The sequence below is a fragment of the Mucilaginibacter sp. SJ genome (assembly GCF_028993635.1).
Lineage (GTDB): Bacteria > Bacteroidota > Bacteroidia > Sphingobacteriales > Sphingobacteriaceae > Mucilaginibacter.
Window position 1 is genome coordinate 3,399,699 of record NZ_CP118631.1, and the last position, 57,671, is coordinate 3,457,369.

Annotated in this window: 48 protein-coding genes (2 of these 48 cut by a window edge); 16 read left to right on the forward strand and 32 right to left on the reverse strand. The window is 44.7% G+C overall.

The annotated features are described in order from the left end of the window. From MusilaSJ_RS13550 to pdhA, 7 genes are all read right to left on the reverse strand, one after another. Window positions 1-5,171, reverse strand: partial view of an Ig-like domain-containing protein gene (locus MusilaSJ_RS13550; RefSeq protein WP_274990423.1) — the 5' portion only. It extends 205 nt beyond the left edge of the window; only the first 5,171 of its 5,376 coding nucleotides appear in the window; it begins with the start codon at window positions 5,169-5,171; the stop codon falls past the left edge of the window. A 551-nt stretch (window positions 5,172-5,722) separates the two neighbouring features. Then, entirely contained in the window at window positions 5,723-6,505 is a 783-nt protein-coding gene (trpC, locus tag MusilaSJ_RS13555) for an indole-3-glycerol phosphate synthase TrpC (RefSeq protein WP_274990424.1), read from the reverse strand. A 480-nt stretch (window positions 6,506-6,985) separates the two neighbouring features. Beyond that, entirely contained in the window at window positions 6,986-7,603 is a 618-nt protein-coding gene (locus MusilaSJ_RS13560) for an anthranilate synthase component II (RefSeq protein ID WP_274990425.1), read from the reverse strand. 72 nt (window positions 7,604-7,675) lie between these two features. Further along, a complete protein-coding gene (locus tag MusilaSJ_RS13565; RefSeq protein ID WP_129567955.1) occupies window positions 7,676-9,085 on the reverse strand; it encodes an anthranilate synthase component I family protein in 1,410 nt (469 codons plus the stop codon). A gap of 248 nt (window positions 9,086-9,333) precedes the next feature. Then, entirely contained in the window at window positions 9,334-9,759 is a 426-nt protein-coding gene (locus tag MusilaSJ_RS13570) for a cytochrome B (RefSeq protein WP_176628843.1), read from the reverse strand. Between the two features lie 280 nt (window positions 9,760-10,039). Continuing rightward, window positions 10,040-11,713, reverse strand: coding sequence for a dihydrolipoyl dehydrogenase family protein (locus tag MusilaSJ_RS13575; RefSeq protein ID WP_274990426.1), 1,674 nt, complete (start codon window positions 11,711-11,713; stop codon window positions 10,040-10,042). A gap of 114 nt (window positions 11,714-11,827) precedes the next feature. Beyond that, complete coding sequence (pdhA, locus tag MusilaSJ_RS13580; RefSeq protein WP_274990427.1) at window positions 11,828-12,823, reverse strand: pyruvate dehydrogenase (acetyl-transferring) E1 component subunit alpha; 996 nt, start codon at window positions 12,821-12,823, stop codon at window positions 11,828-11,830. A gap of 467 nt (window positions 12,824-13,290) precedes the next feature. Here pdhA and MusilaSJ_RS13585 point away from each other — a divergent pair, with 467 nt between their 5' ends. Beyond that, entirely contained in the window at window positions 13,291-13,896 is a 606-nt protein-coding gene (locus MusilaSJ_RS13585) for a C40 family peptidase (protein WP_274985522.1), read from the forward strand. A gap of 61 nt (window positions 13,897-13,957) precedes the next feature. Then, window positions 13,958-15,100 carry a CapA family protein gene (locus MusilaSJ_RS13590; protein ID WP_274985523.1) on the forward strand — a complete coding sequence of 381 codons (1,143 nt, stop codon included), beginning with the start codon at window positions 13,958-13,960 and terminating at the stop codon, window positions 15,098-15,100. Between the two features lie 193 nt (window positions 15,101-15,293). On the opposite strand, the gene MusilaSJ_RS13595 is transcribed toward MusilaSJ_RS13590, so the two are convergent. Then, window positions 15,294-15,482 (reverse strand): hypothetical protein, encoded by a 189-nt coding sequence (locus tag MusilaSJ_RS13595; RefSeq protein ID WP_274985524.1) that lies wholly within the window; start codon window positions 15,480-15,482, stop codon window positions 15,294-15,296. A gap of 94 nt (window positions 15,483-15,576) precedes the next feature. On the opposite strand from MusilaSJ_RS13595, the gene MusilaSJ_RS13600 reads away from it, so the two are divergent. The 3 genes from MusilaSJ_RS13600 to dinB all read left to right on the forward strand — a co-directional run bounded on the left by MusilaSJ_RS13600 (window position 15,577) and on the right by dinB (window position 18,586). Continuing rightward, window positions 15,577-16,524: an SPFH domain-containing protein gene (locus MusilaSJ_RS13600; protein ID WP_090534803.1), complete on the forward strand. Its 948-nt coding sequence runs from the start codon at window positions 15,577-15,579 to the stop codon at window positions 16,522-16,524. A gap of 25 nt (window positions 16,525-16,549) precedes the next feature. Next, the gene (locus MusilaSJ_RS13605) at window positions 16,550-17,107 is read left to right on the forward strand and encodes a DUF922 domain-containing protein (protein ID WP_274985525.1); all 558 of its coding nucleotides are present in this window, start codon (window positions 16,550-16,552) and stop codon (window positions 17,105-17,107) included. 360 nt (window positions 17,108-17,467) lie between these two features. Beyond that, window positions 17,468-18,586: a DNA polymerase IV gene (gene dinB / locus MusilaSJ_RS13610; RefSeq protein WP_274985526.1), complete on the forward strand. Its 1,119-nt coding sequence runs from the start codon at window positions 17,468-17,470 to the stop codon at window positions 18,584-18,586. A 154-nt stretch (window positions 18,587-18,740) separates the two neighbouring features. Here dinB and MusilaSJ_RS13615 read toward each other — a convergent pair whose 3' ends face one another. Next, entirely contained in the window at window positions 18,741-20,570 is a 1,830-nt protein-coding gene (locus MusilaSJ_RS13615) for an FAD-dependent oxidoreductase (protein ID WP_274985527.1), read from the reverse strand. Window positions 20,571-20,660: 90 nt separating this feature from the next. Here MusilaSJ_RS13615 and MusilaSJ_RS13620 point away from each other — a divergent pair, with 90 nt between their 5' ends. After that, window positions 20,661-21,197 carry a YfiT family bacillithiol transferase gene (locus MusilaSJ_RS13620; RefSeq protein ID WP_274985528.1) on the forward strand — a complete coding sequence of 179 codons (537 nt, stop codon included), beginning with the start codon at window positions 20,661-20,663 and terminating at the stop codon, window positions 21,195-21,197. A gap of 660 nt (window positions 21,198-21,857) precedes the next feature. Here MusilaSJ_RS13620 and MusilaSJ_RS13625 read toward each other — a convergent pair. The 5 genes from MusilaSJ_RS13625 to MusilaSJ_RS13645 all read right to left on the reverse strand — a co-directional run bounded on the left by MusilaSJ_RS13625 (window position 21,858) and on the right by MusilaSJ_RS13645 (window position 26,539). Next, on the reverse strand, window positions 21,858-22,388 hold the full coding sequence (locus tag MusilaSJ_RS13625; RefSeq protein WP_274985529.1) for an ATP/GTP-binding protein: 531 nt from the start codon (window positions 22,386-22,388) through the stop codon (window positions 21,858-21,860). A 275-nt stretch (window positions 22,389-22,663) separates the two neighbouring features. After that, window positions 22,664-23,971, reverse strand: a complete 1,308-nt coding sequence (locus tag MusilaSJ_RS13630) for a M28 family metallopeptidase (RefSeq protein ID WP_274985530.1) — start codon at window positions 23,969-23,971, stop codon at window positions 22,664-22,666. Between the two features lie 2 nt (window positions 23,972-23,973). Continuing rightward, window positions 23,974-25,848, reverse strand: coding sequence for a M61 family metallopeptidase (locus MusilaSJ_RS13635; protein ID WP_274985531.1), 1,875 nt, complete (start codon window positions 25,846-25,848; stop codon window positions 23,974-23,976). A gap of 129 nt (window positions 25,849-25,977) precedes the next feature. After that, on the reverse strand, window positions 25,978-26,256 hold the full coding sequence (locus tag MusilaSJ_RS13640; protein WP_274985532.1) for a HepT-like ribonuclease domain-containing protein: 279 nt from the start codon (window positions 26,254-26,256) through the stop codon (window positions 25,978-25,980). Beyond that, window positions 26,246-26,539, reverse strand: coding sequence for a nucleotidyltransferase family protein (locus MusilaSJ_RS13645; RefSeq protein ID WP_112657309.1), 294 nt, complete (start codon window positions 26,537-26,539; stop codon window positions 26,246-26,248). Before MusilaSJ_RS13645 ends, MusilaSJ_RS13640 begins: the two co-directional genes overlap by 11 nt. Before the next feature lie 130 nt (window positions 26,540-26,669). Here MusilaSJ_RS13645 and MusilaSJ_RS13650 point away from each other — a divergent pair, with 130 nt between their 5' ends. Beyond that, window positions 26,670-26,951 carry a hypothetical protein gene (locus MusilaSJ_RS13650; protein WP_274985533.1) on the forward strand — a complete coding sequence of 94 codons (282 nt, stop codon included), beginning with the start codon at window positions 26,670-26,672 and terminating at the stop codon, window positions 26,949-26,951. 137 nt (window positions 26,952-27,088) lie between these two features. Here MusilaSJ_RS13650 and radA read toward each other — a convergent pair whose 3' ends face one another. The 4 genes from radA to MusilaSJ_RS13670 form a co-directional block, all read right to left on the reverse strand. Then, window positions 27,089-28,501, reverse strand: coding sequence for a DNA repair protein RadA (gene radA / locus MusilaSJ_RS13655; protein ID WP_274985534.1), 1,413 nt, complete (start codon window positions 28,499-28,501; stop codon window positions 27,089-27,091). Window positions 28,502-28,601: 100 nt separating this feature from the next. Continuing rightward, a complete protein-coding gene (locus MusilaSJ_RS13660) occupies window positions 28,602-30,887 on the reverse strand; it encodes a hypothetical protein (protein WP_274985535.1) in 2,286 nt (761 codons plus the stop codon). Then, entirely contained in the window at window positions 30,817-31,806 is a 990-nt protein-coding gene (locus MusilaSJ_RS13665; protein WP_274985536.1) for a hypothetical protein, read from the reverse strand. The genes MusilaSJ_RS13660 and MusilaSJ_RS13665 overlap by 71 nt, the downstream gene beginning before the upstream one ends. Before the next feature lie 165 nt (window positions 31,807-31,971). Further along, entirely contained in the window at window positions 31,972-32,139 is a 168-nt protein-coding gene (locus tag MusilaSJ_RS13670) for a DUF3606 domain-containing protein (protein ID WP_176628781.1), read from the reverse strand. 133 nt (window positions 32,140-32,272) lie between these two features. Between MusilaSJ_RS13670 and MusilaSJ_RS13675 the strand changes: the two genes are divergently transcribed. After that, window positions 32,273-32,512: a hypothetical protein gene (locus MusilaSJ_RS13675; protein ID WP_090534652.1), complete on the forward strand. Its 240-nt coding sequence runs from the start codon at window positions 32,273-32,275 to the stop codon at window positions 32,510-32,512. A 156-nt stretch (window positions 32,513-32,668) separates the two neighbouring features. Here the strand turns inward: MusilaSJ_RS13675 and MusilaSJ_RS13680 are convergent, their stop codons facing one another. The 6 genes from MusilaSJ_RS13680 to MusilaSJ_RS13710 form a co-directional block, all read right to left on the reverse strand. Then, window positions 32,669-32,908, reverse strand: coding sequence for a hypothetical protein (locus MusilaSJ_RS13680; RefSeq protein WP_274985537.1), 240 nt, complete (start codon window positions 32,906-32,908; stop codon window positions 32,669-32,671). A gap of 66 nt (window positions 32,909-32,974) precedes the next feature. Beyond that, window positions 32,975-33,658: a hypothetical protein gene (locus tag MusilaSJ_RS13685; protein ID WP_274985538.1), complete on the reverse strand. Its 684-nt coding sequence runs from the start codon at window positions 33,656-33,658 to the stop codon at window positions 32,975-32,977. A 371-nt stretch (window positions 33,659-34,029) separates the two neighbouring features. Further along, complete coding sequence (gene ltrA / locus MusilaSJ_RS13690) at window positions 34,030-35,304, reverse strand: group II intron reverse transcriptase/maturase (RefSeq protein WP_274985539.1); 1,275 nt, start codon at window positions 35,302-35,304, stop codon at window positions 34,030-34,032. Window positions 35,305-35,949: 645 nt separating this feature from the next. Continuing rightward, on the reverse strand, window positions 35,950-37,500 hold the full coding sequence (locus MusilaSJ_RS13695; protein WP_274985540.1) for an Rne/Rng family ribonuclease: 1,551 nt from the start codon (window positions 37,498-37,500) through the stop codon (window positions 35,950-35,952). A 311-nt stretch (window positions 37,501-37,811) separates the two neighbouring features. Further along, entirely contained in the window at window positions 37,812-38,666 is an 855-nt protein-coding gene (locus MusilaSJ_RS13705; RefSeq protein WP_274985541.1) for a tetratricopeptide repeat protein, read from the reverse strand. A 12-nt stretch (window positions 38,667-38,678) separates the two neighbouring features. Further along, entirely contained in the window at window positions 38,679-38,975 is a 297-nt protein-coding gene (locus tag MusilaSJ_RS13710) for an HU family DNA-binding protein (RefSeq protein WP_090534644.1), read from the reverse strand. A gap of 474 nt (window positions 38,976-39,449) precedes the next feature. On the opposite strand from MusilaSJ_RS13710, the gene mutY reads away from it, so the two are divergent. Beyond that, complete coding sequence (gene mutY, locus MusilaSJ_RS13715; protein ID WP_274985542.1) at window positions 39,450-40,496, forward strand: A/G-specific adenine glycosylase; 1,047 nt, start codon at window positions 39,450-39,452, stop codon at window positions 40,494-40,496. 24 nt (window positions 40,497-40,520) lie between these two features. Continuing rightward, complete coding sequence (locus tag MusilaSJ_RS13720; protein WP_090534639.1) at window positions 40,521-40,931, forward strand: single-stranded DNA-binding protein; 411 nt, start codon at window positions 40,521-40,523, stop codon at window positions 40,929-40,931. A 90-nt stretch (window positions 40,932-41,021) separates the two neighbouring features. On the opposite strand, the gene MusilaSJ_RS13725 is transcribed toward MusilaSJ_RS13720, so the two are convergent. Together MusilaSJ_RS13725 and MusilaSJ_RS13730 are read right to left on the reverse strand one after the other, a co-directional pair. Beyond that, the gene (locus tag MusilaSJ_RS13725) at window positions 41,022-41,513 is read right to left on the reverse strand and encodes a hypothetical protein (RefSeq protein WP_274985543.1); all 492 of its coding nucleotides are present in this window, start codon (window positions 41,511-41,513) and stop codon (window positions 41,022-41,024) included. A 112-nt stretch (window positions 41,514-41,625) separates the two neighbouring features. Beyond that, window positions 41,626-43,815 carry a S9 family peptidase gene (locus tag MusilaSJ_RS13730; RefSeq protein WP_274985544.1) on the reverse strand — a complete coding sequence of 730 codons (2,190 nt, stop codon included), beginning with the start codon at window positions 43,813-43,815 and terminating at the stop codon, window positions 41,626-41,628. A gap of 102 nt (window positions 43,816-43,917) precedes the next feature. Here MusilaSJ_RS13730 and MusilaSJ_RS13735 point away from each other — a divergent pair, with 102 nt between their 5' ends. Further along, window positions 43,918-45,450 (forward strand): serine hydrolase, encoded by a 1,533-nt coding sequence (locus MusilaSJ_RS13735; protein WP_274985545.1) that lies wholly within the window; start codon window positions 43,918-43,920, stop codon window positions 45,448-45,450. Between the two features lie 330 nt (window positions 45,451-45,780). Here MusilaSJ_RS13735 and MusilaSJ_RS13740 read toward each other — a convergent pair whose 3' ends face one another. Then, entirely contained in the window at window positions 45,781-47,151 is a 1,371-nt protein-coding gene (locus MusilaSJ_RS13740; protein WP_274985546.1) for an NHL repeat-containing protein, read from the reverse strand. Window positions 47,152-47,374: 223 nt separating this feature from the next. Here MusilaSJ_RS13740 and MusilaSJ_RS13745 point away from each other — a divergent pair, with 223 nt between their 5' ends. After that, complete coding sequence (locus tag MusilaSJ_RS13745) at window positions 47,375-47,839, forward strand: DUF4920 domain-containing protein (protein ID WP_274985547.1); 465 nt, start codon at window positions 47,375-47,377, stop codon at window positions 47,837-47,839. A 2-nt stretch (window positions 47,840-47,841) separates the two neighbouring features. Here MusilaSJ_RS13745 and MusilaSJ_RS13750 read toward each other — a convergent pair whose 3' ends face one another. From MusilaSJ_RS13750 to carB, 3 genes are all read right to left on the reverse strand, one after another. Continuing rightward, window positions 47,842-48,303: a hypothetical protein gene (locus MusilaSJ_RS13750; RefSeq protein ID WP_274985548.1), complete on the reverse strand. Its 462-nt coding sequence runs from the start codon at window positions 48,301-48,303 to the stop codon at window positions 47,842-47,844. 58 nt (window positions 48,304-48,361) lie between these two features. Then, on the reverse strand, window positions 48,362-49,009 hold the full coding sequence (locus tag MusilaSJ_RS13755; protein ID WP_274985549.1) for a hypothetical protein: 648 nt from the start codon (window positions 49,007-49,009) through the stop codon (window positions 48,362-48,364). Between the two features lie 99 nt (window positions 49,010-49,108). Beyond that, window positions 49,109-51,925 (reverse strand): carbamoyl-phosphate synthase large subunit, encoded by a 2,817-nt coding sequence (gene carB, locus MusilaSJ_RS13760; RefSeq protein ID WP_274985550.1) that lies wholly within the window; start codon window positions 51,923-51,925, stop codon window positions 49,109-49,111. 329 nt (window positions 51,926-52,254) lie between these two features. Here carB and MusilaSJ_RS13765 point away from each other — a divergent pair, with 329 nt between their 5' ends. After that, the gene (locus MusilaSJ_RS13765; RefSeq protein WP_274985551.1) at window positions 52,255-52,782 is read left to right on the forward strand and encodes a hypothetical protein; all 528 of its coding nucleotides are present in this window, start codon (window positions 52,255-52,257) and stop codon (window positions 52,780-52,782) included. Between the two features lie 21 nt (window positions 52,783-52,803). On the opposite strand, the gene panD is transcribed toward MusilaSJ_RS13765, so the two are convergent. Both panD and panC read right to left on the reverse strand, forming a co-directional pair. Continuing rightward, a complete protein-coding gene (gene panD, locus MusilaSJ_RS13770) occupies window positions 52,804-53,154 on the reverse strand; it encodes an aspartate 1-decarboxylase (protein WP_110587810.1) in 351 nt (116 codons plus the stop codon). A 128-nt stretch (window positions 53,155-53,282) separates the two neighbouring features. Continuing rightward, window positions 53,283-54,140 (reverse strand): pantoate--beta-alanine ligase, encoded by an 858-nt coding sequence (panC, locus tag MusilaSJ_RS13775; protein ID WP_274985552.1) that lies wholly within the window; start codon window positions 54,138-54,140, stop codon window positions 53,283-53,285. 126 nt (window positions 54,141-54,266) lie between these two features. On the opposite strand from panC, the gene MusilaSJ_RS13780 reads away from it, so the two are divergent. From MusilaSJ_RS13780 to glmS, 3 genes are all read left to right on the forward strand, one after another. Continuing rightward, entirely contained in the window at window positions 54,267-55,091 is an 825-nt protein-coding gene (locus MusilaSJ_RS13780) for a glycogen/starch synthase (RefSeq protein ID WP_274985553.1), read from the forward strand. Window positions 55,092-55,157: 66 nt separating this feature from the next. Continuing rightward, on the forward strand, window positions 55,158-56,510 hold the full coding sequence (locus tag MusilaSJ_RS13785) for a DUF4270 family protein (RefSeq protein ID WP_274985554.1): 1,353 nt from the start codon (window positions 55,158-55,160) through the stop codon (window positions 56,508-56,510). Window positions 56,511-56,700: 190 nt separating this feature from the next. After that, on the forward strand, window positions 56,701-57,671 hold the 5' portion of the coding sequence (glmS, locus tag MusilaSJ_RS13790) for a glutamine--fructose-6-phosphate transaminase (isomerizing) (protein ID WP_274985555.1). Its footprint extends 865 nt past the window's final position; the window shows 971 of its 1,836 coding nt (coding positions 1-971); its start codon is at window positions 56,701-56,703; its stop codon lies beyond the right edge, outside the window.

Here is a 57,671-nt window from a genome sequence, read left to right on the forward strand (position 1 = left end):
TCCCAGTAATCATTTACCCCATCACCATTGGGTGTAAATGTATTGCTGATATTTATTACCGGCGAAACTTTAACCGCAACCTGGCTTTCGTTCACACAGCCATTTGATTTATCGGTGATTTTAAGTTTGTAAATTATATCCTGATCGCCGGTTACTACAGGGTTTTTAGCTGTAGCGTTGTCCAGACCGGTGGCCGGTGTCCATTCATAGGTTACGTTTTCGGTACTTACCACCGGGTTTAAAGTGATGGTATGCCCTTTTAAAACATATCTCGTATCGCCGGCTGCATCGGCCTGTACCGTTGGCGGCGGAACGAAATTGATGGTGATATCATCAGTAGGCGTATGACAATCATCAGCCTGTGTCGCGGTAAGCGTTAATTTAACGGAGCCCTTGGCAATATCAATAGGATCTGGCTGAAAGCTTGGATTTAGTACATTATCCGAAGGGATAAATCGTCCCAATCCCGATGCTGATGTCCATTTTACTGTAGTTCCGGAAAATACCTGTCCGCTCAGCGGTACTATTGGGCTCTGGATACAAACGTTATCGATACTTGGCGGTCCGGCATCTGCACCAGGGCTTGGTGCAAATGTAATTGTAACATCCCTGGATACCGGCGCACAATCATCCTTCCCGGTTGATGTAAGAGTTAAGGTAATCGATCCCGCATTCCTTTCTGCCGTTGTCGGAGTATATCGTGCTTTGAGATCATCCTGTTTGGAGAAGCCGCTGAGCGATCCCCCGGTCCAGGTCCCTGTGCCGGTAGCACTTTGTATGCTGCCATCAAGCTGTATGTACGGAACGCTAACACAAACAGTTTGCGGGCCTCCTGCGTCAACAATTGGGATGCTGTGTACTTCAACCGGCACCATATATGGTTCGCCCGGGCAGTTATTAATTATCAAAAATAAATTATAAGGACCCGCGTTAGCGGCTGTAGCTTTTGGAATAGTTACGCTTGGGCTTTGGCTTTCCGATCTGAAATTATTGGGGCCGGTCCACAAATATGTTGCACCAGCTATAGGCTGAGTTTGCAGTATGATATCATTGCCCTCGCAAACGGGACTGTTGCTATGCCCTTCTATTTTTAGAGTCTGGGGCCTTACAGTTACCGTATATTTAACTGGAGTGCCCGGACAGCCAAATGCTACAGGCGTTATGGTATAAGAAACCTGGATAGGGTTTGTTGTGGTATTAACCAGGGCTTCATTAATAGGGTTAGCGGTTTGATCGGTAACCGCGGCATTACTGATGCCGGTGACAGCCGGCCTGCTCCATAAAAACGTAGCCGTAGGTATATTGGATGTTAAAGTAAGCCCCAGCGGTGTGTTATTACACATTACAGATGACAGCGGCGGTGGATTGGTAATTACCGCTCCCGGATTAACCGTTACCTTAAGCGGATACGGCCCCCCCGGACAATCGCCCGTTTTAAAATTAAACATATAGGTAACTTCAACAGGATCATTGGTAGTATTATAAAGCACCTCTTTTATAACAGGTGCTGCCTGGCCTGTTACGGTAGCGTTGCTAATGCCAGTAACGGCCTCCCTGCTCCATGTATAGCTTGTTGCCGGGGTGTTAAATTTAACCTCGTAATTGGTGCTGGTACCATTACAAACCGGGCCGGGCGGAGCGCTTGTAACAACAGGGGTGGCATTTACCTTTACTGTGTATGTAAACACAGGCCCGGGGCAACCGTTTAAATATGGTGTTATCTTATAAGTTACATCAACAGCCGCTGCGTTTGCATCGTTATTTACCAGTGTCTCGGTAATTAAGCTGGATGTTTGCCCCGTTACCGCTGGGTTACTGATGCCGGCAACAGCGGGGCGGTCCCATGAAAAAGTGGTACCGGGCTGGTCGGCGGTGATCGCGTAATTTAGCGCGGTACCGCTGCATATCGGATCGCCTGTGGCGCTGCTTATTACCTGCGGGGCAGGTGTAACCGTTACCTCAACTTTAGTTCGCTCACTGATACAGTCGTTAACCTTAGTCTCCACATAATAAGTTCTGTTGATGGTTAACGGAGCTGTAGTAAAAGGATTGCTTTGGCTTACAGGGGTACCTCCAACGGGCACATTGTACCAGGTATAAGTACCCGTTGAGCCGTTTGCGGTGAGTATAGCGGATTGGCCTTCACAAACCGTCGCTGTGTTATTGGTGCCCACCGTTGGCGCTGCCGGAGGGGGTATCGCCTTAACTAATACAGCAGTGCGCTCGCTGGTAATACCGCCTACAGTTGTTGCAACATAATAAGTAATATCGTTTAATATGGGCGGGGTAGTAAATATAGGACCAACCTTAAGGGCTGTTCCACCGGTAGCGTCGCTATACCAGCGGTATGTTCCGCCCGGCGCTGTAGCTACGAGGTTAGTTATACTGCCTGTACAAACAGATTTACCGGAGGCCGTTGGGGCCGCGGGTACCGGATTTATAGTTATGGTAACACTGCTTGACTTTGAACCGCAAGGTCCCGCAGGATCATTAGATGTTAAAGTTAGTGTTGCAACTTTTTCTCCTGCGGCAGGGGTGTAAACAGCGTCCTTCTTTGTATCGTCGGAGAATGTCCCCGCGCCGCCAGTCCATTTTACTGATGTAGCCCCTCCTCCAAAACTTCCGGCCAGTTGTACAGGATCGCCCTGCTTTTTAACCTGGTCCGGACCCGCGTCAATGATAACCCTATTATAAATAGTTATCTGGTTGGTAGCGATACTTTCTGCACAGCCGCTGCTTGCGGCTATGGTATTGGTAACTGTGTATGTTCCGGCGTGGCTTTTGGCCAGGTCAATCTCGCCGGTGCTGGGATTTTTAAATACGATATTACCGGTTGATTCGCTGAAAACGCCGGCACTTGCCCCCGGCTGGAAAACCGGTAGCGGGTTTTTTACATCGTTACAGATGGGGGTATCATATGAAAAAGTAGCATCCGGTGTTGTTACTATGGATATGCTTTGGCTGGCCGTTCCCGGGCATGAGCCCCCATAGGTAAAGGTAATTGTATATTTACCTATAATACTTGCTGCTACATTGATCTCGCCGGTGGTGTTACTCACAAAAACAAGCCCGGGTGTTGACGAAAAAGTACCTCCGGCCGGGTTAAGAATAGCAGGCTTTACATTACTTCCCGATGTACATATCGTGCCCGAAGGATACCGGAACTGAGGGTCAATAACAGGTGTTATTGATACCGTGAAAGCAGTACGCGGACTAACACATGTGCCATTAACGGCCTCGGCATAAAAAGTTGTTTGTGCAAACAAAGGATCGGTAGTATAAGTGTTGCCGGTATGCACCGGTGTACCGCCAGTAGCACCAGTATACCATTGAATGGTTGCGCCCGAAGCCGGAACGCTTAAACTGGCAGGGTCGCCGGGGCATACCGTTGCAGTACCGTTAACCGTTGGAGCGGCAGGCAGTGGGGTAACCTGTACGGTTACCGGGGTACGCTGGCTGCTACAGCCATTAGCTATACTTTGTACATAATAAGTGGTATTTGCTGTTAGCTCGGGCGTAACATAGGTGTTGCCGGTTACTAACAGGTTACCGCCGGTGGCCTGGTCATACCATTCATAATCATCGGGCGAGCCTGTTGCCGTAAGTGTGGCCGCTGTACCGGCACATATTGCCGGAACCGGTTGCACAGCAGGCGCAGGGATCGGATCAAGTACAGTCACGGTAATTGCCGACCTGTCACTGATACATGCCCCTACCGTGGTTTGAACATAATAAGTTGTGGTGGCCGTTAAAGCAGGAGTTGTAAATGTATCGCCCGAAAATATAGAGTTACCGCCGGTGGCCGCGGTAAACCATTGAAAACTTCCGCCTTGTGTTGATGTTGCTGTTAAAGAAGCTGTCGCGCCGTTACAAATTACCGGTCCATCGGGCACAACCGGTGCATCCGGGGCAGGGTTAACTGTAACTGTTATCGGGGTACGTTCACTTGTACAACCGCCGGTAGTATGCTCAACATAATAAGTTTTATTACTTGTTAAAGCCGGGGTTTGAAAAGTATTGCCCGTGCTTACTGAGGTGCCACCGGTAGCTGTGGTGTACCAGGCATATGTGCCGGTGGGCGATGGATCGGCAGTTAAGGTAACACCGGTGCCATAACAGGTAGACGGTGATTGCGATGGCGGCGCGGCAGGTATTGGCGTTACAGATACCGGCACTGCAATACGGTTGCTTGTACAATCGCCTACTCGTGTTTGTACATAATAAGTTACCGGAGAGGTAAGCACCGGTGTTGTATAATCCGGACTTGAAATTAACGGTGTGCCTCCCGAAGGCACATCAAACCACTCCGCTACCCCCGAGGCATCAGCATGCAGCGTAATAGCCGATCCGGAACAAGTGCTGTAGCCACCTGCGGGGAGTACAGGAACCGCGGGCGGTGCATTGATCCGGGCAACTACAGGTATACCTGAGCTGGTACAACCTTTAATTACTGTAAAAAGGTAATAAGTGGTATTTGCAAATAAAGGGGGCGTTATATAGGTTGCATCGTTGCTCAATGGTGTTCCAGATCCCGAGGAATTTGAATACCATGCATAACTGTCGGCACCCGATGCTATTAACGTTGCGGGGCTACCATAACACACCGGATCTGCCTGAATACCCGGCCGGCCTGTTACATTAACAACAACCGAGCTTCGCGTACTGGTACAGCTGCCTATTGTGGTTTCTACATAAAAAATAGTACCCTGGGTAATAGGGGCTGTTACATATGGGTTACCTGTAAACAGGAAATTGCCATCGGCATCATACCACTGGTAAGTCCCTCCCGGAGCCGTTGCTGTTAATGTTGCCGAAGTATTGGGGCAAACAACCTGATTGGCAACCGTAGGTGGGTCTGGAGAAGCTACAGCAGTAATCTGAATGCTGGCAACTTTTGGCTGGCAACCCGGGGTTTTATCACTAACCGTTACAGTATACGTTCCGGCTTTGTTTACATCAATAGATGGCGTATTCTCACCGGTGTTCCAGATATAGGTAAATGGGCCTGTACCGCCCGATAGATTAGCGGTTAATGTTACATTCTTTCCCGAACATATCGTATTAGCTGTTGAGGATATAGTTACATTCAATGTACAAACTTGACTATACCCTGCTAACGAACAAATAACCAACAGGAATAGTACAAGTAACGGCTTATTAATGTTCTTCATAAGTCTCTTTATACTCAATAAATGTGGCTGCAAGCGGCTCATTTTAACAACTCCCCTTATTGAGCACAGTTTTAAGATTGGCAAACAATACTGTTATTTTATACCAACCCGGCAATGATGTGCGCCTTTATACGTAAAATACTAAAAATAGGTTTGATAAAACGTCAACAAAATGAACAATGAAACTCTGGTGAAAGTATTTATTTTATAGATTAAAAAAATACCCGGTTAGGAAATAACCGGGTATAAAAGAGGCTCAATAGTGTACCTTGTACAATTACAGGATCTGCTGGTAGTCCAATGTCATTAAGTTAAGGAAAATCCCCCAGAGGGGGAACAGGTTTGTAGCAATATATTATCTCAAAACAACCGTGCCAGAGGTACGGAACACCGGAGTTGTGTACCTCTGGCACAAAAAAAAGCTGTTTATTTGACTTCTACAAACCTTTTGCACCTCTGGTGCAACTTGTCTATCTCTTGCTTAATGACCTTAGCCGGTAATCATTGCTACCCCGGCGGCGATGTAATAGTATTTAAAGATCCGGACCGGCTTATAACAAAGCTACAAAATCACGCATTGCCTGTCCCGGATCCTGTTGTTTCATGAAAGTTTCGCCAATAAGAAAACCATTGAAACCTTCCAGTTTAAGGTGCCGGATAGTTTGAGGATCGCTGATGGCGCTTTCCGAGATCTTCATAAACTCGGCGGGGATATGTTTAGCCAATTTGTAAGAGGTTTCAACCGACACGGTAAAATCGGCCAGGTTGCGGTTGTTTACGCCAATGGCATCCAGGTTAGGGTTAATGCTGCGTTCCAATTCTTCGAGGTTATGCACCTCAAGCAATACATTAAGACCTATACTTTTGGCAAGTTTGGCCAGTGTATCAATTTCGGCAGGCGTAAGTATAGCGGCTATAAGCAGGATAATATCGGCGCCTAATGACTTGGCTTCTATCACCTGGTACTCATCTATCATAAAATCCTTGCGCAATACAGGGATGCTGTTTACCGAACGCGCTTTCACCAGATCGGCTTTGCGGCCCATGAAAAAGTTACGGTCGGTTAAAACTGAAAGTGCCGAAGCGCCGGCAGCAGCATAATCTGTTGTAACGGCGCTAACCCGTACCTTATCGTTAATAATACCTTTTGAAGGCGATTTACGCTTAAACTCGGCTATGATACCGGTACGTGCCGGATCGAGCAGAAATTCTTTGAATGAATATGTTTCACGATGAAAATGATCCGATTCTTCAAGTACGGTATACGATGTACGTTTTTTTGCCGAAGCAACTTCTCTTTTTTTATTGGCAACTATTTTGTCAAGTATCGTCATAGGATCGAAGCACTAATATTTATGTCATTGCGAGGCGCGAAGCAATTAGCCCCCTCTAAATCTCCTCCAAAAGGGGAGACTTTAAAAGTATTTAAAGCCCTCTCTTCCGGAGAGGGTTGGGTGAGGCTAATTGCTTCGTTCCTTATAATGACATAGTTGTAAGCTATTGGTTAATAAGTGTATTTTTCAATCAATTTTATAACATGTGCGTTGCCTGCGGCCCGGGCTTTTCGTTGCAAGTCCTCGCTTTTCTGCCCCCAATCCCAACCCGCGCTGTGGGCTTTTCACTGCAATCCCTAACGCGGCTACCGCGCACCGCTAAGTGTCCTGCTCCCCGCGAGGGTCCTTCTGTCCCCGCAGGGTCTCTCGCAGAGGACCCTGCGGTTCGTCACATGCATGGCCGCAGACATCAGGGTACTCTGCGAGAGACCCTGATGGGACGTTATATCAATTTTTCAAAGTTATCATTATTTCATAAAACTAAGCCTTAAGCCAGTTTTGCATCATTTCCTTACCATAATCGGTCAGGATCGATTCGGGGTGGAACTGTACACCCCTTACATCATATTGCTTATGCTTAAGTGCCATGATAGAGTCGTCCGCTTCATCAATAGCGGTAACCTGCAATGAATCGGGCAGATCATTACCACTTACCACCCATGAGTGGTAACGGCCAACTTTAAAGCTTTCGGGCAAACCGGCAAATAGTTCTTCATCGCCATCGGTCACTTTTATTGGCGTCGCGATACCATGCATAGGCTGGTTAAGATTATACAGGCTCCCGCCAAATACTTCGGCAATAGCCTGCTGACCAAGACATACCCCAAATATGCTTTTGGTGGGCGCATATTTTGCTATCACATCCAGCAGCAAGCCAGCCTCTGAAGGAATGCCCGGTCCCGGCGAAAGGATGATCTTATCAAAAGCATCTACATCCTCAATAGCAAACTGGTCGTTCCTCCAAACCTCACATTTCAGACCGAGTTCATTAACCAAATGCACCAGGTTATAGGTGAAGGAATCGTAATTATCGATTATTAGAATCCCCCCCCGCCCCCTAAAGGGGGTGCTTTCCGTGGTATTTGTATTTTCTTTCATTTTGTTTTATATATCTTCAATATTTGTCAAAATCATTATTCACTATTGTTCCCCCTTCAGGGGGATAGGGGGTTACAGCTCCTCCGCCAGTTCAAAAGCCCTTCTCAAAGCCGAAATCTTGGTATCAACCTCCCTCAGCTCACTTTCGGGGATCGAACCGGCGACTATGCCTGCGCCTGCCTGATAATGCAAGGTATTGTTCTTACTCAAAAACGAGCGGATCATAATGGCATGGTTAAAATCTCCGTTAAAACCCAGGAAACCTATAGCACCGCTGTAAAAGCTGCGTTTTATATTTTCGTTTTCATCGATGATCTCCATGGCACGATATTTTGGAGCACCACTCAGCGTGCCCGCCGGGTAAGTATCAGCTACAACTTTAAAAGCCGATACACCGGGCTTCAGCTTTCCGCTTACGTGTGATACCAAATGGATCAGGTGCGAGTAATACTGAACCTCTTTAAATGCCTTAACGGTTACATTTTCGCAGTGACGGCTCAGGTCGTTGCGGGCCAGGTCAACCAGCATTACGTGTTCTGCCGATTCTTTGGGGTCGTTCTCGAGGTTGCGGGCCAGCTCGGCATCGCGTTCATCATCACCGCTACGTTTAAATGTTCCGGCTATCGGGAATATGTTGGCCACATTATTTTTTATGGTGATCTGCGCCTCGGGCGATGAGCCAAAGATCCTGAAATCGCCAAAATCAAAATAGAAGAGGTATGGTGACGGGTTGATAGAACGCAGGGCACGGTAAACGTTAAACTCATCGCCCAGGAAAGTACGGGAGAAAGCCCTTGAAGGCACTATCTGGAAAACATCGCCCCGGTAAATGTGCTGCTTCATTTTCTCCACTATGGCAATGAACTCATCGCCGGTGAGGTTAGATTTTTCATCGCCATTGCTTTTAAAGCTATACTCGGGGAAGTTTTTGTTTTTGATGAGGTATTCCAGTTTTTCTATACCGCCATTGGTTGGTGCACCTTCGGGCTGATTATGGAATATGTAGAGTTCGTTTTTAAAATGGTCGATAGCGATGATGTACCTGTAAATATGGTACTGCATCACCGGGATCTGGCGTGTAGCATCATCGCTTTGCTTTAGTTTAATGGTTTCATAATGTTCAACAGCCTCGTGGGTAAAGTAACCAAACAAACCATTGGTGATCATTTTTAGCGGCAGCGAGTCGGTTTCAAAGCTACCGGTAAAATTGTTAAGCTGTTCAATCAAATCAAACGTACCAGCCTCATGTACTTCCTGGCTGCCATCGGGGTATTGTTTTTTGAGAATACCGTTATTGAGCACGATGCCGCTGAGCGGTTCGCAGCAAATGTAGCTGGTGCTGTTTTCGCGGCTGTGATAATCGGAGCTTTCCAGCAGCAGTGAGTTAGGGAATACATCGCGCAGGCGAAGATAAATGCTCACCGGTGTGGTGGTGTCGGCCAGCAGCTTTTTATAAGTAGTTGTAATTTTAAATGTGCTCATGTTTATTTTTCAAATATCTTAAAACAAAAAAACCCGGCGAATTGGGGTCGCCGGGTTTCCTATTTAGGTTCACAATTGATTAGGTTGTCTCTGATCAAAAAGCGCAAGCCGGCTGCCAATTTAATTGGTGCCACCAGCTGTTTTTATGTGTGTTTTTAATCATCGCGGTCACAAATTTATAAAGAAATTTGAATTGTCAAATTTTTTGTGAAATTATTTATTTGCTAAATCCTATTAGCTACGTAGAATTACTGTGGAATAAGCATAATACCTACCGAAATAAGTACAATCCCTATTAAATAGAAGATAGCAATGGCTTTATGCTTACCTTCGGGCAGTGCTGCTTTCTTTGATTTACTGTGCCCGATAGTGATCAAAACAATGGCAATAAGCATAATTACCCAATGCTCAACCGTGAAATAGCGGGTGATAGGATTTTTCATGGTATCCTTGCTAAATTGCACCATCGGACTGATAAAAAACAGGATGATGCCCAGCAAAAATTGTGTATGTACCGAGATCATGGCAAACAGGTTAAGCTTACGGTTACCCTCGCCATATGGTCTTTTACCCAACCAGCCCATAAAGGCACGTACAAGGGCCAGTAATACCAATACAATAACAATGTACCTGAAACCGGAATGGAATTCCTTAAAAAAGCTATAAAGTGTCATACATCAAAATTTGCCGTGAATATACGATATAAAGGTCATTGAAGTCATTAGGTCATAGTGTCATTTTTTGCAGACATAAACTGCCGCGGGCTTTCAGCCCGTGGTGAATCACTATGTAAGCTTTCAGCTCACATTTCTTCAGCTGAAAGCTGAAACTATGCGCAACCACGGGCTGAAAGCCTGCGGCAGTTTATTCTTATATAAACAAAAAAAGCGATGAGCCCAAACCCATCGCTTTTCAAAATCCGAAATCGAAAATCTGATATTCGAAATCAATAAATTATATCAGCAGCCTTACCGGCTCTTCTAATAATTGTTTTAATGTTTGCAGGAAGGCAGCAGCTGTAGCCCCGTCAACCACGCGGTGGTCGGCGCTCAGGGTAACCTTCATGATGTTGCCAGGTACTACCGCACCATTTTTAACAACCGGAACGGCCTGGATACCGCTTACAGCAAGGATACAAGCATTTGGTGTGTTAATGATGGCAGTAAACTCGTCAACACCAAACATACCAAGGTTTGAAATGGTGAAAGTTGAACCTTCCATTTCATTTGGCTGCAGTTTTTTAGCTTTTGCTTTGCCAGCAAACTCTTTCACTTCAACCGAAATGTGGCTTAATGATTTACCATCGGCAAATTTGATAACCGGAACCAGTAAACCTTCGTCAACAGCAACGGCAACGCCAACGTGAACATGCTCATTAGTGCGGATCTTATCACCCAGGAATGATGAGTTGATAGCAGGGTGCTGCCTTAAGGCTACAGCACAAGCTTTAACAACAAAATCATTAAATGAAATTTTAACCGGAGCAATCTCGTTCATACGGGTACGGGCAGTAATTGCCTGATCCATATCAATGCTCATGGTTACGTAGAAATGCGGAGCAGTAAACAAACTTTCGCTTAAGCGGCGGCTGATAGCTTTACGCATTTGAGTAACCGGCCTTTCGCTAAATTTCTCTTCGCCTGTAAAGGTTGGCAATACGATAGGTGCCTTTGCAGCGGGAGCGGCAGACGGAGCAGCGGCAGGCGTAGCTTCGGCAGCAGCAGCCGGTTTGGCCGACGGTGTAAATTCCTCCACATCCTTTTTAATGATGCGGCCGCCTTCGGCGCTGCCTTTTACATCATTAAGGTTGATACCTTTATCTTTAGCTATTTTACGTGCCAGCGGTGATGCTTTAACGCGGCTGTCATCAGTGTTAGAAGCTTCAGTGGCAGTAGCAGTTGCAGTTGCAGTCGCCTCCGTTTTAGTTTCAGTAGCAGGTGCAGCTTCATCGGCGGCAGGAGCCGAACCACCATCCTGTAATAACGGTGTGATATCGGTACCTTCTTTACCTACTATAGCAATGATATCATTTACTTTAGCGGCTTCACCTTCTTTAACACCTATATATAACAAGGTACCGGCCTCGTAACCCACAACTTCCATGGTAGCCTTATCGGTTGCCACATCGGCCAGTGAATCATCTGCTTTTACTTTATCGCCAACTTTAAAGTTCCATTTTTCAATGGTACCTTCGGTCATGGTGTCGCTCAATAATGGCATGCGGATAACCGTAGCCGGAATGCTTGATAAATCAACCTTAGGTGCAGCTGGTGCCGGAGTAGCGGCAGGTGCTTTGTCGGCAGCGGGTGCTGCTTCTTTAGCAGGTTCTTCGGCCGGTTTTGCAGCAGCGCCGCTGCCAGCCTGATCAAGTAAAGACTTGTAATCTTCACCTTCTTTACCTAAAATGGCAATAACAGAATCAACCGGGGCGGCAGCACCTTCCTGTATACCTATATACAGCAATGTACCATCCTGGTACGATTCAAAATCCATGGTAGCTTTATCAGTTTCAATCTCGGCCAGTACATCGCCCGATTTAACCTTGTCGCCAACTTTTTTATGCCATTTCGCCAATACCCCTTCGGTCATGGTATCGCTCATTTTAGGCATTTTTACTACTTCGGCCATATATTATTTATATGTGTTTAAATTTAGTAATTTTCTGTTGTCCGAAAGTCTGATGTCCGCAGTCTGAAAGTTTTTTGACTAATGACTTTGGGTTTAAGACTCCCGACTTAAAACTTAGTCCCTGATATAAGGGTAATCTTCCTGAACATAAACATCTGTATATAATTCAGATGCATCCGGCCATGGCGATTCTTCAGCAAACTTAACCGCTTCGTCAACAATAGCTTTGATCTTGGCGTCCATTTCATCAAACCATGCTTCTTCAGCATATTTTTCGGCAAGGATAGTTTGTTTGGTAGCCTCAAGAGGGTCTTTCGCTTTATAGCTTTCCAACTCCTCTTTAGTACGATACTTTTGCGGATCGGACATGGAGTGACCTTTATAGCGGTAAGTACGCATTTCAAGGAAGGTTGGGCCTTCGCCTGCACGCGCGCGCTGAACAGCTTCGTCCATTGCTACGTGTACCGCAGCAGGGTCCATACCATCAACAGCCGATGAAGGGATACCATAAGGCAGGCCTAATTTATAAATATCAGTCTGCGCGGTTGTACGCTCAACAGAAGTACCCATGGCATAACCATTGTTTTCGCAAACAAAAATTACAGGCAGTTTCCAAAGCGCAGCCATGTTAAAGGTTTCGGTAAGCGCGCCCTGGCGTACGGCACCATCGCCCATATAGGCAATGTTCACAAACTCGGTCCCTTTATATTTTTCGGCAAAAGCAATACCGGCACCCAGCGGTACCTGGCCGCCCACAATGCCGTGACCACCATAAAAATGTTTTTCTTTATCAAACATGTGCATAGAACCACCTTTGCCTTTTGAGCATCCGGTAGCTTTACCATACATTTCGGCCATAATGGCGTTTGGAGTTACACCTTTAGCAAGTGCATGAGCATGATCACGATATGCGGTGATCATACTGTCTTCAGGTTTAATTACAGACATGGCTCCGGCCAAAACAGCCTCCTGCCCAATATATAAGTGGCAAAAGCCCCTGATCTTTTGTTGTCCGTATAACTGTCCTGTTTTTTCTTCGAACCTGCGCATCAATAGCATCTGTTCGTACCACATCAGGTAGGTGTCCTTGTTTATTTCGATTGAACTCATGTATTAAACAACCTTTTTGGAGTAAAGCGCAAATCTAATTATATCCTGCAAAATATCGAAACCTCAAGCAAATTGTTGCAAAATTTTATTTGGTGGCTCTAAAGTGCGTTTGAAAACAACAAACCGCCTGTTTATAAGTTTGGCATAGCCCATTGGGTTAAAATAAAACTTAAAAAAGCACACCAGGAGGCAATAAATTATCGTTTTACGAAGTTTTAGAGGGGCTATTTTTCGCAAAAGACTAAAAAAAGCCTTTAAATAATTACAACCAAATTACATTAATACACGTACAAAAGCCTGTTTATTAAAAGGATGTGTAATAAAAAGCGCTTTTTTATATTTTTTGAAAAATAAGCTGCATTTATTTGCAATTTTAAAAAATATAAATAGTTTTGTAGAGCACGATAGACATAGTGTCTGATTTAATAAACAATTTGTTGTCCTAACTCAACAAACAAACTGATTAAATGAAGAAATTTGCCCTGGCTATTGCCTTACTTTTCAGCGTCGTAGCTTCACAAGCTCAAACTCAAGTTGCCCCCGGCACCAGTGATAATAACAAAGACGACCAGGAAAGTTTAGGTAAAGCATACTTTTCCCAAATTATGGGAGTTGCTTTATCTGCTACCTCAAACATGAAGCTCTTTCACTTTGTTTACGATTGGATTGGTACCCCTTACCATTTTGGCGGAAGCTCAAGAAGAGGCATTGACTGCTCAGCCTTCACCAAAGAATTGTACAGCGAAGTTTTCAACCTCGATATTAAACGTAACTCACGCGATATTTTCAGCATGGTTAACCCTGTTGGTAAAGATGAGTTAAAAGAAGGCGATTTGGTTTTCTTTAAGATCCACAGCCGCAGCATTTCGCATGTAGGTATTTACCTGGGTAATAATAAATTTGCCCATGCATCATCAAGGGGTGTTGCCATCAGCAGTCTTGACGACGCTTACTACAGCCGTTTCTTTTATAAAGGCGGCAGGTTGTTAGCCTCGTTCAAAGATGAGTTTAAAGGTTCGGCATCCACGGGTAGCAACGATATGGGCGACGACGTAGACGAAAGCAAGAACTAAACGATTTTGAAATAAATAAACTAATTGGTCCCTTCATCCCGGTGAGAGGATTTTTTTTATAATGAAATTTTTATTGCTTACAGCAGCCTGCCTGGCGCTGTTTTTACAGGCGTGTAACCATCCGCCAAATAAAAAACAAATCCTGGCCCCTGCACCTAAACCCGACACTGCCGCTACAACAACCGCAGCCGTTGTTCAGCCTGATTCATCCATATCCATTGCCGCTGTTGGTGATATGATGCTCGGAACATCGTACCCTAATAATTACACCCTCCCACCCGATAGTGCGAAAAACAGTTTTAATGCAATAGCTAACGAACTAAGAAACGCCGACGTAACCTTTGGCAATCTTGAAGGCAGCTTGCTTGACGGAGGCAGCCCTGCTCATTACAAACTGCATCAACGAAGCAAAGCCTATTTATTCAGGATGCCTACAGCCTATGCAGGCGTTTTTAAGGACGCCGGTTTTAACCTGCTAAGCCTGGCCAATAACCATATTGGCGATTTTGGCGATACCGGCCGCATGAGTACCACTCATGTGCTTGATAGCATAGGGATTAATTATGGCGGATTGCTTAGCCACCCCTCCACGGTGTTCGAACGTAACGGTGTTAAATATGGCTTTTGCGCTTTTGCCCCCAATGCCAATACCCTGCCTATTCTCGACCTAAAGAACGCAACCCGTATCATAAGCCAACTGAAACAGCAATGTGATATTCTCATTGTATCGTTTCATGGCGGTGGCGAGGGTGTAGCTTATGAACATATTCCCTTTGCAATGGAATCCTTCATCAGTGAAAAACGTGGCGATGTAAATGCTTTTGCCCATAATGCTATTGATGCCGGTGCGGATATTATATTGGGCAATGGCCCGCACGTGAACCGTGCAATGGAGGTTTATAAAAACCGGCTGATCGCTTACAGTCTCGGCAATTTTTGTACTTATAAATCAGTAAGTGTAGTGGGGGTTTGCGGTCTGGCGCCACTATTAAAAGTAAAGCTGAACAAAAAGGGGGAGTTTTTAAAAGGGCGCATCATATCCCTAAGGCAAGCGCATGATAAAGAGCTTGAACTTGATTCGCTTAACCGTGCTGCTATCCGGATCAGGGAACTTACAGAGGCCGATTTCCCGGATGCGGGATTACTGATATCCAACACGGGCGAGATTAGCCTTAATCCGTCTATTAAGAGCGAGAATTTATAAATAGATACCAAGGCAGGAATTAAACGCCGTATCTACTCACCCCGACTTCGCTACGCTCGTCACCCCTCTCTGCTGCGCAAAGAGGGGACTTTAATTTCTTCCTACCCTCTTTGCGGCACAGCCGGAGAGAGGGTGGTCCAGCGAAGCGTAGACCGGGTGAGTAAACTATGCAATTTGCAGCTAATGTGCACATCTAAGCCGCTTCATCCTTAGTATTCCGCACCAGGCTGATACCCGTTGTGAAAAATATTAATGAGATAATACCAATTACCACCATGGTGGTTACTTGCGCGCTATGGTTTATGATAGCTACCCCGGTATAAATAAGGCCAACTATACCAAGCACACTCAATATAGCTCCAAAAGTTCGTTTTAAGTTCATGACAGGTGTGTTGTTTTTTATAAGCATTTTTTAAAAAACAAATAACACACCAATAATTAATGCTACTTTTATTTTAAACATAATAAACTAAACCATGCCCGAATCATTTGGATCATTGATAACGATCATCATTTTTGTTGTTATCCTTATTACTATTTTCACCTCGTTTGTGTCTGTAAAACAGGGCACTATAGTAGTTATCACCGTATTTGGCAAATACCGCCGCATCCTAACCCCGGGGCTTAATTTTAAGATCCCATTTATCGAAAACATTTACTCCAAAATCTCTATCCAAAACCGCTCGGTTGAGCTGGAGTTCCAGGCGGTAACTTACGACCAGGCCAATGTGTATTTTAAGGCCATGCTGCTGTACTCGGTATTGGACCAGCAGGAAGAAACCATCAAAAACGTAGCTTTTAAATTTGTTGACGAGCGTAACCTGATGCAGGCGCTGATCCGTACTGTTGAAGGTTCGATCCGTGCCTTTGTAGCAACCAAACGTCAGAGCGAAGTGCTGATATTAAGGCGCGATATTGTGGAACACGTAAAGGAGCAATTGGATGTGATACTGGAAGGCTGGGGATACCACCTGCAGGATTTGCAACTGAACGATATTACTTTTGATGATGTGATCATGAAATCAATGAGCCAGGTAGTAGCATCCAACAACCTGAAAGCCGCTGCCGAGAACGAAGGTCAGGCCCTGCTCATCACTAAAACCAAAGCGGCAGAGGCCGAGGGTAACGCCATCAAAATTTCGGCACAGGCCGAGCGTGAGGCTGCTCAATTACGCGGACAAGGTATAGCGCTGTTCCGCGAGGAAGTTGCCCGCGGTATGACTGTAGCTGCCAAAGAAATGGCCGAAGCCAACATGGATACCTCGGTGATTTTGTTCACCATGTGGACAGAATCCATCAAACACTTTTCCGAAAACTCAAAAGGGAATGTTATTTTCCTGGATGGCTCAACCGATCAGATGCAACATACGTTAAAAGAAATGATGGCCTTAAACCTTTTACATACCGACAACGTCAAAAAGTAAAAGTTTGAAACCGCCAGTTTTTTAAATGAAAAGAAATATAGTGAAAGTGATAGGCCTTACGGCCATGTGTGTTTTAATGATGATCGCGCCGGCTTCGGCGCAATCATTTCACCAGCTAACTGCCAATGATTTTTGGGGAACGCCGCGGGCTAATGCCGGCGGCGTTGTAGCTTATACCAACTGCACCATCGATTACCGGTATCAGGCCCGGCGCGAAGGCAGGGGCTACCGGCTTAATTTTAACATTAGGCTCATCCTTAACAACAATAAATCATGGCTGGATAAAAGCAGGGTTAATACGCCGCAGCAGCTCAGCGAAATACTAAAACACGAGCAGGGCCATTACACCATTGCCTTTTTAGAGCAGCAGGAGTTGTTACGCATAGTAAGCAACACCCGTTTCAGCAATAATTACAACTACGAAGCCATGGCCATCTTTAACCGCATCGACGCCAAGTACAAACAGCTTAATGCCGATTATGATGAGGACACGGCTCACATGACCGACCGCAAGCAACAGCATAGCTGGGACGTGTATTTTCAGCAGAAGCTTAAGTTTTTGCCAGGGGATACGGAAAGCTGAAGATCATTTTTTAAAATCCCCTCTTGAGAGCTACGTGCGGACACATCTTTAAAAAAATGTCATTTCGACGATCCAACGGAGGGGGTCGTGCGTGAGCTGGTGAGGAGAAATCTTCTACACCCTACTTTTATAGGCATAGTTGTAGAGCCTGATGTAGAAGATTTCTCTTTCGCTCCATTGCTCAGCCTGCCGCTGCTCTATCGAAATGACACTTTTTTAAAGATGTGTACACACGATAGCTCTTAAGATGGGAATCGCACATTCCCTTGCTTTTTTTATCCTATGTTAACAGGCCTTGAATCCTATTAACCACAACAATTGCAGCAAGCCTGCAACCCGCCTATATTTGCTTTTATCACCATGACGGAGCAATCACCAAATATTCACCGTAAAATTATCCATATAGATATGGATGCATTTTACGCGTCGGTTGAGCAGCGGGATTTTCCGGAGTACCAGGGTAAACCTTTGGTGGTGGGCGGTTTGCCCGAAGGTCGGGGAGGTGTGGTGGCCACCGCCAGTTACGAGGCCCGGAAGTTTGGCATCCGGTCGGCCATGTCATCGAAAAAAGCATTACAGCTTTGCCCACATGCTTTGTTTGTAAGGCCAAGGTTTAATGTATACCGGGAGGTATCACAGCATATCCGGGAGATCTTCAGCCGTTATACCGACCTGATAGAACCGCTCTCTTTAGATGAAGCTTTCCTGGATGTAACCAACGATAAACAGGACATCGGCTCGGCCATTGAAATAGCCAAACTCATTAAACAAGCTATTAAAGATGAGCTGCGGCTCACCGCTTCGGCCGGGGTGTCTATCAATAAATTTGTAGCCAAAATAGCATCTGATATTAATAAGCCCGATGGCCTGAAGTTTATCGGGCCGTCAAGCATCGAAAACTTTATGGAGCAGCTGCCTGTCGAAAAATTCTTTGGTGTAGGCAAGGTAACCGCTCAAAAAATGAAACAGATGGGCCTGCATACCGGGGCCGACCTGAAACGACTGGAAGAAAGTGACCTTGTAAAACACTTTGGCAAGGTTGGCAAATTTTACTACCAGATAGTGCGCGGCATTGATAACAGGGAAGTCCAACCCCACCGCGAGACTAAATCCCTGGGTGCCGAAGATACTTTCGCCTATGACCTGACAACTCTTGAGGAAATGGAGGCTGAGCTTGATAAGATAGCGGTCACCGTTCATAACCGGCTGCTCAAATATGAACTCAAAGGCCGCACCATTACCCTCAAGGTAAAATACCACGATTTTAAACAGATCACCCGCAATCAATCCTTCCCCACAGCGGTAAACGATCTGGAAACGATCAGCCATACGGCCAAACAATTAATGGCTGCAACAGGTGTTGATGATGTAAAAGTGCGGCTGCTGGGCATTTCGCTTTCAAATTTTGGGGAGATAGCGGTTAAGCAACGGGACGATAAGGAGCTGGGGCCGGGGGATCAGTTGGAATTGGAGTTATAGATGTAGTTGCTACAAAAATGTCGATGGAGCAGGGGAAGGCTGAGTGTTGGTGCGAAAGAGAAATCTTACACGCCCGGCAATCGGCTATGCACAGTTTGCTAACTTGATGTATAAGATTTCTCCCGATGGTCGAAATGACATCGTTTTTGACATTCTAATTCACCATCCTCCCCGCAATATCCACCGACCGCGCAAAAGGATTAAAAAACCTGTTGGCCAGTATGGCAAATTCCCGACGGGTTACCGGGCGTTTCATATCAAAAGCAGAACTAAATTTATATTGATCTTTCCATGCTTTTTGCATGGCAATCTCTAAAGTATGCGGATCGGTTAGCGTAGTTTCGCTTATAAACGATAACAGGTTTCCTACCGTGAACAGCGGACCGGGCTTTTCTTTATTGAACCATAAAAAACCGCGGGTATAGGTTTCTTCCAGTGTTGGTTTTATTTCGGCAGTGGCTACCAATGAATCAGGCTGAAAAAGCAACCCTGCAGTATTGCCATCTGCTTTTTGCACCCCTTTTAATAGTCCGGAAGCACCTATTTGTTGTATCGCCCTGAAATACGGATCGGTTGGTTTAATATCGGCAAATGGCATGATCCAGGCTTTAAAATCCAGCAGTTCGCCCTGGATTATCCGCACATTCAGATTTTGCGTAGTAGTTTTAAAAAAGGCGCAATAGGCTGCTGTAGCACCGGCACCCTGCCCAATAGCCATTTGTACCGAGGGGTACATGGTACTGGCATTTACCAGGTGCGTTACCGACATGGCTTTTTCCGTTACCAATAAATTGCCCAGGTCTTTAAGCACAATGACCCCCAGGGGCACGCCATAGGCAGGGAAAGGTGGGTAATTAACTTTCGGAGCATTGGCATCTGTATAATGCTGGCCCGGGGAGGCATCGCCAACGGCAATAGCTGTACGGTAAAGTTTTGATTCGCGGTCGTAAGGTTTGTACACATCATCCATCATCATCCTCACCAAACCTTTTGTCGCGCGACCGGCTTCGCGCAGGTAGGGGATATATGGCAAGTGATCGGGCGTGGTAAAACCATCGTCCAATCCCAGATTTCTATAACCCAGTTCGGTTTGCAAATAGTAGATCAAACCCAAAGTATGCAAACGGGCTTTGGCATAAAAAGCCTCCCGGTTTTCGGGTTTTAAATTATCCGCGGTCACTGGGAACTGGTTTCCGCATTCGGCCCATTTGACCATGTATTTCTCATTGGGCAGCCTGCCATCATCAAGCATTTTTTTGATGTTCTTCCCTTTAAGGCAGGTGTACACCGCGGCATCATACCCCTCGGGGCGGGGAATAGTTTTATCGGCCGAAGTGCCAAAATCCTTCAAAATGGAAATCCAGCTAAGGTCCTGTAATTGTGGCGATTCATTATCAGGTGCAAGGGGCTCGGCAGTTTGTTTTTTACTCTCAAAGCCATAAATGTAGGTTTCGCCTGCTTTGGCGGCCACATCGCCGGTTTCTGTAGCGTCAATAACTACTTTGGCTTTTACGGTAGCCGTTTTCCCGTCGAGGGTGATAGTTACATCCCAACCGGTGCCATCTTTTTTAATGCCTGTAAATGGGGTGTTTAATTTTACAGTGAGGTTTTTTACCGTATCGGTTATTTTTTTGAGGATAGCGGCCCCGGTATAAGGTTCAAATCTTAGCGTAGCATTGTAAGCCGTATCATAACCCGGTGTTTTACTATAAAAATCCCGCACCCTGCGCCTGAACTCGCCCCAGATGCCTGTTGGTAAATTGCGGTTACCTTCAATTATGCACATCCCGCCGGCTGTCATGCTGCCGCCAAGCCAGGGGCCTTGTTCAACCAGCATGGTTTTTAGTTTGCTTCGTGCGCCTTGTATGGCGGCCGCTGTTCCGCTTGCGCTTCCGCCTATGACTAATATGTCGGTTTTAATGGTTTGTGCAAAGGATAGCGTACAGTTAAAAACTAAAAGTACGGCCAGTAACTTTTTTATCATTAGTTAAATTAACAATCTACAGAACGCTAAAATAGGTCAAAAGCTTGTGGTAGTATAAAATAATACCTAATTTAAATTTTTTTAACATTTATGATGACAGACGAACAAATGAAATACCCTATCGGGAAGTTTGCGCCCCCGGCTTCGTACACTGCCGAAGATATGCGCGGCTGGATTGAAGATATCGCTACCCTGCCCGGGAAACTGAGACATGCAATTGCCGGTCTTAATTACCAGGAGCTGGATACCCCATACCGCACCGGCGGCTGGACACTGCGCCAGGTGATCCACCATTTGGCCGATAGCCACATGAATTCCATTACCCGCTTTAAGCTTGCCCTTACCGAAAATAACCCAACCATAAAGCCATATGAAGAGGCCGACTGGGCACTGCTGCCCGATTATCGGCTGCCGGTTGAGCCATCATTAAAAATGCTGGAAGGCATCCATCAGCATTTTGTAGCCCTGTTTGAAAGTTTCACCGAAAACGAATGGGTACGCACATTTGTTCACCCGGCCTCGGGCGAAACGATATCGCTGAAAAAAGGACTGGCCCTGTACGCATGGCACAGCAACCATCATTTGGCACATGTAACCGAAACGGTGAAGAAGTTTGCGAAGGTTTAATTTTGAGGTGAAAGGATAAAGGTAAAAGGCGAAAGGTGTGTTTCACTGGAGTAGAGTTTTATGTTCCCTCAGGGTCTCTCGCAGATTTAAGTTAACCCATAAAACTTGTCGCTTAAACAGCAAAACGTCATGTTTTGCCCCTCTGTGGCAAAGGATATTCTATAACTTTACAAGCTACAACTCTTTTGCACCGCTGGTGCACCTGTACTTGAGCAATTAATATATGTTTATTAAATTGTAAAATCCCCCGGGAGGGAGAAAAGGTTTGTAGAAATAACGTCACAGCCCTTACCCGAACCCCGGAGGGGTTCAACTTATGAAGATTAACCAATTTGACTATTGATTTTGTGGGTAAACTTGAATCTGCGAGAGACCCTGATGGGACGTTAAAATGACGTAAATGTAAGTTATTGATTGTCGGATGTGTTTTTTAATTGATTTGTTGATATGGGCGTTGCCTGCGGCCCGGGCTGTACGCTTATACTGCACAAGGCATTAGCCATTGGCCGGTATCCGCTACTATCACTAACGCGGCCACCGCACAACATCACTAAAATATATTGTACACGTTATCACTTTTTTTCAGGATTTCACCTTGTGGTTCCTCGAAATGAGGCTTTTTTAAACATCATCCGCACATCATCCGGCCATCCTTTAATCCTAAAAATCACGGTTCAGATATTCATCCACCGCTTTCACTGCATTTTCATACCTATCCTGCCCAAGGCCTGATATTACTACGTACCGGGCGTTAAGCGCCTGAAGTTCGCGGTGCCAAACGTTCATAAAATATGCGCGCCTGGTTGGGAAATTGCGCAAGGGATCGTCCTGCCAGGGCAGATCGATATCCAGGAGTAAATAAAAATCATAGGGATGATGAGGCAGTTCGTCAAGCACTTCCTGCGGGGCGCTGCCAAACATTTCCTCACTCCAGATCTTTACTGTTAAAAAAGTGGTATCACAAATCAGGATCCCATTAGCCTGCGGCAGCAGCTTTTTTTCAAGTGCCAGTTGGCCGTGAAACATATTTACCTCGTCCTGCCAGGTACAATCGCCCTTAAGGTTTGCACAATACTCGCGCGAATACTCCGGTACAGCTATCGTATTATAATGCGCCGCCAGATATTCAGACATGGTTGACTTCCCTGTTGATTCGGGGCCTACAACTGCTATTTTGAGTATTTTGTTCATGAACTATAAAAGTAAAGTGCTGGCCGCGTGCGACTCCCCTCTTGAGAGGAGCGAAGGGGTGTGTCTCTGCTTTGACAAGCATACAGCAGCCCCCCCTGCTACTACTCGTTCCTCCGCGCTCCATCTCAAGAGGGGATTTTAAAATCCTTATCATTCGGGTGTTCCCTGCGGCAGCAAATTTGTCTGAATCAGAATTTTCAGAATTCAAGAATATCCAGAATGTGATGTGCTAATCTGAAAATTCAAACATTCTGAAAATTCTGATTCTGACGCTCTTATTCCGTCTTCTTCGGAACCCTTGTTGGTGTATCCTGGCCCGAAACTATAGTACGCGAGCTTAGGGCTATCGCGCGGATGGCCGAAGTAATATTATCTACATCCAGCGAACTAAATTCGTCGCCAACAGTGTGGTATAATTTGTCAATATCAATCTGGTCGGTTGAGATGGTGTGGGCCGGTACGCCAACTTCAGCCAGCGACGCGTTATCACTTCTGTAAAACAGGTTCTGGTCCGGGTAAGGGTCCGGGTAAAACTTAAAGGCCGTACCTTTCAGGTTCTTTTGCAGGATCTTGCCAAAATCAGATCTTTCAAACCCGGTAATAAATGCCGAATTAGTGCCGAATTTGGACGCTTTACCAATCATTTCGATGTTGAACATGGCAACTACCTTATCTGCATCTATTTGTTTAGCAAAGTACTGAGAGCCGTATTCGCCAATCTCTTCGGCAGTAAAAGCTACGAAAATAAGTGTGCGGGCGTTGTTGTTTAACTTTTTATAGTATTTAGCCAGGCTCAATACAGCGGTTGTGCCTGAGGCATCATCATCCGCGCCATTGGCAATGCTGTCTGTTACGCCGGGTTTATCAGGTTTGATAATCCCCAAGTGGTCATAGTGTCCCGAAAATACCACATATTCATTCGGCTTGGTTTTCCCGGGGAGGATACCGGCAACATTAAACAGCGGCAATTCTTCGTTTTTGATATCACAGTTAACATCAAACGATGCTGTGTTATCGAACTTACCCAATACAAATACCAAAGGCTGCTTTACTGTGCCTTTAAAGTTTGTACTGCCTGCCCCCAGGTACGACTTAACCCGGCTAAACAGCTCTTTAAATTTAGGGTCGATCAGCAAAAGTGTTTTTTTGCCGCTTTGTAAAGCCGCCCGGTACTCGGTCCTGAAATTTTTATCCGCACCAACGGTAACTACCTGTACATCTTTATCGCTTGCCCATTTAAACGAATCCGTACCGCTTGCAAACACGCTGTCGGCAGCTATAGCTTTACCATTGATGCTTACACTCAAGCTAAGGGGGGCCGATCGTACCATTGTAAAGTTTTGACGGTAACCGGTATTGCCTGCCATAGGTTTAAGACCGGCCTTTTTATATTCGCCTTCAATAAATGTAGCTGCCTTTTCAATGCCCGGCGTAAAAGTGGCCCTGCCCTGCATATCATCGGCCGACAGCGTTTTGATAATCCGGGTTACATCATCTTTACTAATGAGTGTATTAACATCCTGTGCAAAGCCATAAGCCGAAACGCTTAATAATGCCGCTGTTATTATAGAGATCTTTTTCATAATTATTTGACTTTTGATTGCAGCCAGTTGTTACGGAAAGTTTCCTGTTCTTTACTTAGTTGTTTGCCTGCCTTTTCAAAGGTTACCACTTCAAAATTGGGGTTTTCCTCAAGTGTGATAGTGGTTTCATGGGCACCGGTCCGGTTTTTATAGTTTACCATGATCTTATCGCCCGGCTTTTTATCGGCAATGGCATCACTAAACCCTTTCTGATCTTTAATATCTTTTCCATCAACTTTCAGGATCACATCACCCGCATCGATGCCTGCCTTGTAAACCGGGGTACCTATAGTCGTGCTTGAAAGTATTGGCAAACCTTCGGCATCCGCAGCACGTGCCTGCCCGGCGCGGCCACGGCCCGGAGTAACCGCCAGAGGACCAGCCCAGCCTTTGCCCGGCTGTACTTTACGCAGTACCAGGCCTGCTTTAGCTAATAGTTCTTCGTAATTGTTTTTGTCGGTTCCGTTGATGTAACGCTTAAAGAAATCGGCCGCGAACTTAGGGTTATTGGTTACTTTACCTAAATCGGTTTGCAAATCGGGAATGGTATACGGTTTCATTACTTTACCCCGGTTAAGCCAAACAGCACGCATATAATCATCAAGCGTCATGTTAAAATCGCTGCGGAGGCGAAGGTCGAGCGCCAACGCAATAGCACCGCCATAAGTGTAATAACTGGTAAAATCGTTAACGTTATTATTAGGGTCGATAGATACACCTGCATCGGCAAAGACCGAATAGCGGCTCATTTGGGCGGCCGAATATTTGGCAGCGGCAGGTGTGTTTAAGATCTGGTTTACTAAACCGGCAATGGTTTTGGTATAATCATCAACCGTTACAAAGCCGGCGCGGGCAAGTAATAACTCGCCGTAATATTGCGTAAAACCTTCGGCAAACCAAAGCTCACTGCTCATGTTGGCGTGTTCAAAGTTAAAAGGCTCCAATGATTTTGGGCGGATGCGTTTTACATTCCAGCTATGGAAGTATTCATGTGCATAAACACCCATGAGGTTGTTTTCAAATCCTTCAACCTTGGGTGCCGGAATAGTTATAGAAGTAGAGTTACGATGTTCCATACCGTCGCCTGATACAGCAGGGTTTACATCGCTCACAAAAGTGTACTCGCCAAAATCATAATTGGGCAGTTCGCCAAATACGGCTTTTTCTTCCAGCACCAGCTTCCGGATCATCTTGCCGAAGTTATCAATCACCGCCTGGCTATCGTCTGAGTGCATGGTAAGGTTTATTTTTTCTTTCTTACCATCGGTATTTACTACTTCCCAGCTACTGACGTTGTAATTGGACAGTTCGGTAGGGCTATCCATCATATATTGCAGATTGGGTGCGCTGTACACATTTGAGCCTTCATGTTTAAGTTGTGAAGCTACTTTCCAGCCGTATTTATCAATGTCGTTAAACTCAAATGTAAGGGGGCGTTTATCCTGCCCTACCACCCACATAAACGCGGCAGGCATATTCAGGTGGGCATGGCTCGGATCAATAGAAGCATAAGTACCATCGGTCCAGTTGCCAAAAAGTGTATAGCTTACTTTTACCGCGGCCGGGTGTTCTCCCACTTCATAAACATCGCCCTCAATTTGGGTTAAGGGCAGTTCCTTACCGTCAACATCGGTAGCTTTAACGTTGTAAATATTTTTACCAAACTCATGGGTTGCATAACGACCGGCAGATGAGCGGCTCATCCGTACCCTGAAAGCACCTGATGGCGCCTGCGGAATGGTCATACTTATCTCAGCCTCGTGATGGGCCGCGTTTGGAAATGATATGGAATAGTAAATAGCTTTTTGTGGTTCCTGCTGTGCCATAGCACTGCACGCAAGTACCGAGGCGGCGGTAAAGAGTAGTAATTTTTTCATCAACTTAAATTATCAGCGCTGAAATTACTATTAAATCGCGAAAAATTTATATCAATATTATTACCTGATATTGTCTAATACTATCGAAGTTTTTTGTCTCAAAACCGGGAGATCATTAATGATAACCTGCTAGATAAGATTAAAATCAACGCCAAAGTATTCGTGAACAAGAATGTGCCGCATCCCGATAATCTGTTTCCATTCTAAATCGGTGAACATTGCCTTTGTTTCGGGCGTAATGTAGTTGGCGGCCTCGCCAATAATTTCAATTTGCTTAACGCAGGCAAACCGCATCATTGAATTTGAAAGAAATGTTGTTAAGTCGGTATTTAAAGTATAAGAATGAATCTGATCAATTGCCTCTAAAATATGTAGCAATCTTTGGCTATCGCCCATCTTACCTCTCATAAATCAAAATTTTGTCTTTTTCGATAAATGGCGAAAGGTATTTAGATATGGCTTTTGACGAAATAAGGTCTACCTTTTTATGGAGCCTTTGTTGTATATCGGCTTGCATAGATACAAACCCCAAACCAATGTGCTTTGAGTAGTCAAGATCAACCAGGATGTCGATATCGCTTTCATCGTCGGCCTCATTGCGCGAATAGGAACCAAACAGATATGCCTTTATTACGGGTTGCCCCGAAAAGTAATCTTTTAGTATTTGTATGTCCTTAGTTGATAACTGCATCACTATACAAATATAACGAATCAATTGCTAAAATTACGTCCTCCAAACCTTTCGCTATTTCATTTAAAAACCGGTTTGGTGCCATTCATTCTGTTTTATTATATGTACATTTAAAGAAATTTGCCGGCTTATGATCCTCTTTTCAAAAAGAAATCTATACTACACCGATTATCAATGGACTACTTACATCCCGAATGATCCGCGTGTAAATGGCAGGCCCGATCATACTACGTTTAACAAAAACGAAGGGAATGAAATGGTATACCTGATCAATAAATTAATGGTGATTTGGGATTACCGTTTTGCCAATACCGGCAATAAAATGGAAAAACTGATCCACGATGAACTTCCTGCCGATATCACCAGCCAGGAAGGTGTGCAGAACTGGCTTAAAACAAATTTGAAGTTTTAGAAAAAAGCTAAAAGCGGAATGCTTAAAGCTTAAAGCCAATAATTTTATGATCATAGCTATCTAACAACACTATAAAAAGATAACATGAAATCAATTAAACGCTTTGAGCATTCTGCTTCAAGCCTTAAGCTCCCCTCTTATCCAAACAACAAACTAAAAACCTCTTCAATACTGCTTACTATTTTGATGTCGATATCATAGCGGGACAAATCCATGCGCTTTTTATCCTGGCCGCTGGCGGGGAGGTTATATTTGGAGATAAAGATCTGGTTAAAGCCAAGCTTCTGCGCTTCGGCAATGCGTTGCTCCACGCGGTTTACCGCCCTGATTTCGCCCGAAAGTCCCAGTTCGCCTGCAAAACAGGTTTTGAACGGGATGGGCATATCCTCGTGCGATGAGATAATGGCTGCCGCCAAACCAAGGTCAATAGCCGGGTCTTCAACCCTGATGCCGCCGGTAATATTCAGGAATACATCTTTTGCGCCCAACCTAAAACCACAGCGTTTTTCCAATACCGCCAGCAGCATGCTCATGCGTTTGGTATCAAAGCCGGTAGCAGTACGCTGAGGCATCCCATATGCCGAAGTGCTAACCAGGGCCTGGGTTTCAATCAGCATTGGCCGCATCCCTTCTAAGGTAGCCGAAATAGTGATGCCGCTCAAGGGGGCCTCCCTATGTGAGAGCAGAATCTCTGACGGATTGGATACTTCCCTCAATCCCTCGCCCATCATTTCGTAAATGCCCAGCTCAGATGACGAGCCGAAACGGTTTTTGATAGTACGCAATATGCGGTAAACATGATGCCTGTCGCCCTCAAACTGCAGCACGGTATCAACCATATGCTCCAGTATTTTAGGGCCTGCTATCATGCCGTCCTTAGTGATATGGCCTATCAGAAACACCGGTGTCGAGGTTTCCTTGGCGAAGCGTAATAGCTCGGCTGTACATTCCCTAACCTGCGATACACTGCCGGGCGTTGATTCGATATGTGCCGAATGCAGTGTTTGGATCGAGTCGATCACCACCATATCCGGTTCTAATGATTCTATCTGTTTAAATATGTTTTGGGTAGAAGTTTCTGCCAGTATATAAGCGCCTTCGCCTATGACTCCCCCTTCGGGCGAAGCTAACCTTTCGGCCCGCATTTTTATCTGCCTTTCACTTTCCTCGCCCGATACATACAAAACTTTTTGGTTTGGCATATTGAGCGCAAGCTGCAGCATCAGGGTTGATTTGCCTATGCCCGGCTCTCCGCCTATCAATACCAGTGAACCGGGCACTATCCCTCCTCCCAAAACGCGGTTAAACTCTTTATCGGGAGTTGGCACACGGTGCTCTTCGGTATAAGTGATCTCCGTTACGGCCACGGGTTTATTGGCCCGCTGCTGACTGGTTGATGCAGGCTTCCAGGCAGGTACCGCTGCATTGCCTTTTTCAATCACCTCCTCAACAAAAGTGTTCCATTGCTGGCATGACGGGCATTTACCCAGCCACTTGGGCGATTCAAAGCCACAGCTTTGACAAAAGTACGCGATCTTGGATTTGGCCATTGTTCAGATGTGCAGATTACAGATGTGCAAATATGCAGATTATTTATTTTATTACTAAATTAATTAGCAAAACACATTGGTAAATACTACTCAATTACCATTACTTCTTATCTGCATAGATCCTAAAATAGCCACACTCCTTCAGCACTTCTTTATAGTAGGCCGTTTTATTGTATTTTTCTTTTAGCTCGGCAAAATAATTGTAATACGCGCCGGTAACAAGCTGACTGGCTTTTATATCGGCAAACTTGTCGGCACCTTTAAAGTTTGGGTCATTGTAAATTTCATTCAGCGCGCATTTGCTGAGCATAAATGTACAAAGGGCGCGTTGCTCGTCAGTCGCGGCGTTTTTCCGCGCCAGTTCATAATACCTGATAGCTGTACGCATGGAGGTTAGCTTATCATCCATCCTTTCTTCTCCCTCATAATAATAGCGACCGGTAGGACCCGAAGCAACTACGTCTCCCTCATAAAACAGCCTCGCGTTACCATAATAGGTAATGTTATAATAGGCATTAGCAACAGAAAAAGCACTACGATAAATATTTTTCCCGTTTTCAATATCGGTGTCCATTGTATACAACGTTTCTAAAAAGGTTAATGGTGTAAACTTTTTCATCTTCATAGCCGCATGGTCACAATCATGACAGTCAACTAATCTGCCGGCAAAAGGGTTGCCGGCAAGCACCAAATCGTCGGGCTTCATTTTTTTAAGCCGGGCAATAGCTTCCGGTAATTTTTGCTGATAAGTGAGCGCAATAGCCTGATGATAATATAAATTGTTAAGTGTTATTGGATAATACCGCAGCATAGCTTGCTCAAATGGTGTTTTGTCGGGCTTATTTAACAGATCGATCATGTGCTGTACCCGGGCGCTATCCGCATAAAAATCCTGTGCATTGTTGTTAAAGCATACCTCCCTGATTGGGTTGCCTTGCTTTTTATAAAGCCGCGATATGGCAAGGTTACAAACCGAAATGGCATTATCAAACCGCAGGTCTTTGATCTTAATCTTACTATCGCGCAGGTTGGCAAGCCAGTTAAGGGGCTCCGTTAATTTTGCCTCTGCAGTGGCATCCATTTTTTTAAGGTTTTTGATATATAACATCAGGTCGAGCAACTTGCCCTGTGCTACAATCATTTTATCGCCGGCGGGGAACTGGCTTTTTGCTGTAGCATAAAACTTACCGGCTGCGGTGTAGTTGCTATCCAAAAAGTTAAGGTACCCCGCGGCAAGGTTCCAATAGTAAGGCTTGGCCGTATTATTTTTAAGGGCGATGCTCTCCACGAGGCGTTTGCCGTTGTCATCGGCTCTTTTTACTGAATCAGCGGGCTTGTCATTCCCTGTTCCAGCTTCCCTGATATTAATCAGACGACTTAGCAGCAGGTCCAGCTTTTCGGATTTTGGATTGATGGCCGCGATAGTTTTTATAGCCCTTGCAGCGTCATATTGTACCCCCATCATATGCCACAGGGTTATTTTCTCTTCTGGCGTTTTGGCAAGCCTGAGTGTGGCATTCCAATCACTTTCATTTTGCGGGTGGAAGCTCCAGAAACTCGGGATCTTTAATTTATACGTGTAATCATAACAAAGGCTGTACAGGTAGTTTGATAGGGCGTAGTTTTTTTGCCTGTAATAATATCCGGCTACATAGCCCATTGTACGGTAGTAAATGAGGTTTTTAGGAAAATGATCTTTGAACTGATTAAACAGTTTCACAGTTGTTGCCGACGACGAATTATCCAGGAAGTAATAATAACGAACGGCTTGAAACCATAAACGCTCCTTGATAAAAGGATCTGTTTCGGCATCGAAGGCGCCAATCAGCGTTGAAGCCAGCTTTACCGGCGAATGATTGGGCTTTACCTTATCCCACGAATAATATTTATCGTTTACCGAATAAGCCTCACTTATTTTCGCCAGCTTCAGGTAGCTATAAAAAGCCTTGAGCATTTTTGCCGATACAGTACCGGTGCTCATAACCGGGTATTTAGCGGGCAGTACTTTGAGCGCGCCGGCTGATTTACGGGAGATAGAATCAACAGCGCCGGCACTGGCTTTAATAAGCAGGTACTGCAGTGAGGCTTTGCTGAATTGACGGTTAAAATGATCGTACCATTCGTCAACAATAATATCGTTATACCAGGTATTGCTCCCATCGGTATAGCCTAAGCCATAGTAAACCTCGTTACCCGTGTAAAAGAAGGGGGAGTATTGCTTGTTGACAAAATATTCGGGAGTAAAAACGGAATATTCTTCCTCATACGAGTCGGCACAAGCCCAGATCATGCCTGCTATCGTTAGCGTACATAAACTAAAAACGAGCAGAAATTTGCGTAAGGGTTTCCTGGTTAAATTTTGAAAGGTCGATGTTGGCCAGTTCATAGTAGATGATGGTTGTATTTTTTTGTTTAGGTAGATGCTGTGTTAATTGCTGGGCGGCAGCGTTCAATGTATTGCTGTCCGTTTCTTCAAGTTTAAAAATATCATTTTGTTTGATATAAATTCCATCAAGAAAAAAGCTCGTTTTGGCCCGGTAATTTGCCTGCCCTTCAATTGGTTCAAAATGAACCTGATCGGTAAGTTGCCTTCGCCCTATTTTTCCATATACCTGGATCACCCGGCCCTCCCTGATATGAATAGCCCAGGAAAATAAAGGCAAGGCAATATCCAGCTTCAGGGGATAGCTGCCCAGGTAAGCGATATACTTATCCGCATCATCGCTATTGTATATTGAATTGGGCTGCTGCAGATCGGCGTTGAGCTTGCCCATGTTGTAAAACATCAATACCCCGCGGTCGGCAGGAGGCACACCTGTACGGTCTTTAAATTTAACCTGGTGCAGGCGGATAGTTGCTTCCAGTTGTTTTTTGTTAAGCTTTTTAAAAGCCTTAAGGAAGCTGAAGTATTTATCCCGGGTGCTTAATGACCAATCGCAATCAACCTGTATTTTGCTATAGCTGATCTTCTTTTCTGTGGCCAGTTCATTGATCAGTTTATTGCAATGTGCCGCAAGTGTAGCAACGGCAGTATCGGCAGTGTTTTCAAAAGTTTTATTGGTGATATAAATAACCGGGGTAATGTTTAGTCCGGCCGGGAGTTCGTTGAGTTGTACAACGGCATTGGGGTAAGAGCGTTGTTCTTTATCGCTCCAGCTTACATCAAAAAAACGGATGTAGGCATTGTTGCCGGTTTGCTTTAGTAAGGCTTCCTGCTGTTGGTTGAGGTTAAAGGCGGTTTTCCAGTAATAAAAGGCTGTTGTAGCATTGCCGGGTTTGCGGCAGGAAGCCACTGGAAGTAACAAGACCAATATTATAATCCACCGGAAATATTTGAACATAAGTGACACAGCAGGGCATTTTACCCGGAGTAAAGTTCGGGAATTTCAGTAGATTGGTATAAGGAAAGTTAAACTCTTAACTGGTCGAAGTTTAGCGGCAGCGTAACTTCAATCAGTATCATTAATACCTTACTTATTCAATTTCTTTTCAACTGCACTACGTTGATTGGAGCCTGCTGATTTTTTTGCCGCTTCTACCTTTTTTGCGGTTGTTCCTTCTTTGCGTGCTTCATAGTTCAATTCGTGTGGCTGCTCTGATACAGAGTTCCTTTCTACTTTTACGCCTCTTTTTGACATAGCTTTTCTTATTAGATGTAACTGATTAACAGCGGTGCATTTTAATGGTTTTAACCAGCGGATAAATAATTGTCTTTTTAAATTAATTACAACTAAATGAAATGTGGCTTGTTCAGCTATAAAGAAAAAAGCTATGAAAAACCTATTTGCACAAAAAAACAATACCGGATTATGGATCACAGCCGGCATAACAGGAGTTTTGGCAGCAGGCGCGGGGATCTGGTTTTACTTCCGTGGCAAAAAATCAGATGAAACAGCCGGCTCCCAACAGGAACACGTCCAGGATTATCTTGAAGCCAAACACCCCAAAAAGAAAAAACATAAAACCGATGTAGACGAGTTGGCAGACCTGGTACATCATCAGGCAACCTGAAAAGACTGGATGCCCCTAACTGGTCGGAGTTAAGCAGCCGGCACACCTTCGACCAGCAGGGTTGCCGGCACGAACCAAGCCGGAAGCAATACGACAACTATTATTAAGTAAATGTTTTCTATGTGAGGGAAAACGTACCGGCACTTAAACAAGTATTTACTCTTCTGATGTTAGCATTACAGCGCACAGCGCTCTTATTGTTTCAGCTAACTTGCCTTCGGCGTTTAATTGTATCAGTTCAGCTTCTCTAAAAGTACGCTTATGTGATTTCCCCTCGTGCTTCGCCTCTATAGTAATAAAGGCTTCAGCGTTTAAGCTATCAGGGCCTGATCTCGTTACCTTTAAAACTTCGAAATTTGGCTCGAAAATCTCTTTTATTTTATCAACTATCTCCATATCTCAAAAATAAATGTATTGGTTTTAAAAAACATCAGATCCAACCGGGCTATTTTTCACATTTACTTATATCTTGCTTTTAATAACCAACATTTGATTACCTCCTTTTTGAAATTCGTAATCCACTTTTTGTATATCAATATTAAAATCGCGGCCAAGCACGTCAAGTAGTTCGTCAAAAAACACTGGAGCCCCGGCATTGAGGTTTAATATTGGGAAGATCCGCAATTCGGGGCATATGCGCATGATCTCCTGTATAGCTTCTGTATGAAACTTTAACCCCAGATTATCATATAGCAATAAAAAATGAGAGCTTAGGCCCAACTCAAATGCGTTATCCGCAAAAGAGGTTTTAGCGGGCATGGCATGTTTAATATATCTTTGCCGAAAGCAGTCCTGGTCAAAATCCTGCAGAAAATGGTTCATCGCGGTCATTCTTATTTCCTGCAGTCCTTCCACATCTTTAATGTTGTTCCAAACAAATTTACCGGCGTTAGCCCTCACCTGGCCTATCACTTCTACACAGGTTTCATCAATCCGTTTTCGGATATCATCAGTCGAAAATTGATATAAAGGATCGATGGAGATAACCTGCTTACCCATTGCGTGCATCTCCGCATTAAAACTTGCCGGGCCATCACCTATACTGACGATCTTTTTGGTAACATCACCGGCGCTAAGGTTAAACATTTGCTGATATTCGGTAAACGTGCGGCCCCAGGGCACAACGTTATTTAGTTCAAAAGCCATTATTGTAATTTTGTTATAGATAAAAAAAAACGGACCTGTATAATGATACTGCCGGACGAATATTGAAAATAGGACTAATACCTGATAGTCGTTATGATACCGGCTGCACAAAGCTGTGACGCCACCAATTGAGTTTGGTTATGTGATAATTGATCATTGACAGGCAAGATATGATTAAAGACTGGCAATAGCAAGGTTTGTTATTTATTCCAAATGCTAACCAACATAAGGCTTACGTCATCTCTGCTGCCGTAAGGCTATGGCACCTGATAGGTACCCTAAAAACAATCGAGTAGGAAGTAAGGGAGTGAAATTCTCCCTTACCGTCCGCTCACACCACCGTACGTACCGGTCTGGTATACGGCGGTTTGTCAGAATATAGATAACTGGTGTTTAGTTTTCCAAAAGTATCTGTTCTCGAACCCTGTGTATCCTAAGTTATTAAAGTACAGATTGTTAAGCGTGGTTTGCAGTATGGGGCTGTGGGCTACCCGACAGTATCCCTTACTGCTATTTCCCCACTCATAAGCTTTCCTTTTCTTAACGCCCAGCTTTATTAGCCGCTTCACCCTTGCTTTTGGTAGCTTCCATTGTTTCCATTGGCATATCCGTAAACGGGTTCGTACCAGTTCATCCAACATTCGCATCTGCGATTTTGCCGTGGCTATCCAAAAATAATTTATCCAGCCCATGATGACCGTCTCCAATTCTCTTATCTTTTCGGCTATTGGGTTCGGGTGCTTCCGCTCCGTATGCCGGCGAATCTTACCTTGAATCCGTTTTACCGTCAGATTCGATAGCCGTATCTCCCATTTTCCTTTGCTGCGATAGAAAGAGAAGCCTAAAAGCGTGCTTTTCGCCGGGGCGCTGACTTTCGTCTTTGTCCTGTTCACTTTTAGCTTAAGCTCCTTTTCTACGTACCGGATAATACTGCCTTCTACCCTATGAGCTGATTTCCAGTTCTTAAGGTAGATGCTGCAATCGTCGGCGTACCTCACAAAGCTGTGCCCGCGCCGTATAAGTTCTCTGTCCAGTTCATCTAACATAATGTTGGAAAGTAGAGGGCTAAGCGGTGAACCCTGTGGGGTGCCTTCCAATCGGACGCTTGAAACCCCGCCTTCCATAATACCGCTGCGCAGATAGCTGCCGATCAACGCAAGGATGCGTTTATCTTTTACCTTTCTTGATAGCGATCCCATGAGTTTGTCGTGGTTGACACGGTCGAAGAACTTTTCCAAGTCCAACTCTACTATCCTTGTTTTACCTTCATTGAGGTACTCCTGGGCCTGCATGACCGCCTGACGGGCGTTCTTGCCTGGCCTGAAACCGTAACTTGTTTTGGAAAACTCCGGTTCGTATTGCGGACTTAGCCATTGACTGATGGCTTGTTGAAGGAGCCTGTCGATTACGGTTGGTATGCCTAACATCCGGCGACCGCCTGTGGGCTTGGGGATTTCTACTTTCCGTACCGGGCTTGGTTGATAACTGCCCTCTAAAATACTTGTTTTGAGCGGACGCCAGTGCTCGTTCAGGTAGTCGCGAAGTTCATCGGTCTGCATACCGTCAACCCCACCAGCGCCTTTATTGCTCATTACCTGTTTCAGCGCTTTGCTGATGTTCCTGTAATCAAGTATTTCTTCGAGCATACTTCTTTTAAAAAAAAACATTTGTTTCCGGCTTACAGCCGCCTTGTTCGCATGTCGCACCTCAACTCCTCCTGCACTTTACTTTCGGCTTCCGGCCTATCCTCCTGCAGGCAGTTCGCTTATGGGGTTCCGTTGTTAGCGGTGACGACACAGAGCCATCAGCGTCTTGGCCAATTCTAACATGCAGTCCTTCATCCTTTTGTGAGACCTCTCCGCTTTGCGGAGCTCGTTTCGGAACTAATATGACGTTTGCTGACTTCTGCGCTTTACGAACTCGTCGTTACGCAGACCTCCCAGGGTAAGTGTGTCCGCTTTCCGTTCATGTAGCCTCTGCATTTACGTTATAGTATCCTGTACAGTGTCGGGCTTTTGCTTCTTTTGCAGCATCACCCATACTATCCCGCCTGATATGCAGTTTCTGTTCGTAGGCTCGAACTTTTGCCGCTGGCTTCCTTCAGATTTGTGTTCACACACTTTCTCCTTGCCTTAAGCTAAGACTTCCCACTGTAATGCGTCTTCGGGACTTGCACCCTATAGATGACACACGTGCCTGGCACACAAAAAGAGCAGGTGCTCATCCAACACCTGCTCTTTTTAAAGATCTTTAATTTTGTGCCATTTTCAAACAGTTGCACTTCTGAATTTTTACAGTTTAATTTCTTCGTCTTTTGATGAGAAGAAATGGAATTCCGTGATCTGATACGATGGGTTACTTTTAACCTTTATCCATTGCCCATATTTTACAAACCACTTCATTTGGCGGTTATAGATGCCCTTTTTAATAAAGGCCTCAATATATGGGTGTACAGCCAGGGTTATACCTTTTTCGTTTTGCTCGGTAAGGATGTAATTGAAATTATTTTCAATATCGTCCATTAGCAAAATGGTTGGCCTTATCGTTCCGGTTCCGTTACACGTAGGGCAAACCTCGCTGGTAACAATGTTCATTTCGGGCCTTACCCGCTGACGGGTGATCTGCACCAGTCCAAATTTGCTTGGAGGCAAAATGGTGTGCTTGGCACGGTCGTACTGCATTTCGGCACGCAGAAAATCAAAAAGCTCTTTACGGTTTTGCGGTTTGTGCATATCGATAAAATCGATCACCACAATGCCGCCCATATCGCGCAGGCGTAACTGCCTTGCAATTTCTTTAGCTGCTTCCTTGTTTACCTGGTAAGCGTTCTCTTCCTGGTTTTCTTTGCTGGCTGTACGGTTACCGCTGTTTACGTCAATAACGTGCAGGGCTTCCGTATGCTCAATTACCAGGTAAGCACCACCGGCAAGGTTAACGGTTTTTCCAAACGCGCCTTTAATTTGCTTTTCGATCCCAAAATGGTCAAATATAGGCTCCTTGTGCTTGTGCAAGCGGACTATATTCTCCATATCGGGCGATATTTCATGAACGTATGACCGAATTTCTTCGAACATACTATTGTCATTGGTATAAATGTGCTGAAAATCGGGGTTCAAAATATCCCTTAGGATAGTTGAAGTACGCCCAATTTCGCCCAATACCTTTTTTGAAGGCTCAACAGAAGGCAGCTTGGTAATAAACTGTTCCCATTTCGAGATCAGGTCAAGCAAATCTTTCTGTAGCTCATCAACCCCTTTACCTTCGGAAACTGTACGGATGATAACGCCAAAATGTTTTGGCTTAATGCTCTCAACTACTTTACGGAGACGTGTGCGCTCAGTATTGCTTTTTATCTTTTTCGAAATAGAAATTGCTTCCGAAAAGGGTACTAAAACAACATACCGGCCCGCTATCGACAGGTCGGAACTTAAACGCGGCCCCTTAGTTGATATGGGTTCTTTGGCTATCTGTACCGGGATAAGCTGGTTTTTGGTTAATATCTCGGAGATTTTTCCTCCCTTATTGATATCGGCCTCAAGCTTAAACCCATCCAGTAGCTTTGACTGATATCCCCCGCTACGTACCTGCTTGGTTAGTTTAAGCAGGCTCTGCACCTGCGGACCAAGATCAAGATAATGCAAAAAGGCATCCTTCTCATAGCCAACGTCAACAAAGGCGGCATTTAAACTGGGCATGATCTTTTTGATGCGGCCCAGGTAAATATCGCCAACTGTATAGTTGTTGCTTACCTGTTCTTTGTGAAGCTCTACGAGTTGTTTATCCTGTAATAATGCAATAGTAGCCCCGTTGGGGGATGAATCGATAATTAATTCTTTTATCAATTGCTACTCCATTTCTTATAACGGTAAAAACCGTGTGTTAATAAGTGGGTAAAAAAACACTAATAAATAAAAAGTACCCACCCCGGTTTGGGGCAGGTAAAATCACCAATGTTTAGTCTTAAGTTTTTAGTCGAAAGTTTAAAGTCAGAAAAAAAGACTTTGTACTTAAGACTAAGTACTATCAACTTAACACAAATGCTTATTTCTTTTTATGTCTGTTTTTTCTTAAACGTTTTTTACGTTTGTGGGTAGCCATTTTGTGTCTTTTACGTTTTTTACCGCTCGGCATAATAATAATTTTTAAATGTGTGTTAGTTATTTAATTCCTTGATATATCCATCAATGCGCTGACTGAATACAGGGTCAGGCATCATTTCTTTGCATTTCTGGTAAGCATCAATAGCTTCCTTTTTCATGCCTAATTGCTTATAGCTTTCGGCTAAATAGAAAGTAGGTTCCAGTTCCTGCTTTTGCGCAAGCAGCGTTTTAAACCTGCCTACCGCTTTTTCATACTGACCCGATTTCATGGCGAACATACCTAAGTTAAGGTTAGCGTTCCAATTTTTCGGGTCTTTTTTAACAACCTCAAGCAACAGCGCTATACCCTGCATAGGGCCTGCTGCGCCATTAACGTAAGCTATGCCCAACCCGGTTTTACCTTCAAGGCTTTCGGGTTGTAATTTCAAAGCATTTTGAAATGCTTCGGCAGCATCATTCACAAACGCAGGTTGAAATAAAGTATCCTGTGTAAGTTTATATGCATCATTAAAACGGTTACCTGCATTTATCCAGTCTTGTACCTTGTTTTCTTTACGGGCTAATGCCTGGTAATAAAACGCTGCAGGTGCGGGCTGGTTAACATCATCCCAGTGCTTGGCAAGCTGCGCTTGCAAAGACGGCGCATCTGCGTCTGATGCTTTTTTTAACTGGGCTTCAAGGTCATTGATCTTAGCCGCCAATGCATCCCCAATAGCTGCTTTGGCAGGGGCCGACACCATATCAACGGTAACATTAGCTGCCGGTTTAACAGCGCCTGCTGAGGCGGCCATGGCCGGTTTGCCGTTTTTATCGTCTTTTGGTTTTACTAAACCTTTTACGGGCAACCAATACAAATAGCCCATAATAACAACTACGGCTGCACTAACGACTATTTGTTTTTTATTCATGATGGCGTATAATTATTTTTTGCTGGTTTTGTTACCTGACTTTACTTTCTCAACAAAAGTTTTGGCCGGTTTAAAGCTTGGCACAAAGTGCTCAGGGATAATGATGGCAGTATTTTTTGAAATGTTACGTGCTGTTTTCTTAGCTCTTTTTTTAACCACAAAGCTACCGAACCCTCTTACATATACGTTTTCGCCGCCAACCATTGAGCTTTTAACAACTTTGAAAAACGCCTCAACAGTTTCCTGCACGTCTACTTTCTCTATACCTGTCTTTGATGAGATTTCAGTTATAATTTCTGCCTTAGTCATATCTTATTTACTTAATTTAATTTTATAAATACTTAACTGTTTTGGGGTTGCAAAAGTATTGCTTTATCCGTTAACAGCGAAATATTTATCCGTTTTTTTTTACCAGGGCCGTAAAACCTACATTTTCGTTACAATTTTGAGTATGAGAGGCTTATAAATTACTGGTTAAACATCAATTTGCCGGTGTAAAGAAGTGTGAAAAAAAGTGTGAAAATCTATCAATCCAACTGGTAGTAAAGGGCTTGTACTTTCACAGGTTAGTTGCCAATATTTATCTCTGATTTTTAAATATCAACTCCCCGGCCTCCTGGCTTTTCTCCTGGTTCGTGACTCTTTGATTTCTTATCTCCCGATTCTTGTTTCTTGACTCTTACCTCTTGACTCTTCCCCTATCTCCAGCCTTCCGCTCCTCTTGATTCCTGATTCTTGCCTTCTTGTTTCCTGCCTTCTTGTTTCTTAATTACTTTTACAACAATGAATTTTACCGACGAAATTGTACAATGGTACTTAAACAACAAACGAAACCTGCCCTGGCGCAATACTACCGATCCTTATGTGATCTGGCTATCTGAAATCATACTGCAGCAAACCCGGGTAGAACAGGGTATGCCATATTTTTATCGCTTCCTGGAAAAATATCCTGATGTAAGCAGTTTTGCCGCAGCTCATGAAGATGAAATCCTGAAGCTGTGGCAGGGACTGGGTTACTACTCCAGGGGGCGCAACATGCTTAAAACAGCCCGGCTGGTACAGGAACTCCATAACGGACGTTTCCCGGATAGCTATAATGAACTGATAAAACTAAAAGGTATTGGCGAATACACGGCCGCCGCCATCGCTTCGTTTGCGGCTAATGAAGCCAAAGCCGTAGTAGACGGTAACGTTTATCGTGTACTGGCGCGATACCTGGGTATCTATGAGCCTATCAACTCAACCGGGGGTAAAAAAACATTTCAACAAGCCGCCGACGATTTTCTTAATAAGAAAATGCCGGGACTGCATAATCAGGCCGTGATGGAGTTTGGTGCCATGCTGTGCAAACCTAAAAATCCGGCCTGTGGTATTTGCCCTGTCCGCCTGGGTTGCGTGGCCTTTAACACCAACGCTGTTGCCGCTCTCCCGGTAAAATTAAAAACTGTAAAAGTGTGTGAGCGCTTTTTTAATTATTTCCTGGTAACCAACGGCGACACCATTTTGATGAACAAAAGGGGCGATAAAGACATCTGGGCCAATATGTTTGACTTACCTATGGTAGAAACAAGCTCACTTTTAACCCTGACAGCGCTATTGAAACAACCCGAAGTTTTAGCTGTTTTTGGTGATGATATTGAAGCTACTGAAATCTCGCCGGTGCATAAACACATCCTTACCCATCAGCGGCTTTTTGTAAGGCTGATAAAAATCAAAAACCAGCCACTCAAAACGCACGAAAACTGGGTTAAAATTAACGTTCAAAACCTGCCGGAGTTAGCTTTACCAAAAATCATTTTTATATTATTAAAAAATATTTTTAATTTGTAAAATAATTTTGCGTTAATTTATGGCATGTCTGGAATAAACAAAGTAATACTCGTTGGCCACTTAGGCAAAGACCCTGAAGTGCGGAATTTAGAAGGTGGCGTATCTGTTACGAGTTTCCCTTTAGCTACTTCCGAAACTTTTAACAAAGATGGCCGCAAGGTTGAACAAACCGAATGGCATAATATTGTAATGTGGCGGGGACTGGCAGAAGTAGCGGCCAGGTTTCTTTCAAAAGGGAAGCTGGTTTATATTGAGGGCAAACTCCGCACCCGCTCATTTGAGGATAAGGAAGGTATAAAAAAATATACTACCGAAATTGTGGCCGAAAACTTCACTATGCTTGGCCGCAAGAGTGATTTTGATACCGAGCCGTTAAAATCACCCTCAAAAAATGGGGATTCGTTTATAGATCATTTAAATGCCGAAGACTATTAAATTACCGATACTTACTAAAACATCCCAAAGAAAAAATGCCGGTAACACTTGTCACTGGCATTTTTCATATCCCGCAGAATTATAAATCGGTTATTGCTTAAAATAGTTCACACCCTGTGGCGCGGTACAATCGTCGGCCGGTCCGCATATATATGTCAACGTAAGTACATTCCCTCCGGCATTTAAAACCATAGTGTAGTTCGCCGTTACCGCAATAACGTTGCTAACCGCCGCCAGTTCGGAAACCGGACCAAAAGCATTGTTTTTATTTTGATAATCGGTTATATCATACAAGGTTAACACCGAATTCTGGATCTTATACTTTCCAACCCTTTTTGACGCTGTTCCGATAAGCTTTTTGGAAACCGAGTCGATACTGGTCACAGTACCTTCAAATGTGTGGTCGGTTTTAAAATCGTATTCATATTGTATCCACTGTTTTGAATAAGCTGCCGGAACAATCCATTTTCCCGATACGTTTAGCTCACTTGTTACCGACTCTTTATGGCAACCCCAAAACGCCGTTACTAAAACAACGGCTAACAAGCCTAACACTTTTGCAGGATTCGTAATTTGTTTCATATCAATGATTACGCTTAAAAAAAGCGTAATGATACAGCAGCATATTCTTTTTCGCCGCAAAAGCAAAAGCCCTCATATAATGAACTATATGAGGGCTTTGCATATAATATGTTTATCTTCCTCCCGGAGGGCATTTAGCTTTCAGATACTGTGTAAATAACGTGCGCAAATGCTGTGTTGTACCTTCGCCTTCCGATATCGAATGCGTACGGTTAGGGTACGACATTAGCTGAAACTGCCTGTTGTATTTCACCAGTTCGTCAATCAGCAGCTCGGCATTTTTGTAATGCACATTATCATCGCCCGTACCATGAATGTAAAGCAGGTTGCCTTTCAAATTCTTAGCATAAGTAACCGGCGAGCCTTTGATAAACACTGCACGGCCGGCATCATCGGTTGGTACGCCCATATAGCGCTCCTGGTAAATGTTATCATAAGTAAGCTGGTTGCCCACCGCTGCTACCGCGATACCTGTTTTATAAATATCTCCATACTGGAACATCAGGTTAAGGGTTGATGAACCGCCGCCGCTCCAGCCGTGTACTGCAATACGGGTTGAGTCGACAAATGGCCATTTAATGATCTCTTTGGCAGCCATAGCCTGATCACGGATATTGATGATCCCGATGTTCTTGTAAATAGCCTTGCGCCACGCGGTGCCTTTAGGGGTAGGAGCGCCACGACCTTCAACCGACATGTAAATATACCCGTCGTCGGCCATGCTGCCTTCATATAGCCTGTTACGGCCCGTACCCCAGGTATCTGTTACGGTTTGTCCGGCCGGCTCGCCATAAACGGTAAACAGCACCGGATATTTTTTATTCGGATCGAAATTGGTTGGTTTTACCATCCAGCCGTCCATTTCAATGCCATCAACAGTTTTTACTTTGAAAAACTCGGGTTTATTTTTAGCGTTTTTATCAACGGTTATTACAGTGCCGCCGATATGTTTATGAGCGGGCAAACTGATCACCTCGCTTTGCGGGCGGGTATAGCTGTTGCTGAAATTATGCAGCGCAACCTTACCATTAGGCGAAATATCATAGCTATGCGTACCCGGTTCATCAGCAGGCGAAACACGCTCGGCCGTGCCGCCGCTTAATTTTATTTTGTAAAGGTATTTCTGTGTAGCATTATCCGGCGAAGCGATGAAATATACATAACCCAAAGCTTCGTCGATCATGTCGATACCGATCACATCATAATTGCCTTTGGTGATCAGGCTTTCTTTGCCTTCGCGCGTTATTTTATACAAATGGCGCCAGCCATCCTTTTCGCTCAGCCACAAAAAGCTTTTACCTTTTTCAATCCAGCCCCAGCCTACCGGGTCGCCGCCGGCTACACGAGCTTTAACATCAATCCATGAATCATTATGCTCTTCGCGGATAACACGGGTAGTACCATTTGATACATTGCCGATAAATACGCGGCTTTCATTTTGCGCACGGTTCAGTTGTTCAAGAATAACTTCGTTTGAGTTATCGGCCCATTCCATATTAGGGATATAATGCTGCACAGCATCGCCGGGCACATTGATCCAGGTAGTTTTACCGGTAGCGGTATTCACAACGCCCACTTTACATGAGCTTGGATCTTCGCCTGCAACAGGATATTCAACCGGCACAACGTAGGGATAAACCGAATCGGTAGTGTTCAGCATCAAATAAGTTTTGATCTTGCCGGCGTCTATTTGCCAGTAGGCTATTGATTTACTATCCGGCGACCAGCGGAAACCGTCGCGGCAGCCAAACTCTTCCTCATAAGCCCAGTCAAAAGTACCGTTGATAAGCGTTTGGGTACCATCGGTAGTTAGTTGTTTTACCGAACCATCGGCCAGGTCTTCCATGTAGATATTATGCCCGCTTACGTAAGCAGCTTTACTGCCATCGGGCGAAAATTTGGCGAACATCAATGATGATGCCGGCAGATTTTTACCCAACTGCCAAAGCTTTTTGGTATTGGAATCATACACCCAGTAATCGCCGCGGGTATCATAGCGCCATACTTTTTTAGTATTGGTGTTGATGAGCACTTTTTTGTTATCATCGCTCACTGTAAACCTTTTAACACTGATAGGCGCTTTGCCGGCCGGCGTCAATTCTTCTTTGGTGATAAAAACAGCTTTCTTTGAAGTATCACGGGCATCAATCATGATAATTTGCCCGCCGGTGATACGGTAATACTGATAGCCGTCTTTTGTCCAGTTAACGGCGGCCCGTTGCGCCCGGGCCGTATTTTGCAGTAAGATTAACAATAGCGCAGTAAGGAAAAATAATCCCGAACGGTAAAATTTCATATACATTTAGTTTGAATTAATAGAGCAACGTTATTTTTATTTATTAGATAACGTCACTGTAAATTTTGCGTTAAATTAGCACAATAAAGAAATCTAAAGCCCTCTGTAATGAAAAAAATACCTCTATTGCTCGCCGCCTGCATGTTATTTTTCGCATCGGTAAACGCCCAGCGGGCCGACAGGAGCAAGTTCATTAAAGATAGTTTAGACCTCTATATCAGCAAGGCCTTAACCAACTGGCGAGTGCCCGGCATAGCTGTTTGTATTGTGAAAGACAACAAGGTTGTGCTAATGAAGGGCTATGGTATTAAAGAGCTTGGCCTCATGAACAAAGTTGATGAAAACACCCTGTTCATGATAGGCAGCAATACCAAGGCTTTCACGGCAACAGCGCTTGCCATGCTGGAAGTAAACAAAAAGCTGTCGTTAGATGACAAGGTAACCAAATACATACCGGAATTTAAACTGGAAGACAAAAACGCAAGCGACCAGGTAATAGTGCGCGACCTCCTTTGCCACCGCCTCGGCTTCCGGACCTTCCAGGGCGATTTTACTTTTTACAATACCAACCTTACCCGCCAGGAGGTGATACAACGTTTGGGCAAGCTTAAAGCCACCTATCCGTTCCGCACACGCTGGGGTTATACCAACGCGGCATTTTTAACAGCCGGCGAGATCATTCCGAAGGTTACCAACGGGCACTCATGGGAAGCTTACATAAAGGAAGCCATTTTTGCACCGCTGGGCATGGGCAATACTTTGGCCCTAAGCAAGGATTTACCAACATCCTTAAATCGCACGGTGCCGCATACTATTGTCGACGGCAGGCTTACGCCAATCCCTTATTGTCAGATAGATGGCATCGCACCTGCGGGATCTATCAGCTCATCGGTAAATGACATGAGCAAATGGGCACTTGCTTTACTGAACGACGGTAAGGTTGGGCAGCGCCAGGTGATCCCTTCCGCAGCCATCCAGGCAACACGTGTGCCGCAGGATATTGTGAGTAGTGTTCATCATATGAATGGCGAAAATAACTTTGAGCTTTATGGCTTAGGCTGGTTTATCCAGGATTACTCGGGCCACAGGCTGGTGATGCATGATGGCGGGGTTAACGGCTATTTGTCGTCAGTAACGCTTTCGCCGCAGGATAACCTGGGCATCATCATATTAACCAATACCGATCAGAACCAGTTGTTTGAGGCCCTGCGCTGGGATATTTTAGATGCTTATTTCAAACAACCCTTCCGCAATTACAGCGAAGGTTATTTAAAACAATACAAAGCCAATATCGCAACCGAACAGGCCGAAGATAAAAAGCTGAGGGATTCTGTGCTGTTAAACCCCAAACCAATGTTGCTGCCAAACAAATATATTGGCAAATACAGCAACGATTTTTACGGTAGCATGGAGGTTACCCAGGGCGAAGGCAACAACCTCGAAATGCGCTTTGAGCATCACCCTAAAATGTATGCCTTACTAAAACCACTTGGCGGCAACCGCTTTTATGTAATTTTCTCTGACCCTACACTGGGGAAAGCTGTATTTCCGTTCATGGTACAAAACGGCGAGGTTACGGGAGTACGCGTAAAAGTTGCTGATTTTGTAGAGCGGGGCGCGTATGATTTTAAGAAGAATTAGGGGGTAGGAAGTTTACATGAAGGTGAATGAACTACCCTGCACGTCATGCCGAACTTGTTTCGGCACCCCACAGGACAAGTGGCCGGTTTACTCAGCATGGTTGCTTAGCACTTGAGGTGTTGAAACAAGTTCAACATGACCGCAATTATCAAGTCATATGCATACACGAGCCCGTTCTTCGCCTCTGTATACAATTCTGTGCTATGAAGAAGATCCTTTGACCAGGAGAAAACCACTATGTGTAACTTCACCTCTCCTCACATAAAAAAGCGGGATAATTTTCCCGAAAGAAAAACTATCCCGCTGAAAAAATATCTAAACAATTAAATCTTATTGCAGCACAATCTTACGGATACGGTTGTTATAATAGTCGGCTACGTAAACATTGTTTCCGGCATCAACGGTAACACCCTGCGGCGAATTAAAAATCCCTGCAGTGCCCACACCTTCCGCAAAACCGCTTGTTCCGTTACCGGCAATTACTTTTAACACTTTATCCTTGGTGATCTCCAGGATCCTGCCATTCTGATCGGCTATGAACAGGTTCCCGCTTTTATCAAACGCAATGGCCGAAGGGGCGCCAAGGAGGGTAGTTTGTTTATTACCGCCAGCAAAAGTAGTAACAACACCCGCAGGGGTTATTTTACGAATGGCGTGATTAAGCGTTTCGGCTACATAGATATTGTTATTGGCATCAATAGCTATACCGTTAGGCTTGTTAAAAGTAGCGCTGGTTGCCGTTGCATTATCCAGGTAGCTTGCGCCCCTGCTGCCTGCAAATGTGGTAACAACACCCGCCGGGGTTATTTTGCGGATCAGGTTATTGCCCAGATCGGCCACAAAAATATTTCCGGAGCCATCAATTGCTAACCCGCGCGGACTGTTAAACGTTGCTTTTGTGCCTGTACCATCGGTATATCCGGCATCGCCGCTGCCTGCAAAAGTACTAACCACGCCGGCCGGGGTAATTTTGCGGATATTATTATTACCATAATCGGCTACATAAATATTGCCTGTTGCATCGGTAACCAAACTTTGCGGAGCATAAAACTGTGCGGTGGCTATAGGGCCGTCAACATAGCCAATGCTACCGTTGCCCGAAAGCGTAGTGACATCTCCTGCTGCAGTAACTTTGCGTATGGCACTATTAAATGAATCGGCCACATAAATATTGCCGTCGGTACCTGCGGTTACCCCCTGCGGACTGTTAAAAAGAGCAGCGCCGCCCAAACCGTCAACAAAGTCGGCCGCGGTATTACCGGCCAATGTGCTAACTGTGCCCCCTGTTGATGTTGTACCTTCGCCGGTGGTAAACTGCACCACTTTTCCGTAGCCTGTACCCGCACTATTTACAGCATACGCGCGTGCATAATAAGTTGTTTTAGGGCTTAAACCGGTAAGTTTTGTAGTATAGGCGTACAAAATTACCGTATCGGTGGTTTTCTTATCGGCAGTGGTAGGGGTTTGATTGGTGGCACTGTAACAAATACCGTAGCTGCTCAGGCTCACATCGGTCGACCCATTAAATAAACCACCGGTATAGGCTATGGTTCCACTTTCGGCAGTCACCACATCCATTGTGGTTAAATCAGGCACGGTTACGGGTGTAACGTTTCCTTTTTTACCACAGCTTGTGCCGGCCAAAGCAACGGCAAATAAAAACGCGGCAAATAAAATTGTTTTGGTAAAGCTCTTTTTCACGAGTTAGTTTAAAAGTTATATGTAGTAAGTAAGCAAAATTAACTTATCAATACGTAGCAAATTACTTTAAAGTAACATTTTAACAAATATTAACATACTTATTACTTACCAAAAGGCTCCGCCGCCCTGCAAACACAAATAAAACCTGTCAACTGCTTGCTCACGGAGGTAAAGCCATCAAAATCCGGCAACATTTTTGGTGTATACCTGTTATTAATTTACTATGAAACTCATCACGTTATTCATATCCATTTTGATAGCCAATACAGCTATTGCGCAAAAACATGTGCCGCTACCCCACGGAATGATATTTGGCGAAAAGCCCGACACGATAGCCTTAATGCCCGCCTCCAAACTGGAAGCTTTTATGGGTAAAAAAACACGGATCACTACGGCCATTGGCGGCAGGGTTATTAAAGTAACTAAAGAAAAAGGCGGCTGGTTTGAAATGGATGCGGGTAACAACCGGGTTATAACAGCCCATTTCACCAATGCAGGGGTGAGCCTCCCCAGGCAATTGGCTGGCCGTACGGTAATCATTTCGGGAATAGCAGCCAAACAATTTATTGCCGATGACCTGCAACACATGGCCGGCGATACGGTTAGCGGCAAAAAGCAGCATAAGGTAAATACCAACCCCGGCCGTAAGGTTAGCTTTGAAGTAAAAGGGTTAATGATAGATAAATAAAGCTATTCAAGCCGGGTAAATGAAAAGCTGTAAATAAGCCTCAAGCCGGCAAAAGGCGTAACCTGGGACCCTTTTTTCAAATAATCGCCATGAACATTAAGATCGAGTATTTGATGGCGCCCTGACAGCAGAATAAAACCTGCCCCGCCGGTGCCGCCGTAACCGCTATAATCAGAATCAAAGTAACCCAATGCACCGGCCGACACATAGATTAATTTATTGAAGTAATATCTGCCCGAAAGTCCTCCCACTACGTAGTATGGCTCTTCCACGCTTAGATAAGGCGTAATGCTTACTGCTTTTGTTATTTTAATTTCACCTTGTAAAAGGCCGCCGTAGCCGGCGTTTTTTTCACGGGAGGTATTAAGGCCTAATCCCAAACCAATGGCATTTTTGGACTGGGCATGAACTTTTACTCCCCCACACGCCAACAGGGCAAAAAGCAGGATAAAGGTAATTTTCAAAGCAGGATAGATTAATCGTTTAAAGTTAACGTATGTCTGTTAACCCTGACGACTACACCTACGCGTTTGTTACAATGAGCTGCCTTAATTTTTCGGAAACCTCGTTTTTGTTTACTGCAGATGCTTCGCGTTTGCATTTCATATAATGTTCGCGGGCAATTTTTTCGGCCAGGTCGCCGATGGTTTTTACATGCATCTCTTTGCCAAAACGCCCGGCCAGTTTTAAACCTATCCCGGCTATTACCATACCGGCAATACCTATGGCCAGGTAATAAAAGGCCAAAACAAAGCTAACTACCAATATCATGGAAAACAGGTTAACTATCCATTGCTTCGGCTGAAGCAAACGGATCTGGAAACCCATCTCTTCTTCAATGGCAGCCACAGCCTCAATACGGCTGTCGCGCGGAAAAAGATCAGCGAGTTTGGTTTGGGGTTTTATGATATCCTTATCATACCCCGATGATGCATTGATGGCATTACGGAGTTTGTAAAACGCCTGCTGTGTGGTACAGCCATCATTTGTTTTTTTTACTTTTTCAACAACAACGTCGCAAAGTTTACCAAAGTTTTGCACATCATTTACCGATGTATCGTTTAAACTGATGTTAAATGATTTTTCAATTTTCACTAAAACACCATCCATATCTTCAGGATCAACACTCTTCAGGTTGATTTCCTGACCATTAGCCGTATTAACTTTCAATCTATAGCAACTAAATACAACAATAGTGAACCTGCAATTAGGGTTGCAGGTTCACGTTATTAGCAATTAAACTACAAAGGCTGCAATTTAATGTTTTAATTATTTACTCAAATACATTGATTTCTCTTTGTACAGGTGCCTGAAGTATGGGTCCTGCAGGTTAGGGATAAAGCGGATAGCCTCACCTGTCGATTTCATTTCAGGGCCAAGCTCCTTGGTAACTTCAGGGAATTTATCAAATGAGAATACCGGTTCTTTGATAGCGTAGCCCCACAGTTTGCGCTCGATGGTAAAGTCGCTCAGTTTATTGGCTTCAAGCATAACCTTTGTAGCTATATTGATGTATGGCACATCATAAGCTTTGGCGATGAAAGGCACGGTACGTGAAGCACGCGGGTTAGCTTCAATCACATACACCTTATCATCCTTAACAGCGAATTGTATGTTAAGCAAACCGCGTACGTTAAGCGCTTTAGCTATCTTTTTGGTATATTCTTCTATCTGGTGGATTACATTGTCCGACAGATCGAACGGAGGCAATACAGCGAATGAATCGCCCGAGTGGATGCCGGCAGGCTCAATGTGCTCCATGATCCCTACAATATGTACATCCTCGCCATCGCTGATCGAATCAGACTCGGCCTCAGCGGCACGGTCAAGGAAATGGTCGATCAGCACACGGTTGCCCGGCAGGTTGCGCAGCAGGCTTACCACAGCTTTTTCAAGGTCTTCATCGTTAATCACAATGCTCATGCCCTGCCCGCCTAATACATAGCTTGGGCGTACAAGTACCGGGTAACCAACTTTGTGGGCAACTTCAAGCGCTTCTTCCGCACTTTCGGCTACACCATATTTAGGGTATGGGATATCAAGATCCTTCAGCAGGTCGGAGAAACGGCCGCGGTCTTCGGCAATATCCATATCATTGAATGATGTACCAATGATCCGGATGCCGTGCTCGTGCATTTTCTCAGCCATTTTAAGGGCTGTTTGGCCACCCAGCTGAACAATTACCCCATAAGGTTTTTCAAGCTCGATGATCTCGCGTACATGCTCCCAGTAAACAGGCTCAAAGTACAGCTTATCGGCCATGTTAAAGTCGGTTGATACAGTTTCAGGGTTACAGTTAACCATGATAGCTTCAAAACCGGCTTCCTTGGCTGCAAGCAGCCCGTGAACACAGCTGTAATCAAACTCTATACCCTGGCCTATGCGGTTAGGGCCCGAGCCTAATACAATGATCTTTTTCCTGTCAGATGCTACCGACTCGTTTTCGCCTTCGTAGCTCGAATAGTAGTATGGAGTTTTAGCGGGGAACTCGGCAGCGCAGGTATCAACCATTTTGTAAACGCGGTGCATGCCTAAAGCCTTACGGCGCTGGTACACATCCTCCTCGGTAACGTTACCCAAAATGTGGGCTATCTGCACGTCGGAGAAACCTTTTTGTTTCAGGGTGTACAGGAATTCTTCAGGAACGTTGTTCAATGAATAACGGCGAAGCTCTGTTTCCAGGTTAACCAATTCCTGGATCTGGTTCAGGAACCAGCGATCGATCTTGGTTACTTTACGTACCGATTCGATTGGCACACCAAGGCTCAGGGCGTCATAGATGTGGAATAGCCTGTCCCAACTTGGGTGCTCAAGACTGGCCATGATCTCTTCGAGGTTGCGGCTCTGACGACCGTCGGCACCTAAACCGGCACGACCGATCTCCAGGCTTTGGCAGGCTTTCTGTAAAGCCTCGGTAAAGCTGCGGCCAATGCCCATCACCTCACCTACCGATTTCATCTGCAGGCCAAGTTCTCTGTTAGCGCCTTTGAACTTATCAAAGTTCCAGCGAGGTATTTTAACGATCACATAATCCAAAGTAGGCTCAAAATAAGCCGAAGTGGTTTTGGTGATCTGGTTTTCAATTTCATCAAGGTTGTAACCTATGGCCAGCTTGGCAGCAATTTTAGCGATAGGGTAACCGGTAGCTTTTGATGCAAGGGCCGATGAACGTGACACACGCGGGTTAATCTCGATGGCGATGATCTCTTCATCGGCAGGGTTCACCGAAAACTGTACGTTACAACCGCCGGCAAAATTACCTATGGCGCGCATCATTTTGATGGCCTGGTTACGCATTTCCTGGTAGCAACGATCGCTCAGGGTCATGGCAGGGGCCACGGTGATCGAGTCGCCGGTGTGGATCCCCATCGGATCAAAGTTCTCGATAGAACAGATGATGATCACGTTGTCGTTGCTGTCGCGCAACAACTCTAACTCGTATTCTTTCCAGCCTAATACAGCCTGCTCAACCAATACCTCGTGGGTTGGTGAAGCTTGTAAGCCACGGTTAAGGGCAGCGTCGAAATCTTCTTTTCTGTGAACGAAACCCGCGCCTTTACCGCCCAGGGTATAGCTTGGGCGAATAACCAGCGGGAAGCCAATTTCCTGCGCGCCTTCTTTACCTTCGAGGAAAGAATTGGCGATCTTTGATTTGGCAACGCCTACGCCGATATCAACCATCAGTTGGCGGAAAGCCTCACGGTTTTCGGTTTTTTCGATGGCGGCGATGTCTACACCGATAACTTTAACGCCATATTTTTCCCATATGCCGCGTTCAGACGCTTCGATACAAAGGTTCAACGCGGTTTGACCACCCATGGTAGGCAGCACAGCGTCTATCTGCTGTTCGGTTAAAATTTTCTCAATGCTTTCGCAGGTGAGCGGCAGAAGGTAAACATGGTCGCTGATAACTTTATCCGTCATGATAGTTGCCGGATTGCTGTTAATAATAGAAACGGAGATGCCTTCTTCTTTTAACGAGAGAGCGGCTTGTGAGCCGGAATAATCAAATTCGCAAGCCTGGCCGATAATGATTGGGCCGGAGCCAATGATCAGAACGGATTTGATGGAGGTGTCTTTGGGCATAGGGCTTTTTTTAAGTCAAAAGTTCTAAGTCAAAAGTCAAAGGCATTTAAGCCTTTAAACGGTTTTTCCTATGCGCTGAAAGCCAAGAAATCCCGACTTCAGCGTCGGGGTGCAAAGATAGAGTTTTAACAAACACCATTCATGTTTTTTTTCAGATTTAATATTGTCGCAATAACACGCGGCCCTTTTTAAGTTTCGGGGCACATTTTCTTAAAACAATAGGCTTACAATTTCCGTAAAATCTCACTATATTTACTTACAGCCCGGCCTGTAATTTCCAATTGAACCTGTAATTGCGCCCTGGCGCAAATACGTTATATTTAAGGACTATGATAAAGAAGCCTGTTTTTCCGTTGCTTGCGGCTATTTTATTTTGGGGCAGCTGTGCTATGCTGCAATCAGTTGTTAAATCTACTTTTCCGTATACTGCTACTATGGTTATCCCGGCATCGGCCAAAGTTGATGAGGCGCAAACAGCAGTTAGCACGGGCAACAGCTTTGACCAGGATTTTACTAAAGATGGCAACAATGCCAGCAGGATAAGCGAGGTGCGTATCATATCAGCCAAACTGCAGTCGAGCGATCCATCAGATTATAACATCGGCAATATAGCTTCATTAAGGGTATACATGGCTAAAAATGATGGCAGCGAAGAGGTGATGGTTGCCATACGTAAAGATATCCAACCCAACGCCGGCAACAGCATCGTACTTGACATTGACAACTCACACTTTTTAGACGAACTGGTGCGGCAACCAAGCGTGCGCATCCGGATGGTTTACCGTTTGCGTAAAGCTACGGCAACTGATGCCAGCCTGAAAGTATCATTGGGAATTGGGTCGTACCCGGCTAATTAAACCGGCGACCGCACAAAAAACTTACTTAATCAGTTTGTTATCTGAATCGGGGAATATCAAAATAGGTTCGTAATTACGGGCTTCCTCTGTTTCCATATATGCATATGACATAATGATCACAATATCGCCTACCTGTGCCAGACGGGCTGTAGCTCCGTTAAGGCATACGGTGCCTGTTCCGCGCTCGCCTTTGATAACATAAGTTTCAAATCGCGCGCCGTTATTATTGTTCACTATCTGAACCTTTTCGTTGGGGATGATATTTGCAGCCTCAATCAGGTCTTCATCAATAGTGATACTGCCCACATAATTCAACTCCGCCTGCGTTACCTTAACCCGGTGAATTTTGGACTTTAATATTTCAATTATCATGGCGCAAAGTTAGGAATAAATTTAGTCGATAGTCCATAGTCGATAGTCCATAGATTGTAAAAGATTTTTCATCGGCCGGATAACCAGTCTACTGAAGCGTCCATGGACTATCGACTATGGGCTATCGACTAAGAAATCAACACATTATCAATCAATCTTGTTTTACCTACGCGTGCTGCAACAAGGGCAACAATTGTTTCGGATGCGGGGTTGGCATGATGCAGTGTTTTGCCATCGGCTATTTCAAAATACTCCAGCTCAACGCCGGGTTCGTTGCTGATCATTTGAGCTGCCTGCTGCTGCAGGGTGTCAATTTTGTTAATACCGAAGTTTTCATTAACCCAGTTAAGTGCTTTGGAGAGAATGAGCGAGTGTTCCCTGTCATACGGGGTGAGGTGAATGTTCCTTGAGCTCATGGCCAAGCCGTCGGGCTCACGTTCAATCGGGCACATCACCAGCTTAACGGGCATCTCCAGTACCTCAACCATTTTACTGATCACCATAAACTGCTGGTAATCCTTCTGCCCGAAAAAAGCGATATCGGGCTTTACAATATTGAACAGCTTATTTACCACCTGTGTAACGCCCTGGTAATGCCCCGGCCTGAATTTTCCTTCCAGCAGGCGCTCCAGATCGCCCATGTCAAAATGCCATTTTTCATTATCAGCATACATCTCGGTAACCTGCGGATTAAACAAAATATCGCAGTTAACTTCCTCAAGGCGGCGGATATCGTCAGTAATGGGTCGGGGGTATTTTTCAAGGTCCTTGGGGTCGTTAAACTGGGTGGGATTTACAAAAATGCTGCAAACAACCTGGGTGCTTTGCTGCTTTGCCAGTTCAATTAAACCCAGGTGCCCTTTATGCAATGCGCCCATGGTAGGTACAAAGCCAATTACTTTTACCGGCTTACGGTTAAAATAATCGGTTATCTCATTTTTAGTGCTGAATATTTTCAACGTAATAGGTGTTACAAAATTTGGCAAAGGTGTACAATTGATTAAAAATAACCAAAAGTAACTTGCATAATTCGTTGGCAGTTTATATAATAATAGTTATATTTGCAAACTCAAATTTTTTGACTTCTTTACATTTTAAATACTGATTTAGTGATGGGTAAATCTAAGCTTTTGTTTATAACTCATGAAATGTCCCCTTTCCTTGAACTCACAAAAATTGCTGAAATAACACGCCAACTTCCGCAGGCCATGCAGGAGAAAGGTTACGAGATCCGTATCCTTATGCCGCGTTTCGGCAATATCAATGAGCGCAGGAACAGGCTTCATGAAGTGATCAGGTTGTCAGGTATGAATATTATTATCGACGATAATGATAACCCGCTGATCATCAAAGTAGCATCTATCCCGGCGGCGCGTATGCAGGTGTATTTTTTGGATAATGAAGAATATTTTCAGCGTAAGCATGTGTTTGCAGACAAAGACGGTAAGTTTTATGCCGACAATGACGAGCGCATGATTTTCTTTTGCAAAGGCGCATTGGAAACTGTTAAAAAATTAGGTTGGGCACCGGATGTGATCCATTGCCACGGCTGGATGAGCGCGCTTGTGCCTGCTTATCTGAAAACAACCTACAAAGACGATCCTACATTTAAGCACTCAAAAATCATTTACTCTATTTATGAAAATGATTTCAAAGAGCAATTGCACAATGACTTTGCTACAAAAGCCATCATGAGCAATATGAACGAGCAGCATGTGGAGCCGTACAAAGGCGGCACCAATTCGGCGCTGTATGCCGGTGCAATCCACTACTCAGATGGTATTGTTTTAGGCAGCCCTGATATTGATGCAGATGTGTTAAATAATGTTAAAAACAGCAATAAATCGGTTTTAGACTTTGATTCTACCGCAGATTTCGAAAATTATTACAATTTTTACGACGAAATTACCAACGACGAATTGGTGGATGTTGCATAAGACTTAATATTATATATGAAATTTTTCCGATTAGACTTATTGACCCTGTTAATAAGTCTTTTTATTTTGAACAGTTGTAAACGCCAGGATGGTATTGGTTTGGGCGTCAATGATCAAAACGAGATCAATGGCAACCTGATAGTTGATACTAACATCGTTATTAACACTGTTGTTGATGATACCGCAGCTACCTCGGCTCAAACCCGGACACCGCTTGCCAACTTTACCGATCCTGTATTTGGAACAACAAAAAGTATCGTTGCTTTAGGTGTTAACCTGCCTAACGGTGCCGCTTACACAGTTCCCGCGGGTACCCTGACAATCGACTCGGCTGTACTTGTGCTAAAATATGCTGACGGTTTTTATGGCGATTCGCTGGCTTCACGCTATAAAATAAACGTGTATCAGCTTCAACAAAAGGTAGAAAGCAAAACTTATTACAGCAATAACCACTGGGATGCCGATCTGGGCACTTTGCTTGGGTCTAAGACCTTCACAGCCCGTACGCATGATAGTATCACCATAGCCCGCATCCGTACCGACACATTAGATACCGTTCAGCGCGTAGCACCTCAGTTACGTGTACCGCTTAGTAAAGCTTTTATCTATAACAACCTGTTTAATGCAAGCGGTGCTGTACTTGCATCACCAACAACTTTTCAAAGTACTATAAAAGGCCTTTACCTTTCATTAGACAAGGCACAGGCCAGCGATGCCGGCGGTATTATTCAGCTCAATCTGGCCTCATCGCAAATTGATGTTTTTTATAAGGTTGTTACCGCCTCCACCAGTACAACATCCAGTACCATTGATACGGCATCCGTAACCCTGCCGTTCTTTAACCGTGCTGCCGAAATTACGCATACTTATAGTACTACTATCCAGGCAGCCCTGAATAATACAACAACATCGCAAAATACGGTTTACCTCCAGGGGCTTGCAGGCTTAAGGGCTAAGCTTAGTTTCCCCGGCCTTGACAAGCTTGTTGACTCATCGGTAGTGTTAAACCGTGCCGAAATTGTTATCACCCCGCGCGCGGGTTCAGGTGTACCTTATGCGCCTTTACCTAAGCTTACCATGTACAAGCTGGATATAGCTAAACAACGGGCACTGATACAGGATGCATCTGCAAGTGACCCGCGTTCGCAAACAAGTTTATTTGGCGGCAATTATGACCGTACCAAAAAAGAATACCATTTCCTGGTTACAGCTTTTGTTCAGGACCTGATCCGTAAAAAAACAGTTGATTACGGCACCTACATTGCCCCGGTTGATACTACACTTATTAACACCACAACAGGTATTGACGTGGCGCCGTCAACACAAACGGCAGCCCGTACGGTGATAGTGGGGAGTGATAAGGCAACCCCGGGTTATAGCATCCGCATGAACATCATTTACACCAAGGTCCGCAAGTAAGATATCTTTCAATAAACAAAAGAATCCCCGCTTAGGGGATTTTTTTGTTTAAGACAAATACACTTCTTAAAATACTTTTTTAAGTATTTTAAAACTTCGTCTTTTTCGAAAAAAATCAAAATAATTATTGCTGATATGTGTTATATAGCTGTTTATTTTGCGGCGTTTAACATTTATACTTGATTATTTTATGTGCGGAATTGTTGGTTATATAGGATTCAGGGATGCTTACCCTATTGTTATAAAAGGGCTTCACAGGCTCGAATACCGGGGCTATGACAGTGCCGGTGTCGCCCTGCTTAATCATGACCTTAAAGTTTATAAAAAGGCCGGCAAGGTTGAGGACCTTGAAAATTTTGTGAAGGGGATTGACCTGAAGGGAACAATTGGAATGGGCCATACCCGCTGGGCCACCCACGGCGAACCGAGCGACCGTAACTCGCACCCCCACTCATCAGGCGACAGAAAACTCACCATTATCCACAACGGTATTATTGAAAACTATGGAGTGATCAAGGAAACCCTTGCAGCTAAAGGCCATGTTTTAAAAAGCGATACGGATACTGAGGTTTTAATACACCTGATTGAGGATATCCAAAAGGAAACCGGTCTTGATTTGAAAGATGCCGTACGCGTGGCTTTAAACAAAGTGATAGGCGCATACGCCATTGTGATTATGAGTGCCGATGAGCCCGATTTGCTTATTGCGGCCCGTAAAGGCAGCCCCATGGTGATTGGCGTAGGCAAAGGCGAATATTTCATAGCTTCAGACGCTACACCTATTGTGGAATATACCAAAAATGTGATCTACCTGAACGATAACGAAATTGCCTATGTACACCGTGAAAGCTTACTGGTAAAAAACATCGACAATTCGGTACAAACCCCCTACATCCAGGAGCTGGACCTAAAACTTGAAATGCTTGAAAAAGGCGGCTACGACCATTTCATGATGAAAGAGATCTATGAGCAGCCCCGTTCCATCCGCGACTGCCTGCGCGGCCGTATTTACCCCCAGCAGGGCAAAGTTCAGCTTGGTGGCATTAAGGAATACACTGAGAAGCTTAAAAACGTTGACAGGATCATTATCGTAGCCTGCGGTACCTCCTGGCATGCGGGTTTGGTAGGAGAATACCTGATTGAAGAATACGCGCGTGTGCC

Excerpts from the sequence above, each read along its gene's own strand:
- trpC (WP_274990424.1), bottom strand. The coding sequence starts at position 6,505 with ATGACGATACTTGACAAAATAGTTGCCAATAAAAAAAGAGAAGTTGCT.
- MusilaSJ_RS13560 (WP_274990425.1), bottom strand. The coding sequence starts at position 7,603 with ATGAAAGAAAATACAAATACCACGGAAAGCACCCCCTTTAGGGGGCGG.
- MusilaSJ_RS13565 (WP_129567955.1), bottom strand. The coding sequence starts at position 9,085 with ATGAGCACATTTAAAATTACAACTACTTATAAAAAGCTGCTGGCCGAC.
- MusilaSJ_RS13570 (WP_176628843.1), bottom strand. The coding sequence starts at position 9,759 with ATGACACTTTATAGCTTTTTTAAGGAATTCCATTCCGGTTTCAGGTAC.
- MusilaSJ_RS13575 (WP_274990426.1), bottom strand. The coding sequence starts at position 11,713 with ATGGCCGAAGTAGTAAAAATGCCTAAAATGAGCGATACCATGACCGAA.
- pdhA (WP_274990427.1), bottom strand. The coding sequence starts at position 12,823 with ATGAGTTCAATCGAAATAAACAAGGACACCTACCTGATGTGGTACGAA.
- MusilaSJ_RS13585 (WP_274985522.1), top strand. The coding sequence starts at position 13,291 with ATGAAGAAATTTGCCCTGGCTATTGCCTTACTTTTCAGCGTCGTAGCT.
- MusilaSJ_RS13590 (WP_274985523.1), top strand. The coding sequence starts at position 13,958 with ATGAAATTTTTATTGCTTACAGCAGCCTGCCTGGCGCTGTTTTTACAG.
- MusilaSJ_RS13595 (WP_274985524.1), bottom strand. The coding sequence starts at position 15,482 with ATGAACTTAAAACGAACTTTTGGAGCTATATTGAGTGTGCTTGGTATA.
- MusilaSJ_RS13600 (WP_090534803.1), top strand. The coding sequence starts at position 15,577 with ATGCCCGAATCATTTGGATCATTGATAACGATCATCATTTTTGTTGTT.
- MusilaSJ_RS13605 (WP_274985525.1), top strand. The coding sequence starts at position 16,550 with ATGAAAAGAAATATAGTGAAAGTGATAGGCCTTACGGCCATGTGTGTT.
- dinB (WP_274985526.1), top strand. The coding sequence starts at position 17,468 with ATGACGGAGCAATCACCAAATATTCACCGTAAAATTATCCATATAGAT.
- MusilaSJ_RS13615 (WP_274985527.1), bottom strand. The coding sequence starts at position 20,570 with ATGATAAAAAAGTTACTGGCCGTACTTTTAGTTTTTAACTGTACGCTA.
- MusilaSJ_RS13620 (WP_274985528.1), top strand. The coding sequence starts at position 20,661 with ATGATGACAGACGAACAAATGAAATACCCTATCGGGAAGTTTGCGCCC.
- MusilaSJ_RS13625 (WP_274985529.1), bottom strand. The coding sequence starts at position 22,388 with ATGAACAAAATACTCAAAATAGCAGTTGTAGGCCCCGAATCAACAGGG.
- MusilaSJ_RS13630 (WP_274985530.1), bottom strand. The coding sequence starts at position 23,971 with ATGAAAAAGATCTCTATAATAACAGCGGCATTATTAAGCGTTTCGGCT.
- MusilaSJ_RS13635 (WP_274985531.1), bottom strand. The coding sequence starts at position 25,848 with ATGAAAAAATTACTACTCTTTACCGCCGCCTCGGTACTTGCGTGCAGT.
- MusilaSJ_RS13640 (WP_274985532.1), bottom strand. The coding sequence starts at position 26,256 with ATGAGAGGTAAGATGGGCGATAGCCAAAGATTGCTACATATTTTAGAG.
- MusilaSJ_RS13645 (WP_112657309.1), bottom strand. The coding sequence starts at position 26,539 with ATGCAGTTATCAACTAAGGACATACAAATACTAAAAGATTACTTTTCG.
- MusilaSJ_RS13650 (WP_274985533.1), top strand. The coding sequence starts at position 26,670 with ATGATCCTCTTTTCAAAAAGAAATCTATACTACACCGATTATCAATGG.
- radA (WP_274985534.1), bottom strand. The coding sequence starts at position 28,501 with ATGGCCAAATCCAAGATCGCGTACTTTTGTCAAAGCTGTGGCTTTGAA.
- MusilaSJ_RS13660 (WP_274985535.1), bottom strand. The coding sequence starts at position 30,887 with ATGAACTGGCCAACATCGACCTTTCAAAATTTAACCAGGAAACCCTTA.
- MusilaSJ_RS13670 (WP_176628781.1), bottom strand. The coding sequence starts at position 32,139 with ATGTCAAAAAGAGGCGTAAAAGTAGAAAGGAACTCTGTATCAGAGCAG.
- MusilaSJ_RS13675 (WP_090534652.1), top strand. The coding sequence starts at position 32,273 with ATGAAAAACCTATTTGCACAAAAAAACAATACCGGATTATGGATCACA.
- MusilaSJ_RS13680 (WP_274985537.1), bottom strand. The coding sequence starts at position 32,908 with ATGGAGATAGTTGATAAAATAAAAGAGATTTTCGAGCCAAATTTCGAA.
- MusilaSJ_RS13685 (WP_274985538.1), bottom strand. The coding sequence starts at position 33,658 with ATGGCTTTTGAACTAAATAACGTTGTGCCCTGGGGCCGCACGTTTACC.
- ltrA (WP_274985539.1), bottom strand. The coding sequence starts at position 35,304 with ATGCTCGAAGAAATACTTGATTACAGGAACATCAGCAAAGCGCTGAAA.
- MusilaSJ_RS13705 (WP_274985541.1), bottom strand. The coding sequence starts at position 38,666 with ATGAATAAAAAACAAATAGTCGTTAGTGCAGCCGTAGTTGTTATTATG.
- MusilaSJ_RS13710 (WP_090534644.1), bottom strand. The coding sequence starts at position 38,975 with ATGACTAAGGCAGAAATTATAACTGAAATCTCATCAAAGACAGGTATA.
- mutY (WP_274985542.1), top strand. The coding sequence starts at position 39,450 with ATGAATTTTACCGACGAAATTGTACAATGGTACTTAAACAACAAACGA.
- MusilaSJ_RS13720 (WP_090534639.1), top strand. The coding sequence starts at position 40,521 with ATGTCTGGAATAAACAAAGTAATACTCGTTGGCCACTTAGGCAAAGAC.
- MusilaSJ_RS13725 (WP_274985543.1), bottom strand. The coding sequence starts at position 41,513 with ATGAAACAAATTACGAATCCTGCAAAAGTGTTAGGCTTGTTAGCCGTT.
- MusilaSJ_RS13730 (WP_274985544.1), bottom strand. The coding sequence starts at position 43,815 with ATGTATATGAAATTTTACCGTTCGGGATTATTTTTCCTTACTGCGCTA.
- MusilaSJ_RS13735 (WP_274985545.1), top strand. The coding sequence starts at position 43,918 with ATGAAAAAAATACCTCTATTGCTCGCCGCCTGCATGTTATTTTTCGCA.
- MusilaSJ_RS13745 (WP_274985547.1), top strand. The coding sequence starts at position 47,375 with ATGAAACTCATCACGTTATTCATATCCATTTTGATAGCCAATACAGCT.
- carB (WP_274985550.1), bottom strand. The coding sequence starts at position 51,925 with ATGCCCAAAGACACCTCCATCAAATCCGTTCTGATCATTGGCTCCGGC.
- MusilaSJ_RS13765 (WP_274985551.1), top strand. The coding sequence starts at position 52,255 with ATGATAAAGAAGCCTGTTTTTCCGTTGCTTGCGGCTATTTTATTTTGG.
- panD (WP_110587810.1), bottom strand. The coding sequence starts at position 53,154 with ATGATAATTGAAATATTAAAGTCCAAAATTCACCGGGTTAAGGTAACG.
- MusilaSJ_RS13780 (WP_274985553.1), top strand. The coding sequence starts at position 54,267 with ATGGGTAAATCTAAGCTTTTGTTTATAACTCATGAAATGTCCCCTTTC.